General features: G+C 36.5%; 55 protein-coding genes and 1 tRNA gene (1 of these 56 running past the window's edge). 39 read left to right on the top strand and 17 right to left on the bottom strand.

The window, feature by feature from the left end; all coding sequences use genetic code 11:
• On the top strand, positions 1-1667 hold the 3' portion of the coding sequence (locus BW946_RS10915; RefSeq protein WP_076596217.1) for a M16 family metallopeptidase. Its footprint begins 379 nt before the window's first position; the window shows 1667 of its 2046 coding nt (coding positions 380-2046); its start codon lies off the left edge, out of view; its stop codon occupies positions 1665-1667.
• A 133-nt stretch (positions 1668-1800) separates the two neighbouring features.
• Positions 1801-2151: a preprotein translocase subunit SecG gene (gene secG / locus BW946_RS10910; protein ID WP_076596216.1), complete on the top strand. Its 351-nt coding sequence runs from the start codon at positions 1801-1803 to the stop codon at positions 2149-2151.
• A 51-nt stretch (positions 2152-2202) separates the two neighbouring features.
• Here the strand turns inward: secG and BW946_RS10905 are convergent, their stop codons facing one another.
• Together BW946_RS10905 and recR are read right to left on the bottom strand one after the other, a co-directional pair.
• On the bottom strand, positions 2203-3042 hold the full coding sequence (locus BW946_RS10905) for a glycosyltransferase family 2 protein (RefSeq protein WP_139325996.1): 840 nt from the start codon (positions 3040-3042) through the stop codon (positions 2203-2205).
• The gene (gene recR / locus BW946_RS10900) at positions 3038-3649 is read right to left on the bottom strand and encodes a recombination mediator RecR (RefSeq protein ID WP_076596214.1); all 612 of its coding nucleotides are present in this window, start codon (positions 3647-3649) and stop codon (positions 3038-3040) included. Before recR ends, BW946_RS10905 begins: the two co-directional genes overlap by 5 nt.
• 237 nt (positions 3650-3886) lie before the next feature.
• On the opposite strand from recR, the gene BW946_RS10895 reads away from it, so the two are divergent.
• The 5 genes from BW946_RS10895 to BW946_RS10875 all read left to right on the top strand — a co-directional run bounded on the left by BW946_RS10895 (position 3887) and on the right by BW946_RS10875 (position 7741).
• A complete protein-coding gene (locus BW946_RS10895) occupies positions 3887-4492 on the top strand; it encodes an LURP-one-related family protein (protein WP_076596213.1) in 606 nt (201 codons plus the stop codon).
• A 23-nt stretch (positions 4493-4515) separates the two neighbouring features.
• Complete coding sequence (locus BW946_RS10890) at positions 4516-5007, top strand: hypothetical protein (RefSeq protein WP_076596212.1); 492 nt, start codon at positions 4516-4518, stop codon at positions 5005-5007.
• 81 nt (positions 5008-5088) lie between these two features.
• Positions 5089-6531: an aminoacyl-histidine dipeptidase gene (locus tag BW946_RS10885; protein ID WP_076596211.1), complete on the top strand. Its 1443-nt coding sequence runs from the start codon at positions 5089-5091 to the stop codon at positions 6529-6531.
• Between the two features lie 14 nt (positions 6532-6545).
• Complete coding sequence (locus BW946_RS10880) at positions 6546-6965, top strand: hypothetical protein (protein WP_076596210.1); 420 nt, start codon at positions 6546-6548, stop codon at positions 6963-6965.
• Between the two features lie 194 nt (positions 6966-7159).
• Positions 7160-7741, top strand: coding sequence for an LOG family protein (locus BW946_RS10875; protein ID WP_076596209.1), 582 nt, complete (start codon positions 7160-7162; stop codon positions 7739-7741).
• A 76-nt stretch (positions 7742-7817) separates the two neighbouring features.
• On the opposite strand, the gene BW946_RS10870 is transcribed toward BW946_RS10875, so the two are convergent.
• Positions 7818-8147 carry a 2Fe-2S iron-sulfur cluster-binding family protein gene (locus BW946_RS10870; RefSeq protein ID WP_076596208.1) on the bottom strand — a complete coding sequence of 110 codons (330 nt, stop codon included), beginning with the start codon at positions 8145-8147 and terminating at the stop codon, positions 7818-7820.
• 12 nt (positions 8148-8159) lie between these two features.
• Positions 8160-9215: an NAD(P)/FAD-dependent oxidoreductase gene (locus BW946_RS10865; RefSeq protein ID WP_076596207.1), complete on the bottom strand. Its 1056-nt coding sequence runs from the start codon at positions 9213-9215 to the stop codon at positions 8160-8162.
• A 153-nt stretch (positions 9216-9368) separates the two neighbouring features.
• On the opposite strand from BW946_RS10865, the gene BW946_RS10860 reads away from it, so the two are divergent.
• The gene (locus tag BW946_RS10860; protein ID WP_076596206.1) at positions 9369-10139 is read left to right on the top strand and encodes a DUF3108 domain-containing protein; all 771 of its coding nucleotides are present in this window, start codon (positions 9369-9371) and stop codon (positions 10137-10139) included.
• A 63-nt stretch (positions 10140-10202) separates the two neighbouring features.
• Here the strand turns inward: BW946_RS10860 and BW946_RS10855 are convergent, their stop codons facing one another.
• Positions 10203-10544: a winged helix-turn-helix transcriptional regulator gene (locus tag BW946_RS10855; protein ID WP_076596205.1), complete on the bottom strand. Its 342-nt coding sequence runs from the start codon at positions 10542-10544 to the stop codon at positions 10203-10205.
• Between the two features lie 131 nt (positions 10545-10675).
• On the opposite strand from BW946_RS10855, the gene BW946_RS10850 reads away from it, so the two are divergent.
• Positions 10676-11434, top strand: coding sequence for a type 1 glutamine amidotransferase domain-containing protein (locus BW946_RS10850; RefSeq protein ID WP_076596204.1), 759 nt, complete (start codon positions 10676-10678; stop codon positions 11432-11434).
• Between the two features lie 17 nt (positions 11435-11451).
• Positions 11452-12066 carry an NADPH-dependent F420 reductase gene (locus tag BW946_RS10845; protein ID WP_076596203.1) on the top strand — a complete coding sequence of 205 codons (615 nt, stop codon included), beginning with the start codon at positions 11452-11454 and terminating at the stop codon, positions 12064-12066.
• 249 nt (positions 12067-12315) lie between these two features.
• Here the strand turns inward: BW946_RS10845 and pheS are convergent, their stop codons facing one another.
• The gene (gene pheS, locus BW946_RS10840) at positions 12316-13326 is read right to left on the bottom strand and encodes a phenylalanine--tRNA ligase subunit alpha (RefSeq protein WP_076596202.1); all 1011 of its coding nucleotides are present in this window, start codon (positions 13324-13326) and stop codon (positions 12316-12318) included.
• Between the two features lie 125 nt (positions 13327-13451).
• On the bottom strand, positions 13452-14111 hold the full coding sequence (locus BW946_RS10835) for a YceI family protein (RefSeq protein ID WP_076596201.1): 660 nt from the start codon (positions 14109-14111) through the stop codon (positions 13452-13454).
• A 75-nt stretch (positions 14112-14186) separates the two neighbouring features.
• On the opposite strand from BW946_RS10835, the gene BW946_RS10830 reads away from it, so the two are divergent.
• The gene (locus BW946_RS10830; RefSeq protein ID WP_076596200.1) at positions 14187-15134 is read left to right on the top strand and encodes a sulfate/molybdate ABC transporter ATP-binding protein; all 948 of its coding nucleotides are present in this window, start codon (positions 14187-14189) and stop codon (positions 15132-15134) included.
• A gap of 234 nt (positions 15135-15368) precedes the next feature.
• Here the strand turns inward: BW946_RS10830 and BW946_RS10825 are convergent, their stop codons facing one another.
• Positions 15369-15713 (bottom strand): zinc ribbon domain-containing protein YjdM, encoded by a 345-nt coding sequence (locus BW946_RS10825; protein ID WP_076596199.1) that lies wholly within the window; start codon positions 15711-15713, stop codon positions 15369-15371.
• 459 nt (positions 15714-16172) lie between these two features.
• On the opposite strand from BW946_RS10825, the gene BW946_RS10820 reads away from it, so the two are divergent.
• The 14 genes from BW946_RS10820 (at position 16173) to BW946_RS10755 (ending at position 30102) form a co-directional block, all read left to right on the top strand.
• Positions 16173-17378, top strand: coding sequence for an RsmB/NOP family class I SAM-dependent RNA methyltransferase (locus BW946_RS10820; protein ID WP_076596198.1), 1206 nt, complete (start codon positions 16173-16175; stop codon positions 17376-17378).
• Between the two features lie 189 nt (positions 17379-17567).
• A complete protein-coding gene (locus tag BW946_RS10815) occupies positions 17568-19235 on the top strand; it encodes a GLPGLI family protein (RefSeq protein ID WP_076596197.1) in 1668 nt (555 codons plus the stop codon).
• A gap of 320 nt (positions 19236-19555) precedes the next feature.
• The gene (gene asnB, locus BW946_RS10810) at positions 19556-21223 is read left to right on the top strand and encodes an asparagine synthase B (RefSeq protein WP_076596196.1); all 1668 of its coding nucleotides are present in this window, start codon (positions 19556-19558) and stop codon (positions 21221-21223) included.
• Between the two features lie 299 nt (positions 21224-21522).
• Positions 21523-22365, top strand: coding sequence for a hypothetical protein (locus BW946_RS10805; RefSeq protein WP_076596195.1), 843 nt, complete (start codon positions 21523-21525; stop codon positions 22363-22365).
• A gap of 139 nt (positions 22366-22504) precedes the next feature.
• Positions 22505-23908: an MFS transporter gene (locus BW946_RS10800; RefSeq protein ID WP_076596194.1), complete on the top strand. Its 1404-nt coding sequence runs from the start codon at positions 22505-22507 to the stop codon at positions 23906-23908.
• A 110-nt stretch (positions 23909-24018) separates the two neighbouring features.
• Positions 24019-24897: a pirin family protein gene (locus BW946_RS10795; RefSeq protein WP_076596193.1), complete on the top strand. Its 879-nt coding sequence runs from the start codon at positions 24019-24021 to the stop codon at positions 24895-24897.
• A 155-nt stretch (positions 24898-25052) separates the two neighbouring features.
• A complete protein-coding gene (locus BW946_RS10790) occupies positions 25053-25364 on the top strand; it encodes a GNAT family N-acetyltransferase (RefSeq protein ID WP_076596192.1) in 312 nt (103 codons plus the stop codon).
• Positions 25365-25425: 61 nt separating this feature from the next.
• The gene (locus BW946_RS10785) at positions 25426-26325 is read left to right on the top strand and encodes a pirin family protein (protein ID WP_076596191.1); all 900 of its coding nucleotides are present in this window, start codon (positions 25426-25428) and stop codon (positions 26323-26325) included.
• 17 nt (positions 26326-26342) lie between these two features.
• Positions 26343-26882 (top strand): NADPH-dependent FMN reductase, encoded by a 540-nt coding sequence (locus tag BW946_RS10780; RefSeq protein ID WP_076596190.1) that lies wholly within the window; start codon positions 26343-26345, stop codon positions 26880-26882.
• On the top strand, positions 26875-27453 hold the full coding sequence (locus BW946_RS10775) for a TMEM175 family protein (RefSeq protein WP_076596189.1): 579 nt from the start codon (positions 26875-26877) through the stop codon (positions 27451-27453). Before BW946_RS10780 ends, BW946_RS10775 begins: the two co-directional genes overlap by 8 nt.
• 1 nt (position 27454) lies before the next feature.
• Positions 27455-27673 carry a (4Fe-4S)-binding protein gene (locus BW946_RS10770; protein ID WP_076596188.1) on the top strand — a complete coding sequence of 73 codons (219 nt, stop codon included), beginning with the start codon at positions 27455-27457 and terminating at the stop codon, positions 27671-27673.
• The gene (locus tag BW946_RS10765) at positions 27673-28068 is read left to right on the top strand and encodes an OsmC family protein (protein WP_076596187.1); all 396 of its coding nucleotides are present in this window, start codon (positions 27673-27675) and stop codon (positions 28066-28068) included. Before BW946_RS10770 ends, BW946_RS10765 begins: the two co-directional genes overlap by 1 nt.
• Before the next feature lies 1 nt (position 28069).
• On the top strand, positions 28070-28357 hold the full coding sequence (locus BW946_RS10760; protein WP_170872074.1) for a GNAT family N-acetyltransferase: 288 nt from the start codon (positions 28070-28072) through the stop codon (positions 28355-28357).
• Between the two features lie 185 nt (positions 28358-28542).
• Positions 28543-30102, top strand: a complete 1560-nt coding sequence (locus BW946_RS10755; protein WP_076596186.1) for a sodium:solute symporter — start codon at positions 28543-28545, stop codon at positions 30100-30102.
• A 75-nt stretch (positions 30103-30177) separates the two neighbouring features.
• On the opposite strand, the gene BW946_RS10750 is transcribed toward BW946_RS10755, so the two are convergent.
• Both BW946_RS10750 and BW946_RS10745 read right to left on the bottom strand, forming a co-directional pair.
• Positions 30178-32409 carry a reprolysin-like metallopeptidase gene (locus tag BW946_RS10750; RefSeq protein ID WP_076596185.1) on the bottom strand — a complete coding sequence of 744 codons (2232 nt, stop codon included), beginning with the start codon at positions 32407-32409 and terminating at the stop codon, positions 30178-30180.
• A 280-nt stretch (positions 32410-32689) separates the two neighbouring features.
• Positions 32690-34924, bottom strand: coding sequence for a reprolysin-like metallopeptidase (locus BW946_RS10745; protein WP_076596184.1), 2235 nt, complete (start codon positions 34922-34924; stop codon positions 32690-32692).
• Between the two features lie 576 nt (positions 34925-35500).
• Between BW946_RS10745 and BW946_RS10735 the strand changes: the two genes are divergently transcribed.
• Together BW946_RS10735 and BW946_RS10730 are read left to right on the top strand one after the other, a co-directional pair.
• The gene (locus BW946_RS10735) at positions 35501-36385 is read left to right on the top strand and encodes a transketolase (protein WP_228402540.1); all 885 of its coding nucleotides are present in this window, start codon (positions 35501-35503) and stop codon (positions 36383-36385) included.
• Between the two features lie 30 nt (positions 36386-36415).
• Positions 36416-37360, top strand: coding sequence for a transketolase family protein (locus BW946_RS10730; protein WP_076596181.1), 945 nt, complete (start codon positions 36416-36418; stop codon positions 37358-37360).
• Positions 37361-37833: 473 nt separating this feature from the next.
• Here the strand turns inward: BW946_RS10730 and BW946_RS10725 are convergent, their stop codons facing one another.
• Positions 37834-38367, bottom strand: a complete 534-nt coding sequence (locus BW946_RS10725) for a DUF4303 domain-containing protein (protein WP_076596180.1) — start codon at positions 38365-38367, stop codon at positions 37834-37836.
• A gap of 660 nt (positions 38368-39027) precedes the next feature.
• Between BW946_RS10725 and BW946_RS10720 the strand changes: the two genes are divergently transcribed.
• The 5 genes from BW946_RS10720 to gwsS all read left to right on the top strand — a co-directional run bounded on the left by BW946_RS10720 (position 39028) and on the right by gwsS (position 42317).
• Positions 39028-39210, top strand: a complete 183-nt coding sequence (locus BW946_RS10720; RefSeq protein ID WP_170872073.1) for a TIGR04139 family peptide modification target — start codon at positions 39028-39030, stop codon at positions 39208-39210.
• Between the two features lie 99 nt (positions 39211-39309).
• The gene (locus BW946_RS10715; RefSeq protein ID WP_076596178.1) at positions 39310-40164 is read left to right on the top strand and encodes a hypothetical protein; all 855 of its coding nucleotides are present in this window, start codon (positions 39310-39312) and stop codon (positions 40162-40164) included.
• Between the two features lie 4 nt (positions 40165-40168).
• Positions 40169-41074, top strand: coding sequence for a grasp-with-spasm system ATP-grasp peptide maturase (gwsG, locus tag BW946_RS10710; RefSeq protein ID WP_076596177.1), 906 nt, complete (start codon positions 40169-40171; stop codon positions 41072-41074).
• On the top strand, positions 41071-41250 hold the full coding sequence (locus BW946_RS10705; RefSeq protein ID WP_076596176.1) for a hypothetical protein: 180 nt from the start codon (positions 41071-41073) through the stop codon (positions 41248-41250). Before gwsG ends, BW946_RS10705 begins: the two co-directional genes overlap by 4 nt.
• The gene (gwsS, locus tag BW946_RS10700; RefSeq protein ID WP_076596175.1) at positions 41247-42317 is read left to right on the top strand and encodes a grasp-with-spasm system SPASM domain peptide maturase; all 1071 of its coding nucleotides are present in this window, start codon (positions 41247-41249) and stop codon (positions 42315-42317) included. The genes BW946_RS10705 and gwsS overlap by 4 nt, the downstream gene beginning before the upstream one ends.
• An 83-nt stretch (positions 42318-42400) precedes the next feature.
• On the opposite strand, the gene BW946_RS10695 is transcribed toward gwsS, so the two are convergent.
• From BW946_RS10695 to BW946_RS10685, 3 genes are all read right to left on the bottom strand, one after another.
• On the bottom strand, positions 42401-42778 hold the full coding sequence (locus tag BW946_RS10695; protein WP_076596174.1) for a hypothetical protein: 378 nt from the start codon (positions 42776-42778) through the stop codon (positions 42401-42403).
• A gap of 69 nt (positions 42779-42847) precedes the next feature.
• Positions 42848-43318 carry an Lrp/AsnC family transcriptional regulator gene (locus BW946_RS10690; RefSeq protein ID WP_002984446.1) on the bottom strand — a complete coding sequence of 157 codons (471 nt, stop codon included), beginning with the start codon at positions 43316-43318 and terminating at the stop codon, positions 42848-42850.
• Between the two features lie 134 nt (positions 43319-43452).
• Entirely contained in the window at positions 43453-48243 is a 4791-nt protein-coding gene (locus BW946_RS10685; protein WP_076596173.1) for a translocation/assembly module TamB domain-containing protein, read from the bottom strand.
• Positions 48244-48247: 4 nt separating this feature from the next.
• Here BW946_RS10685 and tsaD point away from each other — a divergent pair, with 4 nt between their 5' ends.
• The 3 genes from tsaD to BW946_RS10670 are packed head-to-tail and all read left to right on the top strand — an operon-like array spanning position 48248 to position 50348.
• Positions 48248-49264, top strand: a complete 1017-nt coding sequence (tsaD, locus tag BW946_RS10680; RefSeq protein ID WP_076596172.1) for a tRNA (adenosine(37)-N6)-threonylcarbamoyltransferase complex transferase subunit TsaD — start codon at positions 48248-48250, stop codon at positions 49262-49264.
• A complete protein-coding gene (locus BW946_RS10675; RefSeq protein ID WP_076596171.1) occupies positions 49261-49656 on the top strand; it encodes a hypothetical protein in 396 nt (131 codons plus the stop codon). The genes tsaD and BW946_RS10675 overlap by 4 nt, the downstream gene beginning before the upstream one ends.
• On the top strand, positions 49653-50348 hold the full coding sequence (locus BW946_RS10670) for an RsmE family RNA methyltransferase (RefSeq protein ID WP_076596170.1): 696 nt from the start codon (positions 49653-49655) through the stop codon (positions 50346-50348). The genes BW946_RS10675 and BW946_RS10670 overlap by 4 nt, the downstream gene beginning before the upstream one ends.
• 47 nt (positions 50349-50395) lie before the next feature.
• Here the strand turns inward: BW946_RS10670 and BW946_RS10665 are convergent, their stop codons facing one another.
• On the bottom strand, positions 50396-51076 hold the full coding sequence (locus BW946_RS10665; RefSeq protein ID WP_076596169.1) for a TrmH family RNA methyltransferase: 681 nt from the start codon (positions 51074-51076) through the stop codon (positions 50396-50398).
• Between the two features lie 161 nt (positions 51077-51237).
• Here BW946_RS10665 and BW946_RS10660 point away from each other — a divergent pair, with 161 nt between their 5' ends.
• The 4 genes from BW946_RS10660 (at position 51238) to BW946_RS10645 (ending at position 54214) form a co-directional block, all read left to right on the top strand.
• A complete protein-coding gene (locus BW946_RS10660; RefSeq protein ID WP_076596168.1) occupies positions 51238-52254 on the top strand; it encodes an asparaginase in 1017 nt (338 codons plus the stop codon).
• A 55-nt stretch (positions 52255-52309) separates the two neighbouring features.
• Positions 52310-52396: transfer RNA gene (locus BW946_RS10655), tRNA-Ser, on the top strand.
• A 188-nt stretch (positions 52397-52584) separates the two neighbouring features.
• Positions 52585-53001, top strand: a complete 417-nt coding sequence (locus tag BW946_RS10650) for a hypothetical protein (protein ID WP_034696971.1) — start codon at positions 52585-52587, stop codon at positions 52999-53001.
• Between the two features lie 418 nt (positions 53002-53419).
• Positions 53420-54214 carry a DUF2490 domain-containing protein gene (locus BW946_RS10645; RefSeq protein ID WP_076596167.1) on the top strand — a complete coding sequence of 265 codons (795 nt, stop codon included), beginning with the start codon at positions 53420-53422 and terminating at the stop codon, positions 54212-54214.
• A gap of 123 nt (positions 54215-54337) precedes the next feature.
• Here BW946_RS10645 and BW946_RS10640 read toward each other — a convergent pair whose 3' ends face one another.
• Both BW946_RS10640 and BW946_RS10630 read right to left on the bottom strand, forming a co-directional pair.
• Positions 54338-55033, bottom strand: coding sequence for a hypothetical protein (locus BW946_RS10640; protein WP_076596166.1), 696 nt, complete (start codon positions 55031-55033; stop codon positions 54338-54340).
• A gap of 635 nt (positions 55034-55668) precedes the next feature.
• Entirely contained in the window at positions 55669-57201 is a 1533-nt protein-coding gene (locus tag BW946_RS10630; protein WP_076596164.1) for a M20/M25/M40 family metallo-hydrolase, read from the bottom strand.
• Between the last annotated feature and the right edge of the window lie 470 nt (positions 57202-57671).

Below are 57671 nucleotides of genomic sequence, written 5' to 3'. Positions count from 1 at the left end.
CGAAATATTTCCCTGAAGTATTAGGACTGATGGCTGATGCCATTATTAATCCTAAATTCTCTGCTGAAGAAATTCAAAACTCTAAAGAAAGAGCTATCGAGGGATTAAAGTCTGAAGAAAAAAATGCATCTTCTATTGCTTCAAAAGTTTCCAACGCTTTGATGTATGGAAAAAACACGTCAAGAGGTGAATTTGAAACGGTTGAGTCTATCAATAAAATCCAGCTTGCTGACGTTCAGAACACTTATAAAAAATACTACGCTCCGGACAATGCTTACTTAGTAATTGTAGGAGACGTGAAGTTTGACCAGGTAAAACCTTTGATTGAAAAAGCTTTCAGTAGCTGGAAAAAAGCGAACACACCTATTGCACAGTTAGAACCTGCTTCTAATGTTGCGAAAACGGAGATCAACGTAGTAGATGTTCCTTCTGCAGTACAGTCTGTTGTTTCTTTAAACAACCTGAACACTTTGAAAATGAAAGATGCGAACTACTTCCCTGCAACAATCGCCAACTATATTCTCGGCGGCGGTGGTGAAGCCAGACTTTTCATGAATCTTCGTGAGAAAAACGGATTTACCTATGGGGCTTATTCAAGTATGGTTGCCAGCAAGTACTCTCCACAATTCTCTGCAAGTGCAAGCGTAAGAAACGAGGTTACAGACAAAGCTGTTAAAGAATTCATGAATGAACTTAATGCTATTTCTACTGTAAAACCTGAGGAATTAGCCAATGCTAAAGCTAAACTGAAAGGATCTTTCATCATGTCTTTGGAGCAGCCGGCTACCATTGCAAGATTTGCTTTAAACCAAAAAGTTCAGGATTTACCTGCTGATTTCTATACCAATTACTTAAAATCTATTGATAAAGTAACGGCTGCAGATGTTTCCAATGCTGTAAAAGCTACCATATTACCTAACCAAAGCAGAATTTTCATCGCTGGTAAAGCATCTGATATTTCTGAAGGATTGGAAAAACTGGGCTATCCTGTAAAATATTTCGATAAGGAAGCTAACCCTGTTGCGAAACCAACTGTACAAAAAGTGGATGCCAATGTAACGGTTGCCTCTGTTGTTGACAAGTATATTAATGCTATCGGAGGAAAGGCTAATCTGGCGAAGATCACTTCCTATACAACCAATGCTTCCATGTCTATGCAGGGACAAAACATCGATTTTAAAATCGTTAAAGCACAAGGCGGAAAGGAGCTTACCACTGTAACAGCAATGGGACAGGTTGTTCAGAAGCAGGTTTTCGATGGAAAAACCGGTTATTCTATGCAAATGGGACAAAGAGTGGATATCACACCGGAAGAAATTGCTGAAAAACAAAAAAATTCTGAAATTTTTGAAGAATTAGGATTTACAAAATCTGCTGATTATAAATTAGGCGGAATTGAAAAAATCGGAGGTGAAGATTCTTACGCCATTAAAGGTGGAAATACTACGTATTACTACAGCGTTGCAACAGGATTAAAAACCGGAGAAACTAAAAAGGTAAAAGCTAAAGGTCAGGAAATGACAATTCCGACAACATTCTCTAATTATAAAGATGTTGAAGGTGTAAAAATGCCTTTTACCATCTCTGTAAGCCAGATGGGAATGGACATGACCATGACTGTAAAGTCTTATGAGATCAATAAGGCTACAGATGCTGATTTTAAATAACAACATCCTATTTTTATAGAAAAAACGGCAACATTTGTTGCCGTTTTTATTTTTATCAACATTTGGCGACATCTTTTTTTGTCATTCAGTAAAAAAAGATTAAATTTGCCCATTCAAAAAGATATCAGAATTAATGGATACTATATTTACACTATTGATGGTTCTTGTTATGGTTGCCAGTGTTTTATTGGTAATTATCGTTATGGCACAAAATCCAAAAGGAGGAGGCCTTTCCAGTACATTCGGAGGTGCATCATCTGCACAGTTCGGGGTACAAAGAACCAATGATTTCATGGAAAAAGCAACATGGACTCTAGGCGGAACTATCATTGTTCTTATCCTTTTAAGCGTTGTTATTACAGGTAAGCCGTCTCAGGCACTTCCTGCACAACAGCAGCCAGCTAAGAAAGAAGCTCCTGCAAAACAGTCAGCTCCTGCTTCTTCTACAACAACTCCGGCACAGACTCCTGCTCCGGTAAAATAAGAAGAATATCATCTTACATATAACAAAAGCAACTCCAATTGAGTTGCTTTTTTATTTTAGCTTGATCTTTTCAATCTGATGCCGGAGCTTTAATCCTGCTTTCAAAAAAGAATACTGTAAAGGCTTCGATTCCTTATAATACTTATCAATAAAGATCTGCATCGCTCCGTAAAATCTGTTGAGATATAATTCATCTTTGATTGTACTTTCTCCTTTATGATGAAGAATAGAAACTTTTCCATAATAGAAGTTCTTATATCCGTTTCTTAGAAAGGTATAGCAGAGATCGATATCTTCTCCGTACATAAAATAAGCCTCATCCAATCCTCCTATTTTCTCATAAACGTCTTTTTTAGCCAATAGAAATGCTCCGGTGAGAACTTCCACTTCTGCAACCGCATTTTCTTCTATATCATTTCTGTAATAAGATTTCGAGTTGTTTTTTTTAAAATTGGTAAAGAGCTTTTCAAAAGAATTAAACATATCCGGAACTGAGCGCTTGCTTTCAGGAAGAAAATTCCCTTCTGCATCATGCATTCTTACGCCCAGACATCCGAATGAAGCCTGCGCATCTGCAAAATCCAGCAATTCTTTCATATAAAAGCCCTCCAATTCCGTATCAGGATTCAAAAGCAATATATATTCTCCTTTCGCAGTTTGTACAGCCTGATTATTGGCTTTTGAAAACCCGCCATTGGTTTCAGATGATATAAAATGTACTTCGGGAAACTCAGGAATAAGATCTCTCCAGGAACTATCTGTTGAAGCATTATCAATCATCATTACTTCATACTCTATATCCTGTATATACTTCCTTAGGGACAGGAGGCAGCTTCTTAGCAATTGGGTGACGTTGTAATTAACTATAATAACGGACAGCTTCATATTAATCCTTTTCGTTGTATGGCAGCCTGTTGATAATAGATCTTCCTAAAGAAATCTCATCAGCATATTCCAGTTCATCTCCTACAGAAATTCCTCTTGCAATACTGGAGAAATTCACATTGAAGTTTTTAAATTTCTTGTAAATATAATAAGCTGTAGTGTCTCCTTCCATCGTAGCACTCAAAGCAAAAATAAATTCCTTTACCTTTCCGTCATTCAGTTTCTTTTCAATACTTGGAATATTCAGCTGGCCAGGCCCTACTCCTTCCATCGGAGAAATTTTACCGCCAAGAATCAGATATTTCCCTGTATACTTTCCTGTATTTTCTATGGCAATTACATCCCGTACATCTTCAACGATACAGATCAGTTCTCCATTTCTCTTTTCATTGCTGCATATTTCACAAATGTCAAAATCCGAGAAATTGTGACATTCTTTACAATATTTTATTTCATTAACAAGATTGATCAGGGAGTTTCCAAGGCTTACGGCTCTGGAATTGGGCTGCTTTAACAAATGTAATGCTAATCTCAAAGCCGTTTTCCTGCCAATTCCTGGCAGCCCGGAAATCTCGTCCACTGCCTTTGCCAATACTTTACTAGGGTAATCCATAGGTACAAAAATAAGGATTAAAGTTGATAATTGATAGTGAATAGTGAATCCTCAATTCCCTTCGTTTGTGAATTTGTATAAAGTGATTATTGACTATTGACTTTGCGCAGCAAAAATTGACAATTGACCATGAGATTAATGTCCCATGATGATATTTTATATTTCTCCCATACCTGAGAACACTAAAAAAACCTTTATATTTGCGGCTTAAATTAAATATGAAAAAAATTAACTAACATGGTACTTAACAATCTAAATTATCCTCTGGATTTCAAATTCAAAATCACTACTTTAGCAAGTGACTTTAACATTACTGACAAAAATGGAAATTATGTGGCATATGTTCGTCAGAAAATGTTCAAGTTGAAAGAAGACGTTATTGTTTTTAATGATGAAAGTAAGTCTAAGGAACTTTTCAGAATCAGAGCCAATCAATGGATTGATTTCAACGCTTCATATTCTTTAAATGATCTTATTGACAATAAAAACTTTGGCAGATTAGCCAGAAAAGGAATGCGTTCTATCTGGAAAGCAAGTTATGATATTCTGGATGCACATGATCAGCCTAAGTTTAAAATTCAGGAAGACAGTGCGTGGGTAAGATTCTGGGACAGCTTTGTAGGAGAACTTCCTATCATCGGGATGTTTACAGGATATTTCCTTAATCCATCATATACGGTAACAGGGATAGACGGAAAGGCTTATTTTAAGCTTAAAAAAATGCCTTCATTCTTCGGAAGAAGATTCCAGCTGGACAGACTGATTGACATTGATGACGAGGAAGAAAGCCTTGTTATCCTTTCTTTATTAATGATGACACTTCTTGAAAGAGCAAGAGGATAAACAAATAACAAAACCACAAACACATGAAATATGTAATCATTGTATTTTCCGCATTTCTGTTGGCAGCCTGTAAAAAGGAAAAAGAGACTGTTTCAGACTCCACTACTGCTGATTCTTTGCATGTTGCCAAAGATTCAACTGCAAGAGCTTCTTCTTCAGGAAATATTCTGGTGGGGACGATTCCGTTTCCACAAGAAATCAAAGAATGTTCCTGCTATTTTGCAGCCAGTAAATCTGATTTTGAAAATGAAAGATATATCTACGCAGATGATGCCGGAAAAACTGCATATATGATGCTGGATGGCAAAAGGCTTGCTATGAATCTTATCTCATCAAGTGACATGGAAGTAGATGAACTGCTGACCAAGGAAATAGAAAATGATGATTATAAAATTTCTGTAAAAGGTAAAAAAATAAAGGGCGAAGAGGCTTTACTGTTTGAAGGAACTCTGACTATAGAGAAACCGGACGGAACTACATTTACCACTCCGATCTATGGAGAGTGTGGGTGTTAATACAAGCGAAATCCTACAAAAATGCTTCTGTATCTCACGGAAGCATTTTTTTATTCGTAAATTTGAGAAAAATAAATTTCAATGGAATTATCTAATATAGAACCGCAGATTATATGGAAAAATTTCTCCAGATTAAATGCTGTTCCAAGACCTTCAAAAAAGGAGGAAAAAGTGATCGCATTTATCAAAGGATTTGGTGAAAATTTAGGACTGGAAACTACGGTAGATGAAGTAGGAAACGTTATTATTAAGAAGCCGGCCACGGCAGGAATGGAAAACCGTAAATCTATTGTGCTTCAATCGCACCTTGATATGGTTTGCCAGAAAAACAATGATGTGAATTTCGATTTTGAAACCGAAGGAATCAAAATGGAAATTGACGGTGACTGGGTAAAGGCAAAAGGAACTACTTTAGGAGCTGATAATGGTTTAGGAGTAGCAACCATCATGTCTATCCTTGAAAGTTCAGATATTCCACACCCTGCATTGGAAGCTCTTTTCACTATTGATGAGGAGACTGGAATGACAGGTGCTTTAGGATTAAAACCAGGACAATTGACAGGACAAATTCTATTGAATCTTGATACTGAAGAAGATGATGAAATTGATATCGGCTGTGCAGGAGGTGTAGACGTGACAATCACTCAAACCTATACTGCAGAAGCTTCAAAAGGACAAATTGTAAGACTTGAAGTAAAAGGGCTACAGGGTGGACACTCCGGAATGGATATCCATAAAGGCTTCGGAAATGCCAATATCATTTTGGGAAGACTTCTTTACACCGGACTTGAAAACCAGAATATTGAATTGATCTCTATCGACAGCGGAGGGTTGAGAAATGCTATCCCAAGAGAAGGAGTTGCTGTAATTTCAGTGAGAAATGCTCAGGAATTTATAGACAATGTAATGGTTCTTAAAAAAGAGATCTTAGAAGAATTTGCTACTGTAGAACCGGGAATTCAGATCAATATTGAGAACTCTACGTCTTCCGACAAAGCTATTTCAGAGACAGATTCTAAAAAAGTGATCCTCACTTTAAAGGCTCTTCACAACGGAGTTTACAGAATGAGTCCTGATGTGGCTGATCTTGTAGAAGCGTCCAACAACGTAGCAAGAGTAGAACTGAAAGGCGGAGAACTCAAGATTTTAAACCTTACAAGGTCTTCTGTAGATTCTTCCAAATATTCAGTAGCAGAACAATTGAAATCGGTAGCAGAGCTGGCTGGAATGAATGTTGAATTCAGCGGATCATATCCGGGATGGAAACCAAAACCTGGTTCAGAGATTGTACAGCTGATGGAGAAACTTTATATTGAAAAGTTCACTGAAAAACCCCATGTAGTAGCTTGCCACGCAGGTCTTGAGTGCGGGATCATCGGTGCCAACTATCCAGAAATGGAAATGGTAAGTTTCGGACCAACCATCAGAGGAGCGCATTCACCTGATGAGAGAGCCAACATCCCTTCAGCACAAAAATTCTGGAGCTTCCTGAAAGATATTTTAGCGAATATTCCTCAGAAATAAACAGATTAAAAGTTATGATTGGAACCTGGAAAGGAAAATATAAATATAGCGTTAGACAAAGTTCTGAGTTATATGATAAGGAAATTGAATTCTTATTAAAAATAACAGAGTTTGATGGTGAAAATTTTATAGGAACAGTACAGGATGATGATCACGATTATGGAACCAGAGGTATAGGAACCATCAAAGGAAAGATTAATGATAAAAATATAGAGTTCATTAAACAAATGCCTATAAAAACAACAGTGTCTATGAATGGGAAAAGGATAGAAAATGAATATGAGAAACATAAACCCATTTATTATACTGGCATGTCAAACCTTAAAAATTCTTATTCCGGACATTGGAAATTTAAAGGAGCTGATTTCATTAACAGATTATTTCATCTTCTTTTTGCAGTGAAAGGCACCTGGGAAATAACCAAAATAGAATAAACTAATATTAAATATCCAAAGTCTTATGATTTTGGATATTTTTAGTTTTAATCTGAATATTTTTATTTAATAAAGATGCTTCGACAGGCTCAGCATGACACTGCTAAAAATTATCTCTAAAAAAACAGTTAGTATTAGAGATGTCATGCTGAGCTTGTCGAAGCATCTAAACCATAAAAAACAAATCATATACAATGAAAAGTATAACCGTATTCTGTGGCTCAAGTTTCGGCACAGATAAAATTTATGAAGAACAGACATTTCTGCTGGGACAAACTTTAGCAAAAGAAAATATACAACTGGTTTATGGTGGTTCGGAAACTGGTTTAATGGGAACAATTGCTAACGGTGCTTTAAGTGAAAAAGGTAAAGTAACAGGAGTCTTACCCCGGTTTTTACAATCCAAAGAAATTGCCCATAAAAACCTGACAGAACTTATCATTGTGGAAACCATGCACGAAAGAAAAACCAAAATGAACGAACTTTGTGATGGAGTCATCGTTCTTCCCGGTGGTTACGGAACATTGGAAGAATTCTTTGAGATGATCACATGGGCACAGCTTGGACTTCATAAAAAACCCATCGGAGTGTTGAATATTGACGGCTTTTATGATGATCTGATCAAACTGGTTCAAACCATGGTGGATAAAGGATTCTTAAAGCAGGTGAACAGAGACATGCTGTTGATCAGTGATACCATTGATAATCTTCTGGAAAAGATGAGAAATTATCAGGCTCCTACGGTTGGAAAGTGGATTTCTAAGGAGGAAATTTAAACTCTAAAAATTCATAAAAAACAAAACCCGTCCGGAAAATCCGGGCGGGTTTCTTATTAAGATTAAAAAATATTTTCTAAGGATAAGGAGCAATTTCCACTTCGAGTCCTTCCATGGCATCGGCAATATGCAGCTGGCAGCCCAGTCTGCTGTTGTCTTTCACATGGAAAGCTTCAGCCAGCATGGCATCTTCTTCATCTCCCATTGGTTCCAGACCGGGATCGTTAATTACATATACCTGGCATGAAGCACACATCGCCATTCCTCCGCATACCCCAATAGTACCTTCTTCTGCCAATTCATACGAACGGATAATCTCCATTAAGTTCATGGACATATCCGTAGGCGCTACAACTTCGTGGGTTACCCCTTCTCTGTCGGTGATTTTAATATTAATGTCTGACATAATTCTGCAAAATTAGTCAATTTTTTTCACAACTGCCTTCTCTGCTTCTTTACGGCTTCCGTCAAATCCGTCTACACCACTTACGGTTGTATATTTTAATACGAATTTTTTACCTGGATTTAATCTGTTATAAACACTCTGACACATTAAAGTAGCTTCGTGGAAACCACAAAGGATCAACTTCAGTTTTCCTGGATAAGTATTGATATCCCCGATAGCATAAATACCATCGATGTTGGTCTGATAATCCAAAGCATTATTTACAACGATTGCATTTTTCTCGATATTTAATCCCCAGTTTCCGATCTCTCCCAATTTTGGTGTCAATCCGAATAAAGGAATGAAATAATCTGTTTCAATATCGTAAGCTTCCTGCCCTTCTACTTCTACAGTGATCGCTTCTACTTTTCCGTCCCCTTTAATACCGGTAACTTCCGCAGGCGTAATTAATTTGATTTTCCCCTGATTTTTCAGATCCTGAACTTTCTCTACAGAATCCAAAGCTCCTCTGAACTCGTTTCTTCTGTGGATCAAAGTTACTTCACTGGCAACATTAGAAAGGAAAATACTCCAGTCCAGTGCCGAGTCTCCACCACCAGCAATAACAACCTTTTTATTTCTGAAGTGTTCAGGTTCTTTAACGAAATATTCAAGACCTTTTTCTTCGTAATCTGCAATATTTTCAAAAGTAGGTTTTCTCGGTTCAAAAGTACCTAAACCACCTGCAATCGCAATCGCTTTACATCTGTGAACAGTTCCTTTATTCGTGATCACTTCAAACCACTCATCATCTACTTTAGTGTAAGAAACAGCTGTTTCACCCAAGGTAAATCCAGGCTGAAACTGCTTGATCTGCTCCATCAGATTATCTACCAATTCTCCGGCATTTACTGAAGGATAACCAGGGATATCGAAAATAGGTTTTTTAGGATAAAGTTCAGCCAACTGCCCTCCCGGCTGAGGAAGCGCATCAATAATATGGCACTTCATTTTTAATAAACCAGCTTCAAAAACTGCAAAAAGTCCTGTAGGTCCCGCACCTATGATCAATATATCAGTGGTTATCATAATCTTTAAGATAATTTAATTAGACATGTAACTGCAAATTTACTAATTTTAATGCGAAGCATATTTAATTGATTCTAAATAAAAACCTGAGATTTGTCAAATATCTATCATTTAAGATTTTAAATTTGGCAGTGTTTTTGTAAATGTCTTGTTATGAATAAAATTTTGAACCTTTTTGCTGTATTTATATTCTTTTTAGGCTCGGCTCAGATTGATAATATCGCAGACGGCGAATCTATTACTCTTAGAATTCACTACGGTTTCCTTAACGCAGGAACTGCCAACCTTACTACAAAGCAAACTACCTACAAAGGGGTTCCTCATCTCTATGTAAAAGGAACAGGACAGACAACAGGTGCTGTAAAAGCATTCTTCAAAGTAGAAGATTTATATGAAAGTTTTATCAATACAGAAACGGGATTACCAAGTTTCTATGTAAGAAATGTACGTGAGGGAAGCTATCGCCAGCATTTTGAAACCGTTTTTAATCACGATAATAATACGTTGATTTTAACAGATAAAAAGACACCGGCCAATGGTTCTAAGGTTTTAAAATCCGTAAAAGGTGTTCAGGATATGCTTTCCTGCTTTTATTATTTAAGAAGTAAAAACCCGGATGAACTGAAAATAGGAACGATCATTAATATGAATGTATGGATTGATGACGAAATGTTTCCTTTCCAGTTAAAAGTAACCGGAACAGAAAATTTAAAGACAAAATTCGGTACTATTAACTGTTTGAAGATTATCCCTTCTGTAAAAAGCGGAAGAGTATTTAAAGAAAAAGAAGGCGTTACCATGTGGGTTTCCAATGATGCTAACCATGTTCCAATGCTATTGAAAGCAGAGCTTGCAGTAGGCTCACTGAAAGCCAGCATTGATGATTACAAGAATGTAAAATATCCTTTAAAGTTTATAAAATAATACCACGTAAAAATAAAAATGCCTGCGATCATGCAGGTATTTTTGTGTGCCAATGATGGTATTTTACTCTTTTTGCTGTTCTTGGATGAGCTTAAGTCCGAAATTTCTTACCACTTCAATAATCGCAACAATCTCCACCCCTTTCTCTGTAAGTGAATATTCCGTTCTTGGCGGTACTTGAGCGAAAACTTTCCTGAGGATATATCCATCTTCTTCCAATTCTCTGAGTTGTGTTGTAAGCATCTTGTCTGAAATATGAGGAATGTCCTTTTTCAGCTCGCTGTATCTTAAAACTTTTGTTTTAAGTCTCCAAAGAATGGGTGCTTTCCAGGTTCCCCCTACCTGCTCAATAACTAACTGAACAGGATTATAATAAATTTTTCCTTTATAGATAAAATCCGGCATTATCGAAAACTGATGAATTGATCATTACTTTCCTAAAAGTAAGTATCATACTTATTCGTTAAGTACTTTACAAATATAAATATTATATACAATTTTGCAAGGTAAAACTTAGAATACAAAATGATCAAAAAATGACAAAAGAAGTAAACAAATATGTGCATTTTCATAATGCTCAGTACAAAGGGAAAATTTTAATGGTAGCAAGCTCACCGGCTGTAAGCGAACAAACCGGCTGGCCTATTGGTTTTTGGGCCTCCGAGCTTACTCATCCTCTTTATGTATTTCAGGAAGCAGGATATGAAACCGAAATTGTATCTACAGAAGGAGGAGATCTGAAAATGGACAATTATTCAGATCCTACAGATACGAGCGGATATTCCGCCGGGGATATTATCAGTCTGGGATATATGCAGAAAGAAGATTTTAACAGTCTTCTCAAAAATACAAAAAGTATTAAAGAAGTAAACCATGAAGAATATGATGCTATTTTTCTGGTAGGCGGACAGGGACCAATGTATACGTTTAGAGGCAACAAAGATCTGCAGCATCTTTTTGTAAGCTTTTATGAAAAAGGAAAACCCAGTGCAGCAGTATGCCATTCCACAACATTATTGCTCGAAGCGAGAACCAGCAATAATGATCTGATTGTAAAAAATAAAATATGGACCGGATTTGCTGATGCAGAGGAAGATTTTGCAGATCAGGCAGCAGGGGTAAAAATTCAGCCTTACAGAATAGAAGCTGAAGCGAGAAAAATTCCTGATACCACTTTTAAAGTAGCAGCACCATTCAGTTCATATGCTATACAGGATGGTAATCTTATTACAGGACAGCAGCAGAATTCGGGTGCCGCAGCTGCTGAATTGGTTATATCACTTTTACATCAATAATACATTAAATATACCTTATGACAATTACAATTATCGGAAGTGGAAATGTCGGCGGAGCATTGGCTCAACAATGGATCAAAAAAGGATATAACGTTTTAATCGGATCACAATTTCCGCTGAGTGAAAAAAATATTAAACTGGCTACCCAGATAGGAGAAGACCGTTTCACAACAGTTGCAAATGCAGTAAAGCAGAGCGAGATAATTCTGATAGCAACCCCACCTGAGGTGATAGGAGAAATTGCAGGAAGCTGGGGAGATGTTTCCGGGAAAATCATCATAGATGCTACCAATTCTATTGGAAAAAAACCTGATCCTTATCCTACAGTCTACCATTATTTGTCTGACACCTGTAATGCTGAAGTGGTGAAAGCTTTCAATACTACAGGATATGAAAATATACTCGATCCTTTTTATAATGGCGAGCCTATAGATATGCTGATGGCCGGAGACAGTGAAAAAGCAAAAAAAACAGCAGAAGAACTTGCTTTAGCCTGTGGATTTGGAAAGTGTTACGATTTTGGAAAAGGTGATAAAGTGGAGTTACTTGAAAAGTTCGCGCTGTCCTGGATTAATCTTGCCATTATTCAGGGAATGGGAAGAGATATTGCTTTCCGTATTGTAAAAAGGTAATTTTTAGCTTTTTACAGTATTTTTATAATTTATAATGTAACAGATACCTATTGCTTATTGTCTTTATAATAGAGGCAGGTAAAGAACTGCGACATGTCCATACTTCGATTCAACAGCAGTTGATCCTAAGTATGGGTATAAGAAACAGACACGTGTAAATTTTTCAATAAGATCAGTTTTTAATTACGTTTTGTTTCTTAGGTCAGTAATTAAAAACAAAAACCTCCGGAGTTCCGGAGGTTTGATTTTTTATAGTGTTTTGAACTGTTCAAGTGTTCTGATGTCGTTTTCGAAGAACATTCTGATGTCACTCATCTGGTAAAGAAGCATCGTAATTCTTTCAATACCCATTCCGAATGCATATCCTGAATATTTCTCAGCATCGATATTCACATTTTTCAGTACGGCAGGGTCTACCATTCCGCATCCCATAATCTCCAGCCATCCTGTCCCTTTTGTAATTCTGTAATCTGTTTCAGAGTTTAATCCCCAATACACATCAATTTCAGCACTAGGTTCTGTGAACGGGAAGAAAGAAGGTCTCATTCTGATTTTAGATTTTCCGAAAAGCTCAGTGGTAAAGAACTGAATCGTTTGCTTTAGATCAGCAAAGCTTACATTTTCGTCAATATATAATCCTTCAATCTGATGGAAAATACAGTGAGAACGTGAAGAAATTGCTTCATTTCTGAACACTCTTCCCGGAGATAAAATTCTGATCGGCGGCTGATTTTCTTCCATATAACGCGTCTGTACGGAAGACGTATGCGTTCTCAAAAGAATATCCGGATTCTGCTCAATAAAGAAAGTATCCTGCATATCTCTTGCCGGGTGATATTCCGGAAGGTTAAGCGCTGTAAAGTTATGCCAGTCATCTTCAATCTCAGGTCCGTCTGCTACAGCAAAGCCAATCGATTTGAAGATTTCAATAATTCTGTTTTTAACGAGATTGATCGGATGTCTGGAACCCAATTCCAATGGAAAAGCGGGTCTTGTAAGATCTTCCTTTTCAACCACAACAGAAGATGCTGAAGCATTTTTCAAATCCTCCAGTTTTACGGCAACTGCCTGCTTCAAAGTATTGATCTTCTGTCCGAATTCTTTCTTTTGGTCGTTAGGAACTTCTTTAAATTTTTCAAAAAAATCATTAAGAACTCCTTTTTTACCATTGTACTTGATTCGGAAGTTTTCGATATCTTCCTTAGAGGTAGCATTGAAGCCATTTACTTCGACCAGTAATTCTTCTATCTTTTCTATCATTATTTTACCCTTTCAAAATGTTTTGCAAAAATACGATTTTAAGTTGAATAATAAGTCCGTCAAAAAAAAATCTGCCTCTTTTTCGGAGGCAGACTTCAATCACTTATTTCACTTAAATAAAAAAATTATTTCTTTTCTAAAGCTTTAACGCTGATCTGAAGAGTTACCTCATCTTTGATCACACCGTTTGCAGCAGGAGCCTGGAACTTCACCCCAAACTCTTCTCTCTTGATATCTTTCGGTTCAGTAGCTACACTCACCTCTCCATTTTTCACAGAAACATTAGCCTTAAACTGAACAGGTTTTGTAATTCCTTTAATGGTTAAATTACCATCCAAAATAGTATTATAATCACCTTCTGTAGCCGGAGTAACTTTTGTAATCTCATAAGAAGCTGTCGGGAATTTTTCAACTTCGAAGAAATCGCCGCTCTTCAGGTGGCCATTTAATTTTCCTAAATCCTCCGGGCTGTCTTTCAAGTCCACAGAAGTTAAAGAGTTCATATCAGCAACGAATTTTCCGCTTTCCAGTTTTCCGTCTTTCACCGTTACATCTCCACTTTCAAACTTTATGGTTCCAAAATGGCTCGTATTTTCAGATTTAAATACTTTATATCCCTTCCATTCAACCTTACTGTTTAGCGTATCCAAAGTGAACTGGCTACCTTCTTTGGTAGTTGTCACTTCATTACTCTCACTGGTAAGTGGTTTGTCTTTTTTACAAGAAACCATTACAGCAGCAAAAAATAATGCAGGAATAGCTAACGAAAACAGTTTTTTTCTCATTTTTGATTTATTTTTATTAGTTCCGCTAATATAATAAAAAAAATTATGTTTTCATAAAAACCTTACATTTGTAATATGCTATTAGAAATAAACAATTTATTTTTCTCTCACAACAAAGAAAATCCCCTGTTTCAGAACCTTAATCTAAGGTTTGAAGAAAACAGAATTATAGCTCTTGCCGGTGAAAGCGGGTGTGGAAAATCCACTCTTCTCAACCTTATTTATGGTCTTTTGGATTGGGAAAGCGGAGAGATTATTTTTAACGGAACAAAGCTTTTGGGACCGAAAGGAAATCTTGTTCCCGGAGAGCCTGAAATGAAGTTCGTAGCACAGAATTTTGACCTGATGCCTTATGCTACAGTGGCTGAAAACGTAGGAAAATTTATTTCAAATATCAATTTAAAACAAAAAAAAGAAACCGTAGCAGAACTTCTTGAGGTAGTGGGTCTTCAGGACTTTGCCAACGTACTTCCAAAATATCTAAGCGGCGGACAGCAGCAGAGAGTGGCTATTGCCAGAGCATTATCCGTACTTCCCAAGCTTCTTATTTTAGATGAACCATTCAGTAATCTGGATTTCCCAAGAAAAATTGAACTCAGAGAAAGACTTTTCAGATATGTAAAACAAAATGGCGTTTCTCTCATTATTTCCACTCATGAGCTTCAGGATATTATGCCATGGCTGGACCAGATTGTTATTCTGCAGGCAGGAAGACTGATTCAAAATGACAGTCCGGAAGAAACCTACAGAAATCCTTACAATTCTTATGTTGCTAAATTATTCGGGGAAGTGAATATTTTCAGTAAAACAGAAGCTGAAGATTTCCAGCTTTCCAAACTTTCTTATTATCCCAAGGAAATCAAAATCACAGAAACCGGTCTTGAAGCCGAAGTCCTTGAAAGCCGTTTTGCAGGAAATCATTATTGGAATAAATTAAGGTCAAAAGGAAAGGAACTTGTTATTTATACGGATGAAAAAATATCGGGAACGATCTCTGTTTCATTTATTCAGTCAAAAGGCTAATCACCCATAACTCATACATTCACTTACACTTAACAATAAAAAAATACAAACATAAGAAGCTGTTGTCAAACTTTTTCTTACATTTGTACTTCTAAAGTATAAGGAAATTTTTGGTTAATTCTCTTTCTGCCTTCCAGACGGACATTAGCAATCTTGCAATTAAGTCTGTTGAAAGATTACACTGTCCAATTTTTTCCTTTTCTTTTTTTTAGGACATAGAAAAACAACGTTTTCTTATGCTTTCTTTACAAATTCTGACTTAAGAGCCATAGCCCCGAAACCATCAATTTTGCAGTCAATATTGTGATCACTTCCCGGTCTCAGACGGATATTTTTCACTTTCGTCCCCGCTTTCACCGGTTTTGGTGCTCCTTTTACAGGAAGGTCCTTTACTACCACTACAGAATCGCCATCCTGAAGTTCATTTCCGTTGGAGTCCAATATTTTCCCTTCATTGGCTGCTTCAGCAGCTGCTTCTGCCGGATCCCATTCGTAGAAACACTGGGAACACACCATCATATTATCGCTCGGATAGGTAAACTCAGAGCTGCATTTTGGACAAAGTACTGTATCACTCATATTTTTATTTTTTGCAAAGGTAGAGCTTTTTAGACGTTGAAGTCAAGAGATAAAGTTCAGTATAATAGATATTAAGCGTATGTTAATTTTACACAAACTGGTGAATTAATACAAATTAAATAAACTTGCTGCAAAGAAAATAAAGGATACTAATGAACAGTGCAGATTTTGTTAGCAAATATTTTTCATTAAGCAAAAAACATAGCTTTATTCGTTTTAGAGTGAAAGGCTATTGTCAGCAAATAAAAAATATAAATATTCGGAAAATCTTTACAAATTCAGCACTACAATTTATTTCTACCATTTAAAAAATTAATAAACAGGCTGATCCTTCATTAATACTATCAGATCACCCTACTCCTGTACACTAAAATCCTTCAATTTCCAAACTCAGCAACTCAATCCTCAACTCTCAATTAAAAGTCGTATTTTTGCAGATTCAAACAGCGAAGCAAATTTATGGAACTTATTCACAGAAACTTGGCAATCGGAATTCACGATGCCTTACAGGAGACATTTTTTGAAAAAAACAAATATGCCGATAAAGTTATCGAAAGACTTTTGAAAGCAAACAGAAAATGGGGAAGCCAGGACAGAGCTGTTGTTTCTGAAATTTTTTACAATATTATCCGTTGGAAAAAACGCCTTGAATACTACATGGGTGAAGGCGTGAAACCCAATAATATCTACAAACTGATTATTGCGTATTTACTCTGGAGTAAAACTAATTATAAAAAATTTGAAGAATTTGACGGAATCAAAATCGCCGATATTCTTACTAAACTTAAAAAGAACACTGTTCCTACAAAAGCAATAGAACACTCTATTCCTGAATGGCTGGCTGAAACACTTGAAAAAGAACTGGGTGCCAGCTGGGAAAAAGAAATGGCTGCTTTAAATGAGCAGGCTCCTACCGTATTAAGAGCAAACTCTTTAAGAACTACAACCAAAGAACTTATTTCCGATCTTTCAGACGAGGGTGTTGTTTCTTTTCCTATTAAAAATTATCCTGATGCTGTTCAGCTGGAAGAAAAGAAAAACGTTTTCCTTACTACAGCTTTCAAAGAAGGATTATTTGAAGTTCAGGATGCTTCTTCTCAGAAAATCGGGTATTTCCTTGATGTAAAAGAAGGACAAAGAGTAGTAGATGCATGTGCTGGTGCTGGTGGAAAAACACTTCACCTGGCAGCATTAATGAAAAACAAAGGGCAGATCGTAGCGTTGGACATCTTCGAATGGAAGCTTGCCGAACTGAAGCGTCGTGCCAAAAGAGCCGGAGCCCACAATATTGAAACCCGTATGATTTCTGACAACAAGGTGATCAAGCGTCTTCATGAAAAAGCTGACAGACTTCTGATTGATGCACCGTGTTCAGGTCTTGGAGTTTTGAAAAGAAATCCGGACAGTAAGTGGAAAATTGATCAGGATTTTATTGACAGAATTAAAAAGGAGCAGCAGCAGATCCTTCAGGACTATTCTAAAATGCTTAAAAAAGGAGGAAAAATGGTATACGCTACCTGTTCCATCCTTCCATCTGAAAACAATCTTCAGGTAGAAGAATTTGTCAAAAACAATCCTGGATTCAAAATGATTAAAGATGAAAAAGTAATGCCTAGCGAAGGCTATGACGGATTCTATATGGCTTTGATTGAGAGAGTTTCTTAATCCAAATCCAACAAACAATACATTAAACTACTCTATTTCCAGGAGTAGTTTTTTTGTTTCAGAAACTTTCTGAAAAAATTGTAACAATTTTTGTAACATTTCACACCTATTGTCTACTAACTGTATAGATTAAAACCGGTTTGACGCTGTAAGAAGTTTAGAATACCTTTGCAGCAAACTCATTTATTTATGCATACAAGAATCGTTTTCAATTTTGTGGCTGTTTTTTTATACTGTCTGTTTTCTGCACAGACCTATGAAATTCATTATACCAGCTCTTATAACGGAAAAGCAATAACAGATCAGCCTTCTACCATCGTTTGGGTTAATGAGAAAGAAAACTTCATTCTCAACAGCACAATCAAAGAACAAAAAAGCAGCTATCCTTATGAGATAACAAAAGTAGAAAAGTCTTCCAACACTATTGTATCTTACGCATTTTTAAAACCGGGATCAATTATTTCATCATCAGACACTGAATCTGTAGGAAAACAGAATTTTGAACTGACCAATGAAACCAAAAAAATATTGGGCTACCAATGTAAAAAAGCAGTGACAAAAGTCAATTCAAATACCATTGAAGTCTGGTACACCAATGATTTAAAACTGAAAGGCGGACCTTCTGTTTTGGGACAAAATTTAGGATTGGTTCTGGAAGTGGAGAGAAATAAAAATTCTTTAATTACAGCCAGTTCAATCAAGAAGGTCAAGACTACCGGAATTGAAAATATTCTCAAAGGAAATATACAAACAACAGATCAACTGGGATATAAAGACCTTCTCTGGAAAAGCAGATTTACTACATTAAGTGTTTTCGAAAATGAAACCATTAATTTCTCTGATGCCTCAAAGTCTGACGACAAGATTAAAAGATATGCCAACGGAACCATCATTCTGAAAAAAATAAAATTTCCTGAGATTACAGAAGGTGAAAATATTTTCGTAGAGCTGAAACAGCAATCCAACGGAGATGCCTATGACAGAACCGGAACCGTATTTTTCATTCCGCAGGATAAAGAAAAGTCTTTTTTTGATGGATTGGAAAAAGGAGTAAAAGCGCTTCCTGTCTACGAAAATGGAAACGGAAAGCAATATTACGGAGTTACCGCTACTGACAACTACAGCCCTGCTATGGAAATGATGCGTTTCTTCACCGCTTTTGGTATTCAGAAGTTCAATCATATTCAGCTTAAGGGCAAAGATTGGCAGACCATCAGCCCTTACCGGCAGGATATTACTGAATTAAAGCCTGCTATATCCGGAAAAGAACTGTGGATAGGAACTTTTATCGGAAATTATGATAAAGGAGGACACAGAGTAAGTCTTGATATTACGATACATAAAAGCGATCAAACTGTTAATAAAAATAATACAGCCATCCCTTTATTCAACACCTTAAACATTATGGAAATGGCCGGACAGGACTATTCTACCATGTTCAATAAGGACAAAGGTCTTCTTGTGGATTTCACTTTGGATAAAGATCTGAAAAATGCTCAGCTAAGATATACCACAACAGGACACGGCGGTTGGGAAAATGGTGATGAATTTCTTCCTAAAGCGAATTCTATATTAGTGGATGGAAACGCTGTATTTTCTTTTGTACCTTGGAGAACAGATTGTGGTTCGTACCGATTATACAATCCGGCCTCCGGAAATTTTCAGGACGGCCTTTCGTCATCAGACCTCAGCAGATCAAACTGGTGTCCGGGAACGGTTACCAATCCTGATTTCATTCCTCTGGGAGATCTGAAAGCGGGAAAACATACGATTCAGGTAAAAATTCCACAAGGCCCTACCGAAGGAACAAGCTTCAGCTCATGGAATGTTTCGGGAATATTACTGGGGGTTCAATAAAAACAAAACCTTCTTGCATGAGAATTGCAAGAAGGTAAAAACACAAATGATGAAAAAAAATTATTTCGAGCCACAAAGTAAGGGGTAAATTTCATATAATTAATTACCATATATTAATAAATATGTCATTTTTATTTCGTATAGAAGTTTTTCTATTTTCTACTCAGCGAAAAAAATTAATTAAACACTTGTCAATTTCAATAAATAATTAAAATTTTTAACTTAAAAACACAAATTGATTAAAAATATTCATAATCAAACATTTTTAATTGTTATTTATAAACATCACTTCTACATTTGTCCCATAAATAATAAAAATTATGTGTGGAATTGTATGTTTATTTGACGCCAAACAAAAAACCGAAGTATTAAGACCTCAGGTATTGGAGATGTCAAAAAAAATCCGTCACAGAGGACCGGATTGGAGTGGCGTTTTTCAGGACGAAAAAGTAATTTTTTCCCATGAACGACTTGCTATTGTAGATCCTACCTCCGGAAAACAGCCTTTATTTACAAAAGACGGAAAAGTAGTATTAGCTGTAAACGGCGAAATCTACAACCATAGAGAACTCAAAGAAGAATTTCCGGATTATGAATTTCAGACCCAGTCGGACTGTGAAGTGATTCTAGCCCTTTACAGAAAATACGGAAAAGATTTCGTAGAAAAACTCAACGGAATTTTTGCCTTCGCTTTATATGATACTGAAAACGATATTTATCTTATTGCGCGCGATCATATGGGAATCTGTCCGCTTTATCAGGGCTGGGACAAAAACGGAAATTATTACGTTGCTTCAGAATTAAAAGCACTTGAAGGCATCTGTAAAAAAATAGAAACATTCCTGCCTGGCCATTTTGTTTACAGCAAAGACGGCGCTGAGCTTCAGCAATGGTATGCAAGAGACTGGGACAGCTTTGATCATGTAAAAGACAATGAGACCGATATCTCAAAACTGAGAAAAGGTCTTGAAGATGCCGTTCACAGACAGCTGATGAGTGATGTTCCTTATGGAGTGCTTCTTTCAGGAGGTTTAGATTCATCTGTGATTTCTGCCATCACAGCAAAATTTGCCCGTCAGAGAATAGAAAGCGGCGATACACAGGAAGCCTGGTATCCGAGACTTCACAGTTTTGCAGTAGGATTGGTGGGTTCTCCGGATCTTGCAGCGGCTCAAAAAGCTGCAGAACACATTGGATCTGTTCACCATGAGGTTAACTTTACTGTTCAGGAAGGTCTGGATGCCATACGTGATGTAATTTATCATCTCGAAACTTATGATGTAACCACCATAAGAGCATCCACCCCGATGTATCTTTTAGCAAGAGTCATCAAATCTATGGGAATTAAAATGGTTCTTTCAGGAGAAGGTTCTGATGAATTGTTCGGAGGTTATCTATATTTCCATAAAGCTCCTGATGCAAAAGAATTCCACGATGAAACAGTGAGAAAACTGGGCAAACTTCACCTTTATGATTGCTTAAGAGCTAACAAAGCCTTGATGAGCTGGGGAATTGAAGGAAGAGTACCTTTCCTTGACAAAGAGTTTATGGATATTGCGATGACCGTTAACCCTCAGGATAAAATGATCAATACCGCTGAAGGAAAAATTGAAAAATGGCTCTTAAGAAAGGCTTTTGAAGATGTTCTTCCGGATTCTATTGTATGGAGACAGAAAGAACAGTTCTCTGATGGTGTAGGATATTCATGGATCGACACTTTAAAAGAAGTAGCCGAAAAAGAAGTAACGGATGAAATGATGGCGAATGCAAGATTCAGATTCCCGCTGAACACTCCTCAGAATAAAGAAGAATACCGATACAGAACTATTTTTGAAGAACATTTTCCAAGTGAAACTGCTGCCGCCACGGTTCCGTCTGTTCCATCTGTGGCATGCTCCACACCTATTGCTTTGGAATGGGACGAAGCCTTCAAAAAAATGAACGATCCAAGCGGAAGAGCGGTGAAGGTACATGAAACTTCGTATTAGAGAGGAAAACTGATGAATAGTCAATCGTCAATCCGCTGCGTTTGTGAATTTGTTGCGGGATTCGGGTTTTCGAGATTATGAGTTTAATATTCACATACGAAGCAAAAATTCACTATTGACCATTCACTTGTAAAGCAAAATTCGTTATTGATATGTATATTTTTCACATTTAAACATCTAACTCCCTCAGTTATAATTTATCAATCCTGTAGCAATACAGGATTTTTTCTTGAATTAACAATAACAATATGGCATAATTTAACTCACAATCCAAAATAATATCTAATAAATAATTATATTTGGAAAACGAAAATATCAATTATAAAAAAATGAGAAGAAACCTTACTGTTTTATTTGCCTTATTAGCCATAAGTTTTGCTTTTGGACAGGGAAAATATGGCAAATATCTGAATTCAAAGAAGCTTGCTTTGGCTTATAAGAGTGTGAAAGACCAAGATAAGGATGACTACTATCAACAATTCTACTGGCTGGTTAAAGCAGAGCAACTGAAAACTTATCCTCACCTTAAAGATATAAAGCCTGTCGTTTTATATGAATTTGTAAAATATGTAAACCCTCAGAACCCGACAAAAAAACTGGATGCAAGAGGTAAAGAGCTGAGAGCAACTGCCGAATTATCATTAAATCAATATTTTAAAAATAAAAAATTTGAAAATAATTCTGTTTTAATGTATAACCTTGAAACATATGTAGATCCTTCAAAAGGTCAGTATTATACTAAAGTAGATCCGGAAAAAATCAAGGAACTTGTACCGAAGGAATTATTTGCTTTCAACTCATTCAACAGAAATATAGGAGAAGAAAAAACATATTACCTTTGGATTGATAAGAAAAAGGATGATCTGAATATTGTAGATATCATCCCTAGCGAAAAAGAAGACAATGCTTTCTACACAAGATTGAAACAATATCTTCCAAGCTATAAATTTTCAAAATACGTTCCTTCTGTAAAAAAAGGAAACAAATCTGATAAAACAGATATCGAATATTACTATATCATGCCATTTGAGCAGAATACCGATAACATCGAATATAAAACAAAGGATTTCAAAACTTTTACCTTAAGCCAGTATAGAAAAGCCGGTGATGAATGGAAAGGAGTAGAAAAACCTAGAAAATAAATCAATAAGTCCTGTGAAATCTCGCAGGACTTTTTTAATTTTATATGGATTTCATGATCTAAGGATCAGACCGCTTAAAGCAAGCAAGTTCTTCAAATAAAAATAAGCCTGGATATTTTCAATGTTCAGCCTATACAAAATGACAGAAACAAGCATACAACAGACATCCATAAAAAAAATACTTCCCCTGATTCTGGCCACTGCTATTTTTATGCAAATGCTGGATTCAACTATTCTGAACACTTCCCTGCCTGCTATTGCTAAAGACCTGAAAGAGTCTCCGCTTAACATGCAGAACGCCATCATCAGCTATGTTCTGACATTAGCCGTTTTTATGCCCGCCAGTGGATTTCTGGCAGACCGGTTTGGAACAAAAAAAGTATTTATCTTTTCATTAATCCTCTTCAGTTTAGGCTCACTATTTTGTTCCCTTTCTCAAAATCTAACCCATTTGGTTATTTCAAGAGTTGTTCAGGGAGTTGGAGGAAGCCTGATGACTCCTGTAGGAAAACTGGCATTGATCAAAACATTTGACAAAAATGAACTACTCAAAGCCATGAATTTCGCTATCATCCCGGCACTTATCGGTCCTGTACTCGGTCCATTAGTAGGAGGTTATATGGTAGATTATCTTTCCTGGCACTGGATCTTTCTGATCAATATTCCAATTGGTTTTTTAGGAATTATTTTAGGATTGAAATTCATGCCCGATTACAAATCCGATGATGTTGATTTTGATTTAAAAGGTTTTCTGATTTTTGCAGCTGCTTCCCTCCTGCTTTCTGTCTCATTGGAACTCTTTGGAGACATGCAGAATATTACACCGGTCTTACTGGTGTTTATCATGGGATTTCTGTTTCTGTACTATTATTACAAACATGCAAAAAGAGGAGGAAATACTATTTTCCCATTAAATCTTTTTCAGGTAAGAACTTTCCGTGTGGGTATTGTAGGAAACCTGGCCACCCGATTGGGAATCAGCTCTGTTCCGCTATTGCTTCCGCTGATGATTCAGGTTGCCTATAAACAGTCTGCAGTAACTTCGGGCTGGATCATTGCTCCCATGGCTTTAACGGCCATCTTCGGAAAATCCTCTGTTATAAAAATTTTAGATAAATACGGCTACCGTCAGACTTTAATGGTGAATACATTTATCATCGGAACATTAATATGTCTTCTCGCCATTCCGAACATTCATACTTCCCTATACTGGTTTGTTCCCATTATTGCGGTGTTAGGCTTTTTCAACTCGATACAGTTCACCTCCATGAACACCATTTCTATTGCTGATCTTCGAAATTTTCAGACCAGCAGCGGAAACTCATTAATTTCCGTTAATCAGCAATTAGCCATCGGTTTCGGAATTGCCTTTGGACTGATTGTTTTAAAACTATTTGAAAATACAGATCTGATTAAAGGAGAAATTCACAACGCATTCCGGTTAACCTTTCTCACGGTAGGAATACTGACAATTTTGTCCGGATTTGTTTTCAGAAGACTGCATATTTCGGATGGAAAGAATATGAAATCTAAGGAAGAATAGCCCCAATCCGACCTTTTACTTTTCATATTTTACTCCCCTACGAACTTAACACAGATCAATGCTTTTCGCATATAACAATGGTAATTTTGTTTACATAAATCAACAATGTGATGGCAACTAAAAAAATAGAAATCGTAGTATCTCCAAGACCTGCACACTTTGTAGGCGACGGATTCAGGGTTCATAATTTCATTCCTGGAATACCTGGATTGGATATGAAAAGAATGGATCCGTTTATTATGCTAGATTACAATTCAAAATTTCATTTCAACGGATCAGACAGGCCGAGAGGTGTCGGAGTGCATCCTCACAGAGGTTTTGAAACGGTAACCATAGCCTATAGCGGAAAGGTAGAACACCATGACAGCGCTGGCGGCGGCGGTATTATCGGTGAAGGTGATGTTCAATGGATGACAGCAGCCAAAGGAGTTCTTCACAAAGAATACCATGAAACAGAATGGGCAAAAGAAGGAGGAATCTTTCAGATGGTTCAGCTTTGGGTGAATCTTCCGGCAAAGGATAAAATGAGCTGCCCAAAATACCAGGCTATAGAAAACGCTGCAATGGAAAAAGTTGATCTGGGTGAAAATAGCTACGTAGAGGTAATTGCCGGAGAATATAATGGTCATAAAGGTCCTGCAAGCACTTTTACTCCGCTCCACATGATGAATGCAAAGCTTAAGACAGGAGGAAAAGCGGAATTTAATTTCCCTGCCCATTTCAATACTGCAGCTTTGGTAATTGAAGGAAGTATTATCATTAATGGAGAAGAAACCGCTAAATCGGATCATTTTGTATTATTTAAAAATGAAGGCGAAACATTCACTATCGAAGCAAAAGAAGAAGATGCTGTTGTTTTAATCATCAGCGGAGAGCCTATCAATGAACCTATTTATCCTCATGGTCCTTTTGTGATGAATTCCAGAGAAGAAATCATGCAGGCTTTCGAGGATTTTAATACCGGAAAATTCGGATACCTGGAAGATTAAAAAGAATTAAATTTATCTTAATCTTTGATTATTCCTTTTTTTATTAACTTTATATAATGACAAACCTTATAGGTTTTATGAACCTGTAAGGTTTAATTGTTTTAATACGCAATTTCCTTCTATATAGGAAACATAGCATTTTTAGTACAAATATTATGAAACCAGAATTTGAAAATATACCTCTTGTAAAAGCCGAAAAAAGATTTGAAATAGAATTCAACGGGCATTATGCATTTATTGATTACCGTGAAACCATGCACCAGATTTCTTTAGTACATACAGAAGCAGAACCGGAACTGGCCGGAACAGGTGCAGCTGCTGCGGTAGTAGAGAAAACGTTGAATTATATTGAAGAAAACGGAAAAAAGCTTCTTCCATTCTGTCCTTATGTTTTCGCTTTTATCAAAAAACATCCTGAATGGAAACGCATCGTGGATGAGAAATTTGAAGGCTATGATAAACTTTAAATCTTCATCAGAACTCATCAATTGATTAAAAAAACAATATCTTAAAAAGTATCACATTACCATGTCAAATATTGGACTTATTATTGAAGAAAAAGCAGCAGATATCGGAAATTTTCTGGTAGGAAGACTTCTTCCTTTCCGTGAGAAAAGAGCGGTCGGCCCTTTCGTGTTTATAGACCATATGGGCCCTTCAGAATTGAAAGATTATCAGAATCTTGATGTTCCGCCACATCCGCATATCGGATTATCTACATTAACTTACCTGCTGGAAGGTTCCATCTTTCACAGAGACAGTATCGGAAGTGCTATAGAAATAAAACCGGGTGCTGTTAACTGGATGACTGCCGGAAAAGGAGTTGTACATTCAGAAAGAACGCCTGAATATTTAAGACACAGTGATAAAAGACTTCACGGTTTTCAGATCTGGGTAGGTCTTCCGAAGCATCTTGAGCAGTCTGAACCTACTTTTCATCATATTGAAGCGGATGAAATTCCGGTTTGGGAAGAAGATGGTATTCAGTATAAATTAATTGCCGGCGAAGCGTTTGGAAGAACGTCTGCGGTTCCGGTGCACAGCAAATTATTTTTCCTTGAAATCAAGACAAAAGAGGCGAAGAAAATAAGCATCGGGAAAGATCTTTACGGAGAAGCAGCTATGTATGTTCTGGATGGAACCGTAACTACTGATGGAAATTCTTATGGTTCAAAACAGCTGATGATCGCCAAAGATACCAAACTTTGCGAATTTGAGATGAGTGAAAACGGAACGGTATATCTTTTCGGTGGTGAACCATTTGATGAAGAGCGTTTTATATTCTGGAATTTTGTTAACTCTGATAAAGAATTAATTGAAAAGGCAAAAGTAAACTGGAATGACCAGAATCACGAAGCATTTCCTTTGGTTCCGGGTGATGAAAACGAATATGTTCCGCTTCCAAAGGCTATTTTAAACAGAAAATAATTTCAGCTCAGATTAACATGAAAATATTAGCATTTGCCGGAAGTACGTCTTCCACTTCTATCAACAGGGAACTGGTAAAATTTGTTCTGAAAGATTTTCAGGATGAGGAAATCAATCTGATCGACCTCAACGATTTCACCATGCCAGTATTCTCTGTAGACCTTGAAAAGAAGGGTTTTCCGGAGGAAGCCCACCAGTTTTTAAAAGCTATTGAGGAATGTGATGTGATCATCTGCTCGCTGGCGGAACACAACCGTTCTTACAGCGCCGCTTTTAAAAATATCTTTGACTGGTCTTCGAGGATTAATGTAAAAGTATTCCAGAACAAGCCCATGCTGCTGATGAGCACCTCTCCCGGAGGTTATGGCGGCGGAAATGTAATGAATACGGCCAAAACGTTTTTCCCCCAGTTTGCAGCAGACATCAAGGATACTTTTTCACTGCCTAAATTTTACGAAAATTTCGATTTGGAAAGCGGTGTGATCAACCCCGATATGCTGAATGATCTGAAAAGTAAAATACAAAATTTTAAAAATCAAGTTAAAACGAATGACTAAAGGAAGACTTGAGGCTTTCAGTGACGGTGTTCTTGCTATTATCATCACTATTATGGTACTTGAACTTAAAGTACCGGAAGGAAACAGCTGGGCAGACCTCAAACCTCTCCTTCCTAAGTTTCTGGCCTATATTTTCAGTTTTATTTATGTAGGAATCTACTGGAACAATCATCATCACCTGTTTCAGACGGTAAAGAAAGTAAATGGAGCCGTCCTTTGGGCTAATCTTCACCTTCTGTTCTGGCTTTCTCTGATGCCTGTTGCTACGGAATGGATCGGGGCTACCGGTTTTGCAAAAAATCCTGTTGCGGTCTATGGTATCGGTCTCATTATGTCGGCTATTGCTTATACGATTCTGGAACATAGCATCATCAGGTTTGAAGGTGAAGAATCAAAGCTGAAAGAAGCTATTCATTCGAAATATAAAGAGTATATCTCCATTATATTTTATGTCCTTGGAATCGCAACTTCATTTTTTTATCCTTATATTGCCATAGGTTTTTATTATATCGTGGCTCTTATATGGCTGATTCCGGACCGAAGAATTGAAAAAATATTAAAAGAAAATTGATATGGAAACACACGAATATCCTAACGGTAACATTACCGTCATCTGGCAGCCTAAGAAATGTACTCACTCTGCCATATGTGTAAAAACACTTCCGAAAGTCTACAATCCTAAAGAAAGACCCTGGATAAAAGCAGAAAACGCCAATCCCGAAGAACTAAAAAATCAGATCGACTTATGCCCTTCCGGTGCATTAAGTTATAAATTCAATACAGAAAAATAATGGCGATAACCGTAAAAGCAAGTCTGGGAAAAACAAAATATTATACAGAAGTAACAGCCGGCGAAAATACAATCATTACGGATGAACCGATTGATAAAGGCGGACAGAACAAAGGTCTTAATCCTATGGAAATCCTGGCTACATCACTGGCAAGCTGTACAGCAGCTACCTTGAGAATGTATATTGAAAGAAAAGAATGGGACGTGGAAAACATTCATGTTGAAGTAGAGCTTGAAAATTTTCCATTAACAAAAAGAGCCGTATTCAAAAGAGACATAAGTTTTGAAGGTGTTCTGGATGATGAGCAGCTGAAAAGACTGCACACTATTGCGGACGCATGCCCTGTTCATAAAATATTAACCAACGACATAGAAATACTAACTAAATTCTCATAACATGATCGAAGTAAAACAAAACAACGACGAAAAACACGGAAGTTTTGAAGCTTTCACAGATGGAAGACGCGCAGGAATGATGACGTATACCTGGGCCGGAGAAGAAAGATTTATTATAGACCACACCGAGGTGGAAGAAGCCTACAACGGAAAAGGTGTGGGCAAGGAAATGCTTCTGGCTGCGGTAGATTTTGCCAGAAAAAATAATAAGAAAATTATTCCCCTCTGCCCTTTTGCTAAAGCAAGTTTTCAGAAAAGTGAGGAACTTCAGGATGTTTTAGTGAATTAGTCACTGTATTACACCCTTACAATACAACCCTTTCAGAACAGTCTCTGGAAGGGTTGTATTTTTAATAAAAAACATTGACTGAAAGCAAATTAACAATTGCAATCTGTTATGAAATGAACAGGATTTTAAATTCATGAGCTACGACTGATCTTTTTTATATATTTGCTAAAATTTAAAAATCAAGAATGAATCCAGGAACTATCCTTTTGTTATTTGTTTTCGTCTATTTTATCGGTCTTTTGGTGATTTCATATTTCACCAGCCGGAATTCGGACAACCAGTCTTTTTTTATCGGTAACAAAAAGAGTAAATGGTGGCTCGTAGCATTCGGTATGATAGGAACCAGCTTAAGCGGGGTTACTTTTATTTCCGTTCCGGGAACAGTCGGAAAAATGACCGGCTCCGAATATATTTACGGAGGTTTTGAGTACTATATGATGGTGATCGGTTTCTTCATCGGATATTTTATTGTTGCAGCAATATTGCTCCCACTCTATTATAAGATGAATCTGACGTCTATTTACACGTATCTGGGAAAAAGATTCAATGTGGAGGCGCATAAAATAGGTTCTATCTTTTTTATTATTTCAAGAGCCATTGGAGCTACCGCAAGATTATATCTGGTAGTGAATGTTTTACAGATATTTTTACTTGAAGGATTGGGAGTTCCGTTCTGGGTAACTTCTCTTGTACTTCTGTTAATGGTACTTCTGTACACTTTTGAAGGCGGTGTAAAGACCATCGTTATTACAGATACGCTGCAGACTTCTTTTATGATCATCAGTCTTGTAGCATGTATTGTTTATATTTTATCCAATCTGAATCTATCTTTTGGGGAAGCGTATACCATTCTGGAACAGAAAAATTACACTCATTTCATCAATTTTGATCCTAATTCCAAAACCTTTTTCCTGAAAACAATTCTGGGCGGAATTTTCATTACCATTGCTATGACAGGATTAGATCAGGAAATGATGCAGAAAAATATATCTGTGGATAATCTTAAGAATTCAAAGAAAAACATGCTGACCTTTGCGGGGACGCTTCTTATTGTGAATCTTGCATTCTTATTTCTGGGAGGATTGTTATACCTTTTTGCACTGCAGCATGGTGCAGAATATGGAACTATAAACGGTGAAACAGTCACAAATATTTTCGGATTTAAAGATACTGCCGGAAACATTAAAAACGTAATGGGAGACGATCTTTTCCCGGCTTTATCACTTCAGGGATACTTCCCTATGGCTATTTCTGTTATTTTCATTATTGGATTAATTTCTGCTTTATTTCCGTCTGCAGACGGAGCTTTAACTGCTGTAACTAGTTCATATTGTGTAGATCTATTAAACCTTAATGAGGATAAAACCAAAACTGAAAAAGAGAAGAAACGTCTCCGTATGAAAGTACATTTAACATTCACTGTCGTTTTCTTCATCCTGATCATGGTTTTCAAAGCATTGAATGATAAATCTATTGTGTATCTGATCATGGAAATTGCAGGATATACCTATGGACCGCTTTTAGGGCTTTTCGCCTTTGGAATTTTCACAAAGTTCCAGATTTCAAGAAAATATTCAATTCTTGCGGTGACTATTTTAGCCCCAATTCTGACGTATTTAATCAATCTTGCTGTTACCACTTATACAGATTATAAAATTGGTGTAGAACTGATTGTTCTTAACGGATTGCTGACCTTCATCGGTCTGTGGCTGGTAAAAAACAAACAACATTTAAAAGTCGTTTAATACTTTATAAAGCATAAAAAAGGCTGTTTTCAATGAAGACAGCCTTTTCTTTTGATGGGAATCAATTGAAACAGATTATTCTTTAATCCACTTAATTGTTTTCTCCAAATTCTTAGATTTAACCTTGATCAGATAGTCGCCTTTAACCAAATGAGATAAGTCAAAAGTACCTTTCTTATCATGATTCAATTTATTATTTGCCTGAGTGAATACTAATTTGCCGCTTACGTCGTATACTGTAATATCATATACTTCATTTGAACTGGTGAATTTCACATTCAGTAATCCTTTACTTGGATTAGGATATACTACAAACACATCTTTATTGGCAGCAGTCTCGTTCACACCCAATGTCTGAGTGATAGTGAAGTTAACAGGATTAATATTATAGAAGACGTTCGTTTCTGCCGCCACCATAATTCTGGCCTGTGTAGTATTTACGTTTGGAATAGTGATTGTCTCAGAACCATCATTTGGAGTGGAAGCCAGGATCAGGATAGGATACGTAAGACCTCCGTCTGTGGAAAGGTAAATATTAACAGTAGCTGCATTCACCGGAGATGCAGTTGTATTGGCTACATTCCATGTTACTGTCTGAGTAGAATTACCTATCCAGTTTACGGCTGTAGCAGGTGCAGTTACGTTAAAAGGCCCCGAATTTCCATCAACGGTAATAATAGCATCATCATTGGCTACTCCTGCACAACCCGCATTATTATCTCTTACAGTCAGCCTGAACTCCATCGTTCTTGCATAAGATGGTCTAACCTCTCCTTTGGAAACAGTACCATTAATTACATCGGTAAGTTTCGGGAAATATCTGTAGGGAACGGTTACAGGTACATATGATCTGAAAAGAGGAGCATTTCCTGATGGCGTATTCCAGTCCCCTGCCGGCCCTGCATCATTCTGCTCCCAGCAATAGGTAAGTGGATTATTTTCAGTATCTGTTGCAGAGCCTGTTAACTTAAATGGGGTTCCTTTTGGGATTGTATAATCATTTCCTGCATTAACAGCAGGCACAGTATTAGCCACTGCTGTTGTCACTTGACATGTGAGAGACTGAACTTCTGAAGTAATGGATTCAAACGAGTTCGTATGAAAAATAGGAATACTATTAGAGCCTAAATCATTGGTACTTCCACAAATCCCGGCATACGCCATAATCGTAATTCCACTTCCGGGTTCTACAGCATGGGAAGCCTCACGATTTCCTCCTCCACAGCTTTCTGTTGTTGCATTAAAAGTATGCGGAGCCCCAAACTGGTGTCCCATTTCATGGGCTACATAATCAATATCGTAAGGATCACCCACTGGGTTTTGTGAACCGGTAATTCCGTTGGCCTTGTATGAAGAATCACATATACCCGAACCAGCTAATCCACCACCTCCGGTACTAAAGGTATGTCCTATGTCATAATTAGCTGTTCCTATTATTGAGTCGATTACCGTTTGACTTTCATCAATTAGTATATCTGCATCATCATTTCCTGTGAAAGGATCATTTGTATTACTTACAAATATAATATTGTTTTCAGTAGGAATGAGGATCAATCTTACAGCAACCTCTTGTTCGTATACTCCATTTACCCTGTTTACAGTTGTTACAATAGCAGACAAAGTTTGTGCAATAGTAGGAGCAGCTGATCCTGTTGCTGCTTCTGCATATTCGTGCGTACAGGCTACCGCTAACCGAAAAATCCTAATTTGATTTCCTACGCCTGGAGCTATTGTTTTTTGGACATTTTTTTTTCCTGATTTAAAACTCTCATCTTTTGATCCACAGCCTCTTTGCTTTTTATCAATTAAATCACCTGTTTTGTAAATGATATAATTATTGATATCCTGTTTTGCGTAAGGATCAATGTAAGTATCTTCTGATACTATTGATTTTATCTGAGCGTGGAATCCTAACTCTGTAAAATCGAGTTTTATAGTAGCATATTGATCATCTACACCCTGCCCTGTCAGCGTGATAATTTGGGGAAACTTACCGGCTAACTCCGGAGCCATTACTGAGGATTTCCATATTCTGAATTTAGCTTTAGTTCCATCAGACATTGGCAAAACAATAATTGGGGCATTATCTTTACGTTCATTATCTCTCAGCTCCGGAATTGAAGCCAGATAGCTTTTCAAGCCAGCTACATCCAACTTATAGGTAATAAATTTTTCGGGCTGTACCGTTCTGCTTTTAGATTCTGTTTTAAGTGTACGTTCACTGATTTCAGTAAAGAAATCCTGAGCTTTTCCTAGAGAAATTGATAAAATGAATATCCCTAAATAAAATAATTTTTCAATTTTCATATGATAATGTTTTAAAAAATTTAAATATAAGAATAAAAATCATAACGCAATGAATAACAGTATTTTACAAGCAAAAACCTCTATAATCAACATAAAATATAGCAAATACTACGATTCGAAAAATAATTATCCATTAATTCACATTAATCATTAAAATCTTTTAAGCTTGTATATTCTGAAAAGCCCCCAAAAACCAGATTTCCCCATGGGTTTCAATTCAAATAAAAAAGACTGCTTTCAATTGAAGGCAGTCTTTTTTACTTTGATCAAATGAAATAGATTATTCTTTAATCCATTTGATTGTTTTCTCCAGATTCTTAGATTTAACCTTAATCAGATAATCTCCCTGAACAAGGTGCGACAAGTCAAAAGTACCTGTCTTATCATGATTCAATTTATTATTTGCCTGAGTGAACACTAATTTACCGCTTACGTCGTAAACTGTAATATCATACACTTCATTTGAATTGGTAAATTTCACATTCAGAAGTCCTTTGCTTGGATTAGGATATACTACAAACACCTCTTTATTGGCCGCGGCCTCATTAACGCCCAATGTCTGAGTGATGGTAAAGTTGATTGGGTTAATGTTGTAGAAAACATTCGTTTCTGCCGCCACCATAATTCTGGCCTGTGTAGTATTTACGTTTGGAATAGTAACAGCTTCAGAACCGTCATTGGGAGTAGAAGCCAGAATCAGGGTAGGATATGTAAGACCGCCATCTGTTGAAAGATAAATATTGACAGTAGCAGCATTCACAGGAAATGCAGTTGTATTGGCTACATCCCATGTTACTGTTTGCGTTGAATTACCCGCCCAGTTTACTGCCGTTGCAGGCGCAGTGACATTAAAAGGTCCGGAATTTCCATCAACGGTAATAATAGCATCATCATTGGCTACCCCAGCACAACCCGCATTATTATCTCTTACAGTCAGCCTGAACTCCATCGTTCTTGCATAAGATGGTCTAACCTCTCCTTTGGAAACAGTACCATTGATTACATCGGTAAGTTTTGGAAAATATCTGTAAGGAACGGTTACAGGTACATATGATCTGAAAAGAGGAGCATTTAATGTTGGAGCATTCCAGTCACCTGCCGGTCCTGTATCATTCTGTTCCCAGCTGTAAGTAAGTGGATTGTTATCAATATCCGCAGCAGATCCTTCTAATCTGAACGGTGTGCTTTTAGGAATGGTATAATCACCTCCCGCATTTACTGTAGGAGCGAAATTGTTGCTGGGAAGTGTTACCTGGCATGTTGTTGACTGAACTTTTGTCGTAATAGATTGGTATGATTTGGTATGGAACGTAGGAATACTGTTAGCAGCTAAATTATTAGTACTTCCACAGATTCCTGCATACGCCATAATGGTAATTCCACTTCCTGGCTCTACTGCATTGGCTGCACTACGGTTTCCATTACAACTGCCTGTAACAGCATTAAAAGTATGAGGACCTCCAAACTGATGTCCCACCTCATGGGCAACATAATCAATATCATATGGATCTCCCACTGGATTAGGAGAACCGGTAATTCCTCTTCCTTTATTGGAGTTGTTACAGATTACTCCCAATCCAGCCAATCCGCCACCTCCCGTACTGAAGGTATGACCAATATCATAATTGGCATTTCCTATCAGTAAATCAATCTGAGTCTGGCTTTCGTTAATTAATGTTCCGGCGTTATTATTTCCGTTAAATGGATCTGTAGCTGCATTGGTAAAGACTACATTGGCTTCGTTATCAACTAATATCAATCTTGAAGCTACTTCCTGTTCATATACTCCATTTACTCTGTTTACTGATGTTACAATGGCGGAAAGGGTCTGCGCAACAGTAGGTGTAGCTGAACCTGTTGCTGCTACCGCATATTCTCCTGTACAAGCCACCGCTAGTCTGAAAACTCTAATTTGCGTTCCTACGCTTGGAGCTGTGGTTTTCTGAGCGTTTTTTTTTCCGGCTGGGGTATCATCTTCATCTTTTACTCCACATGATCTCGGATTTTTATCAATCAAATCACTTTTTTTGTAAATGATATAATTATTGATATCCTGTTTTGCATAAGGATCTATATAAGAATCACCAGCTACTATAGATTTTATCTGCGCATGGAAGCCCAATTCTGTAAAATCAAGTTTTAGAGTAGCATATCTGTCATCAATTCCCTGTCCTGTAAAAGTAACAATCTGAGGAAACTGGCTGGCTAATCCCGGAGCCATCACGGAAGATTTCCAGATTCTGAACTTTGCTTTCGTACCGTCAGGCATTGGTAACACAATAATCGGGGCATTATCTTTACGATCACTGTCTTTCAATTCCGGAACTGAATTAAAATAACTTTTCATTCCCGCCACATCCAATGTATAGGTGAGTGACTTTTCCGGTTGTACGGTTCTGTTTTTAGGTTCAGCTTTAATAGATCTTTCATTAATTACCGTAAAAAAATCCTGAGCTTTTCCGAAGGAAACGGATATAATAAATATCCCTAAATAAAATAGTTGTTTAATTTTCATATATAATGGTATGTAATTTTTATTAATTTAATCCTTAGAGCCAAAAGCTAAAGAATAATTAGTTAAAGATTTATAATTCAAACGCTATTGAATTATAAAATTAGTTAATTTTATCAAATATTACATACTAAAATTCAAAAAAAAATGATATTCCGTAGCAAAAAACCAACAATTAAGCTACCACAAAGCATTCAGCTCAATACGCAACTTTTCTTTATTAAAATAACCGGTTTTATAGACTTTTGTATTGTAGTTATCTTTGATCCGAATGATATAAACACAATCAAAAATTAAAGAAAAAGAAATTAAATAACCATGAAAAAAATATCTTACTCTTCATTCACATTTACAGACATCAATACTCAGGAAAATTTGAAGTATCAACATTATGAATAGAACCGTTTAAAGTCTTTAAGCCAAAGGTTGAGGCTGAAAAAGCTGCAGAAACAAAACTTATGAGCTCTGGTAGAGAGAAGAAAAACATTATAAAGGCTGTTAAAGGCAGAAAAATTATCAAATCATATTCAATCCGGGTTTTTACATCCGGATTTTTGTATTTCCGTAAGCCGGCAAAAAATTGTAAATTCGCATGCAAATAAATCAGATATAATGAGTAAAAGTATTGAAGAGTTAAAAACTCTTACTACGCAGATCAGAAGAGACATTTTAAGAATGGTTCATGCTGTAAATTCAGGACACCCTGGTGGAAGCTTAGGTTGTACAGAATTCTTCACAGCCCTTTATGGCAGAGTGATGAACTATAAACTTCCTTTCACAATGGAAGGCAAAAATGAAGATCATTTTTATCTATCAAACGGACACATTTCTCCGGTATTCTACTCTACTTTAGCAAGATTTGGTTTCTTCCCTGTGGAAGAACTGAGTACTTTCAGAAAATTAGATTCAAGATTACAAGGGCATCCAACTACTCATGAAGGACTTCCGGGAATCAGAATCGCATCAGGTTCTCTTGGACAAGGACTTTCTGTAGCTCTGGGAGTGGCTGATGGAAAGAAACTGGATGGTGATCAGTCTCTTGTTTACTCTCTTCACGGAGACGGTGAGCTTCAGGAAGGTCAGATCTGGGAAGCATTGATGTATGCAGCTGCCAAAAAAGTGGATAATATCATTTCTACAATTGACTATAACGGTCGCCAGATTGATGGTGATACAGATGATGTATTAAGCTTGGGAAATCTTCATGCTAAACTGGAAGCATTCGGATGGATTGTTCTGGAAGAAAAAAATGGTAATGATCTTGAAGCTGTGATTGCAATCCTTGAGAAGGCAAAAACAGAAACCGGAAAAGGAAAACCGGTAGCCATTCTTCTTCATACAGAAATGGGTTACGGAGTTGATTATATGATGGGATCTCATGCATGGCATGGTAAAGCTCCTAATGACGAACAGTTGGAAACAGCATTCAAGCAATTATACCTAGAAGCTCCGGCTGATTACTAATATCTTAACCTCTCTATTAATAAAATAAAAATGAAATATACATATACAGAAAAAAAGGATACTCGTTCAGGATTCGGGGCAGGATTAGCTGAACTGGCTGACAAAAATCCTAATGTAGTAGCACTTTGCGCAGACCTTATCGGTTCTTTGAAGATGGAGAAATTCATTGAGAAGGCTCCGGAAAGATTCTTTCAGATTGGTATTGCAGAAGCAAACATGATGGGAATTGCGGCTGGTCTTAGTATCACAGGAAAAATTCCTTTTACAGGAACTTTCGCTAACTTCTCTACTTCAAGAGTATATGACCAGATCCGTCAGTCTATCGCTTATTCTAATAAAAATGTAAAAATCTGTGCATCTCACGCAGGTCTTACTTTGGGAGAGGATGGAGCTACTCACCAGGTTCTTGAAGATATCGGTATGATGAAAATGCTTCCAGGAATGACAGTAATCAATACTTGTGACTACAACCAGACTAAAGCTGCGACTCTTGCGATTGCAGATTTTGAAGGTCCTGTATATTTAAGATTCGGAAGACCGGTAGTTCCTGTATTCATCCCTGAAGATATGCCTTTCGAAATTGGAAAAGGAATTATGCTTCAGGAAGGTACTGATGTAACGATTGTTGCGACAGGACACCTTGTATGGGAATCTCTTGTAGCTGCTGATGAGCTTGAAAAAGAAGGTATTTCCTGTGAGGTTATCAACATTCACACGATCAAACCTCTTGATGAAGAGATCATTTTAAAATCTGTTGAAAAAACGGGTAAAATTGTAACAGCTGAAGAACATAACTACCTTGGTGGTTTAGGAGAATCTGTTGCGGGTATGCTTGCAAGAAAAAGACCTACAAGACAGGAGTTTGTAGCGGTAAATGATACTTTCGGAGAGTCTGCCACACCGGCAGAATTGATGAAGAAGTATAAAATTGATGCTGCTGCAGTAAAAGAAGCTGTAAAGAAAATTTTAGCTTAATATAAGTCTTTTATATAAAAAAAATCCGGCGTTTTCCTCCGAAACCGCCGGACTTTTTTTTACGCATAGCCTCTTCTGGTCCGAATATTCTTTTTCCAAAAGGTTTCAGCACATCATCTTTCAGATTTTCCACTTTTAAAGATTATGACAAAAACAATTCAAAATGTTTGGGTGCATTAATTTCTTTAATCCTTCTTTGATGATTTTATAGAACTCTGCTGGCCAGCCGGAATTCCAGACAAACTGTGAAAAATTCCGTTTTTATGAGTGGTATGATATCCCAATAGCTGGTGATTGAATCATCAGACATATCATGCTGTTCAATTCCTTTATTCAAGTAAAAGATTTACAACAGAAATATTGGAGTTAATAATTTCATTAGGGTCATTACTTTTATAAGAGGCTTCTGAGGCAATTATTTTACCGGGCTTCATATCTATATATTTGAAGTGTTTTTTTAATTCTTCATATTTTTAATTGCCCCAGGTAGCCATCCAGTTCAGATATTCACTTTTGTATTCATTATCATTAAGTCTGATGATAAGATCTTTAAGATCCTTCTTCTCAAATTCATAATCTGAAACCGTGAAAATCAGGAAAATATCTTTTCCTGTGATCCCGGTAAAAAAGTTCTCATTTTTAAGCTTTTCCAACACTTCAATGCAGGTAGAATATAACTTAGCCTGAAAGCCATCAAACCACAGATCATCGTCATCGTGTTTCTTAAGTTCTTCTCTCAGTTGAGTGCAGATCAGATCAAATTCTCTATTGGCTCCTACCATTTCGTAAGTCCATTCTGCCGGTTCATATTTAAAATAAAGAGCATCGTCCTCATCTGCATTCTCCATTACTTTCAATGTATTGGCAGCAGGACAAACCGTCATTGCTCCCTCATCGCTGTACAGAGCAAAACTGTAAACTCCCTCTGCCCCATGTTTTTCATACACTTCTAAAAAAGCTTTTCTGGCTGCATATTCAATCTGTTGTTTCACAATTTCAAAATTCATACTTCTTTTCTTTTTTAAAATGGGTGGTAAAATTACCTTTATCCTTTTGATTCAGCACATTATCTTCTTATAAAGGCTGTTCAATTTCATGATTATGGCTATCTTATTTTAGGACTTTTGATGGATTTGGAATGAAAAAGTATCAAAACTTAAATTTTCTTTGTAGGGATTCATAAGTTTTCACAAAGAATTAGGCAATCATTTTTTTGTATTTTTTATATGCAAATTCATATATAAATTGTGATCCTATTTGCCCTGTATGCAATTCTTACACATACTCAAGTTGATGAAGTATTTTGCACAATAGAAAATAATTCAGTTTCTATTTCACTTGTTACAAATTCATTTTTTTAGTATATCTATAAGGCTCTTATAATTTTAAAAGAATTCATTTTTTATTAAAATTCTTTTATATAAGCATAAGTGCAATCTGTACAATTGTACACATAAAAAAGCAAACTGAAAAAAACAAAAAAATTACACATTTTATCCCATATAAGTGATGTAAATATTTATAGTTTTATCCCATCAACGTTGATGAAATACATTCTTAAAATTTAAAGTGCAAGTGTACAGTGCATAATAAATAGGTAGAATTATCCGCCCTAAGCCAGGGTTTATTTAACACAAATGAATAACATAAACAACAAAATTACCAACATGAAAAAATTAAAAGGAATGAAGAGCAACTTCTCTTCTTTAGAAAACAAAAAAATGAAAAATCTACAGACTATTAAAGGTGGGGAAACTGCTATCAACTATGTTGCTACAAACAATGGAGACTGCTATGATAAAGAAACATGGAGAGATCACAAACTTGAATCTACTTTGGAAATCTGTTAAAAGTTATCATTAAACTTATTATCAATTTATAAAGGGAGGAACATAATTCCTCCCTTTACAAATAAGAGCATCATCAATCCAATAAATAATGGTTACCTAATGAAACAAAATTCAATTTTGATATACCTACTCATTATTATTTTCATTGCTCTTTCCTGTAAAAGCAATGATTATATTGTTTATTATAACAAAGTGAATGAAATTGATAGTCTATACCGGATAGCTAACCAACCCGAAAAAGCTATAAAGCAATACCGAAAGTTGTTCAAAAAATACACTCCTAAAAATCAGGAACGCATTAAAGAATATGAAACTTATATTAAGTTGGCAGATCAACATCAAAAAGATTTTGGAGGAAAGAAAAGTCTATACAAGCTTATTCCTCTTATTGCACCTTACGAAGGATCATATGGAAGTTATTTCGGATTGTTTAAAAAGTATGGCATAGATAGCACCGAAGTAAAACAAAGAATTGCAGACTGGAAAAAAGGTTTAAATAAGCGACTGGTAGATTCTTTTAGCATTGCTTTTGTACGTGATCAGGCGGAAGGCAGGAGAAATCCACAGCTCATGGAAAAAAATGACAGAATAAATGCACAACTTTTGAAATGGACGTTTGAAAACTATGGCTATCCTTCAGTACAAAGAATCGGGCTCATCGGAAATGACGGTGTATTTATGCCTATGCACCCATTGTTCAGTCATATGATAGGTGAAAAAGAATATTCTTATTTCAAAACTAAAATGCTGGAATATATAAAATCCGGAGACTGCATTCCAAAAGACTATGCTAATATGGTAGACCGCCACAATCTGCAAATAGATAAAGTCGAAATGCCTTATGGCTCTTATCCAAGTTATAGTGCTATTATTGATACTATAAAAGTAAACCGTAATAGGAAAAAAATAGGCTTGCCTGCTTTAAAACGTATATCTAAGGTTCAAAAAAAATGACAGCATGATTCTTATTATTTCCAACAACAATGAAAGAACCACTAATAAAATTATAGAATGGCTCCTTGAAATGAAAAAGGAATTCATCCGTATCCATGAAGATGAAATTTTTGAAATTGCAGTGGAGAACAAAAAAATTCTTTTAAGGAGTAACAGAAATTCTTTTTTTCTGGATAAGATCACAAGCGTATGGTACAGAAGAGGCGGATTAAAAATCAAACGTCTAAATTATGAAAATCCTTCTGTAAATGCCCATATGAATGAAGTACAGCATTGGTTGGAAGATTATGTAAGAACAATACTGGAGTCTAAAAAACATATCAACAAAGAAAGTAATAGTGATGTTAATAAGCTTTTGGTATTGGAAGAGGCTAAAAAAATAGGGTTAGAAATTCCTGAATATTTTCTGGCAGACAACACAGATCAGGTATCTTTGGATAAAACAATCGTAAAAACAATTGGAGGGAATCCTATATTAGATGATATTGATACGGATTTAAATGGGATTATGTATACCTCTGTTGTACATAAGAGAGAAAAAACGAAGTTCTTTATTACATTCTTTCAGGATAGGATTGATAAGGAATTTGAAATCAGAACATTTTATCTCAACGGGAAATGTCACTCGATGGCAATATTTTCTCAAAATGATGAACAAACAAAAACTGATTTCAGAAAGTATAATTTAGAAAAGCCTAATAGGAATGTTCCTTACAAACTATCCTCTGACATTGAAGAAAAAATTAAGCTTCTGATGAATTCCTTAGATCTTAATTGCGGATCATTAGATTTTATCAAAGGAAAAGATGGAAAATTTTATTTTTTAGAAGTCAATACTATTGGGCAGTTTTTAGGATTGTCTCGTACTTGTAATTACTCCGTAGACAAAAAAATAGCAGATTACTTATGAAAATTAAAGTTAAAGAAAAAAACAAGCTTCCGCTTACCTTCAAACATATAGAGCCCTTCAATGATCAGAAGCTTAAAAAGCCTAATGATGTCGTCTATGTTTTAGAGTGCAAAAAATATCAGACCAATTATTATATCAGAGAAAGACCTACAAAATCATTGAACCGGCTATTATGAAATACTTTAATTTATTCTCAAACATTCTCATCACCAAAGGCTCCACAAGAATTCTCATTTCGGATTTACAGAGAAATGTATCAGAACTGTATCCGCTGGAGTTGTATGGAATTATAGAAGAATTAAAAATAAACTCTATAGACGAAGTATTGTCTGAATATGATGATGAATCCAAAGAAATTTTTCAGCAGTATATGAATTTACTTTTAGAAAAAGAATACGGATTTATTACAGAAAATGATTGGGATAAAAACTTCCCTCCTCTTTCATACGAATATCATGAACCCAATCCAATAACAAACCTTTTTATTGAATTAGATAATATTAAGATCCTGAAAAAAATATATCCATCAGTGGAAAACCTCGGAATCAGGCATTTGGTCATTTACAGTCTGAAACCATTAACAGTAAAGGAATTCATAGAAATTGACAAAACTTTTAAAACCTCAGTTTTATCAGGAATAGAAATTTTCTCACCATTTCACCAGGAAGTCAACCTATCTTTTATACAGGCTCTTCAACAAAATACAGTCAGAATATACCGTCTCATTTTTTTCAATTGTTCGAAACCTCCTTTCAAAGCTAAAGATGAATATAGATTCTCATTACATTTTGTGAAAGATGATCTGAAGATATCTGCATGTGGAAAAGTGGAACTGAAGTACTTCAATACCAATATTAATAAAGTGATAGAAGCCGTTAACCATAATTCCTGCCTGTATAAAAAGATAGGTATTGATAAAAAGGGCAACATCAAAAACTGTCCGCTGATGAATGAGAGCTTTGGAAATATCTATCAACAAAACCTTGAAGAAGCTATCAATCACCCTGATTTCAGAAAATACTGGAACCTCACCAAAGACCAAATTGAAATATGTAAAGACTGTGAGTTCCGTTACATCTGCACAGACTGCCGGGCATATACTGAAAACTCTCTAAAAAACAAAGAAGGACTGAATATATCAAAACCTCTGAAATGCGGCTATAATCCCTATACAGGCTTGTGGGATGACTGGTCTGAAAATCCTTTAAAACAAGAAATTTTCCATGCTCTTGAACTCAGATAATTTTTTTTTCATTGCCCTTGTTAATTGAGAACCGCTTTTAAATTTAATTTAAAAGCGGTTTGTTATATTATTCTAATTAAGCTTTACTTAAAAAACTTCCATTTCGGGATAATGGCAAGCATTCCGAAACCTGTAAACAGGAAAAGATTGGTAACATCCGTATACAGAAATGTAGACAGGTAGTAATTGTGCATAAAAAAATGCAGTACCAGTAAAGCCGGAAACATAAAAATTCCTGCCTTTCTGTAGAAGAACATCAGCACCAGCCCTATCATCATCAGTACATCAATGGAAAAAATCACATAGAAGTACCACCTCGGAATCTGAAGGTATTCATGCTGCAGATATTCATCCACATCTATTCCAAGTCCCATTATAGTAAACAACATTAAGGCCGCAAACGCCAGTATAAATCCCCATCCTTTTTTCGGATCTTCGTCAAAATAGCTGTATTCTTCCATATCTACAAAAATAAAGAACTTATGAGAGATTTCATAAGTTCTTTTATAATTATTCGTTTAAAATTTGACTTACACAGAGATTGCGTTGATCAGTCTGTTTTTGTCACTTAAGAATTCCTCCATAGAGATCATACTTTCAGTTCTCATTACATCCTGAATATCGTCGATCTGGTAAATAATTCTTTTAGCATCATCAGTATTCTTAGCTCTTACTTTACAGAAAATATTATATTTTCCTGAAATAACGCTAGCCTCTATTACGTTAGGGATAGTTGACAATTCTTTCAATACTTCCTGAGTACGGTTGGATTTTGTCAAAAGGATACCTATGAAAGCTGTAAAGTGATAATCCAGCTTACCATAATCAATGTTAAGAGATGATCCCAAAATAATACCTGCATCTTCCATCTTTTTCACTCTTACGTGAATTGTTCCAGCAGAAACATCCATCTGCTTTGCAATTTCAGTAAAAGGCATTCTTGTGTTTTCTACTAAGAAATCAAGAATCTTCTTGTCTATTTCGTCCAGTTGATAGTTCATATTAGTTAAATTACAATTTCTTTAAAAAATCTATGTATTTTTTGCAAATTTACGAAAAATAATTTAACTAAAAAATATATATCAAATATTAACAATAATTAACACAGATGATAAAAATCATTAAAATATTCTAATTATCTACCATTCGATTTTATTGAATCTGTTTTTATTTCACCTTTTGCATCTGAAGTTTTTTTGTCTTTTTTCTTCTTTTTAAACAAAGAATTGAAGCTTTTACTCCACACTACCCCTCCGCCATAAGCTTGATTAGCAGAACCGTTTGTACTCACCATTCCGATGTTTGTAGGTTTGGAATACGCACGTATTACCAAAGAACCGTCATTCTTTTTAGACAGATCATATTCTACAGATCCTTCCGTGGAAAGATAATTATTCTGTGCCCCATCTGTTTTTGATAATGGAATACCCAAACCAGTCTTGATATTGACTCTTGGCGAAAGCGCTACACTCACACCGGCATTGGCTCTGTCTCCAAAATTAGAGTTCTGATCTCCTTTTACATAATTAAGGTCTATCTGGAATTCGTTACTCATTGTATTAAGAACAGATCCCAGCTGTTTCAAAAGCATATTATATCCGGAAGATTCTGCTACATTTCCCACATTTACATCAAATCCACCTGTATTGGATACGTTAAAGGTACTCAACAGCAATACAGATCCGAACTGGAGAACCTTCTCTCCTTCCTGGCTCATTTTCGCGGCCAGTGTTTCTCTCACCTGGCTGGATACATCCATTGCCGTTACATTAAGATCAATCTGAGGGTCTACCAGCGATTGGGTAATATGAGCCTGCAGCAATATACTGATGGGCTGTAGTTTTCCCATACTTAGATATTCTCCTGCATTGGATACCATTCTGACATAGTTGGCATTAATATCCAGCATAGGCTTCATTGCATCACCATCCCATCTGATACTGCTGTTTCTTTCAATCTGGAATGTCTTATTAAGAATAGCCTTAGAAACAAATGTTCCGTTATCTACTTTATAGGTACCGTTCATGGCTATATTGCCCTGTCTGTTCATATGAAACCTCAACGGATCAGCAGATCCTTTTACCGTAATATTCCCTACATCATCTCCTACCAGTACATTTACAGTAGTTCCTTTATCAACAGCCAGATTGAAGTCAATGTTCATATTGGCTCCTGTTTTTTTCTTTTCCTCCAGGGTAATCAACCCATCTTTTCCTTCTTTCAGGAATCTCAGCATTTTAAATTCTTCTACATTGGAAGTAGAACTGGAATTAAAGGTAAAGGTACTTCCGTTAAGTGCCTTCATATTAGGAGTTGTTATACTTAATCCCGAAACAGGTCCGTCTACGTAAAGATCTCCCTGCCCGTACACTCTTCCCCAGAAGAGATCAAAATCTTTTTGTGTGGTATTCAGCATCAGCAGGTTGTCTGCTCTCATTACGAGAGACACCCCCATTGAAGAAAGGGTTTCAAACTGAATCGCCCCGGAGATATTCCCTTTGGAATTGGTTCTTCCGTCGTGTACTTCAACATTATTGAGGATCGCAAGTCCTTTGGTAAGCTGAATCACAGTATCATCAAATGAATAATCTACTCCGGTAAACAAAAGTTTTAATCCAAAATCTTTTAGAGCAATATCTCCGCTATAATCAAGATTGTTAAGCTTTCCATTGATTTTAAGATCTCCTGTTGCTTTTCCACGAAGGTTGCCAAAAATAGTCTGCACAAACTGCTGTGTAAATGCCAGGTCAAAATCACGCATTTCTGCAGTTAGATCAATAATCGGCGAAGAGGTATTATTATTAACCGTTCCTGTCAGATTAAGGCTGTTGTTTCCAAGTACTCCGGCAGAATGAACTTTCACATCAATATCATACACGTTCAATGAGAATCCATTGGTGGCAGAAATAGAGATATCCCCCATATCATTCCCATTCATCTTAATTTCATCAATATTAAGATCTACCAGTGGCTGCAACGTGCTTTTATCCATTTTAATCTTAACACTTCCGTTGGCAAGACCTTTAATGTCCATTGTATTTCCTCCGGATTGCATGTCCAGAAGTTTTTCCACTGCAAAATCATTAATATCTGCATCTATGTAAAAGTCTTTTGCTGATTTAAACTGTGCTTCTTTAATAAATAGAGCACTTTTATCAGAATAAACCCTCAGATTCCTGATATCAAAATCACCGGTTTTCTTTCTGTAGGTAATGGAGTGATTCAGTTCAGGACTTGTATCTATCGCCCAGGTAACTTCATTGAATTTTACCTCCGTAGGTTCAAACCTGAATACATAATCTCCAGCGGCATCCGTAGACTGATCTACATTGATGGCATATTCCTTAAGCTTTTCATTAATCTCATCATCAGGACTTCCATGCTTAAATACAGTAGCTAAATGAAGGGTATTTCCGTTTTCATTATTTCCTTTAAGCTCAAAATCTTTGATCACATTTTTATTATAAATGACTCTATTGATCTTAGCGTACAATTGCTGATTAAGGTCTGCTGTGTTAATTCTAATTTTAACACTATCTACCATCGCACTATCTCTGCTTACATTCTTACGGTCATTAATTTTATAATCAGGATTGGAAGATGCCAGTGCCTGATCAGCATCTGTAATTTCTTCCTCCTTAGTCATAATATATTTTAAAGACGCTGCATCGAGATTCAGAACCAGATTGTTTGAGTTCCCGTCATATTCTCCTTCTACAAGAGCTCCTTGATTCAGTCTCAATTCAGGTAAGAAATAATTTACCAATCCCTGCTGGACATCAAACTTCAACGCAAAGTTCTGCCCACGATACAATTTCCTTGGCGGCGGTCCTACTAATATTTTCCCTACTCCATTTTCTACCATTCCTGCAAGATCTGCAAGATTGTATTTTCCCGAGATCTTGCCTGTGGCTGCTCCCGGAGCATCTACATCAATCACGCGGCCGCCCGCTTCTATAAATGTTTTTAACTTGGCATTCGGAATATTGTATTTTTGGGTGGCTGTAGCAAAGTGAAGGTTATTGGCATTCACATCCACCGTAAGATCGTTGATAGAAGACATCGCCATTTTACCTTCTATCTGGCCACTTACCACCTGAGTACCAGGTTTGTTGGTGAAGTAATTCATGTTCAGATAAGTGACATCTGCATTCACATCCATAGCGATTCTCGAAGTACTGAAATCTATCAATCCTTTCACTGTAGCTTTTGCCTGTTCATCATTAACAGTGATGAGTCCGTTATATTTTTTATGATCCAATAAACCATCCAGATACAGATTATTGATTGTTTTATCCATGATTTCAACACTTGTAATCTGTGATTTTGTCGTCAGACGCATGGTATTAACATCAAAGCTTTGTCCGTTAAGGTCAAATTTACCGGAAATTAAACCTACTGCTTTATTCTTTGTAATGACAGAGGTATTAAGGTCTTTAACATCAAGATAACCGGAATATTTTGGCATTGCAGTACTGTAGCCTGTTAGAGTAAGCTTGGAAATTTTCGCCTGTCCGATTCCCGTCATCAGATTTCCATTGTCTACGTAAATCTGATCCGGATTTACTTTTGCTGTTCCATTATATTTCAGTTTTCCGAAATCATCTGCAAAGTTCTTCATCTTTGTGGAGATGAATGAAGGCATCATAGCTTTTAAATCCTTATACGTAAAATCTGTAGAAAGATCTTTTGTTTCAATAGCAAAATTTCCTTTCAGCAGATTGTCTACCTTCATCGTTTTGGTGGCAATATTAACGTCAGGATTTCTGATCAGAAAGTTTTCCAGATGAAATTTATTCAAAGGACCAGTCATAACCCCGGAAAGATTGAAGGGTTTGATATTATCCCAGTTGGTTACAAAATAACTGATATCATAGCCGCTTAACTGACTTCCCTGTTTGATATTCATATCCCAGCGTACTTTGTCTGCAAAATCGGCCCAGGATCCGTCATGAAGATTAAATTTGATATCTCCCTGAAGCAAGGTATGATCCGTATTCAGCGTAAGGTCTTTTAACGACAAAAACTGCTTCGTTAGAGACAGTTCTGTTGAAAAAGTATCTACAAAATGAGATTTCCCCCACCTTGAAGTTACAAATGACATATTATTAATTAATGCCGAAACATTCGGTCCGTTAACTTTTACGTTGGGTGCTTTTAGGTTGAATTTCGTTGCAGTAAGCCATTTTCCCTGCTCTCCGGGAGAGTTTTCATTAATGATGGAAACTTTGGAATCAATGATCTGAATTCTGGAATTCAGTTGAAAAGGAGGTTTCTTAGGGTCTCTTTTCTTCCCGTCGTCGAAGAGGTCAACAAATCTGACAAAATTGGATATACTGTCCCCTTTATAAGTAATCACCTTTACATCGGCATTCACAAGAGCCAGAGAATTAAAACTTAAAGAATTGCTGTTTCCTGAAATGGCATTCACCGCCAGAGACATCCAGTCTGAATCAGCACGAAATTCACTGGCTGTAATAAAATTAAATCCTTTATAATCTTTTACTTTTAACCCTTTTATCGTGACATTACCGAAGTAATTTACCTCTACACTTTCTGTAGAAAAATCAGATTTAAAATCATTGTTAACAAGCTTAAGAGCCTGATCAGCGGCCCATTTTTTCGTTACCGGCAGATTGATGGCAATAAGTATTCCACCTACAAGGAAAATACCCAGCCAGAAGAGAATCAAGAGAAGTTTCGCCCACCATGTGTAGCTGGTAACATCTTTTACAGCCTGTTTCCCAAACTCTTCAGCTGTTTCTACAGGATGATGTATGGCATCTGAAGCCAGCTCAGATGCTTCTTTTATTGTTTCCCGTACTTTTCCCTCTACATTTTCAACAGTTTTCTGTACCTGATCCCCTAGGTTTTCAGCTACTGATTTTTTATTCTCATTCTCGTTATTATTCTCTAACTTTGCCATTATTATGAGCGACTCTATAATTTTAGGTATTGAATCGTCCTGTGACGACACCTCAGCAGCTATCATCAAGGGAAATTCTATTCTTTCAAACATTGCCGCGAACCAGGCCATTCACAAAGAATATGGCGGCGTTGTCCCTGAATTGGCTTCACGAGCCCATCAGCAAAATATTATTCCCGTTGTTGAAAAATCTTTTTCCAAAGCAAATATACAACAAAATGCGATCTCTGCTATAGGATTTACTCGCGGACCGGGACTTTTAGGATCTCTTCTTGTAGGAACATCATTTGCTAAGTCTTTGGCTATGAGCCTGAATGTACCTTTAATTGAGGTAAATCACCTTCAAGCCCACATTCTGGCCCATTTCATCGAAGATGCAAATCCTGTGCCGCCTACCTTTCCTTTTTTATGCCTTACTGTAAGCGGCGGACATACCATGATTGTATTGGTAAAAGATTATTTTGATATGGAAATTATCGGAAAAACCATAGATGATGCCGCAGGAGAAGCTTTTGATAAAATCGGAAAGATTTTTGACCTTGATTATCCTGCAGGACCTATTATCGACAGGCTTGCCAAAGAAGGGAATCCCGATACTTTTAAGTTCAACAAACCAAAGCTGGAAAATTACGATTATTCTTTCAGCGGTATTAAAACTTCCGTTTTATATTTCATTCAGAAAGAAGTCAGAAAAAATCCGGATTTCATCAAGGAAAATCTTAATGACCTTTGTGCTTCGGTACAGAAATCTATTATTGAAATCCTGATGAATAAGCTTGAAAAAGCAGCCAAAGATCTCAATGTAAATCAGGTAGCGATTGCAGGAGGTGTATCTGCCAACTCTGCACTCAGAAAAGCAATGGAAGATAACAGAGAAAGACTGGGCTGGGATATTTATATTCCAAAGTTTGAATATACAACAGATAATGCAGCCATGATTGCCATGGTGGCAAAACTGAAGTTTGAGCGGGGAGAATTTACAGATTTAAGAACTTCCGCAACGGCAAAATACGATTTATGAAAATACTCTTAGAAGAAAAAGTGCTTGGAACGCATTCTAAAAAGAATTCAAAATATTACTGGATATTAGAAACCATTACAGGAAAAAATGAAAACCCGGAAATTTCTTTAGATTATTTTCCATCCAGTTCAGAAACAGGATATATTCAGGATATCAAAGATGAAGTGTTACAATTAATCAATTCTGAACATCTTTTTAGTTTTCCCTATACTCCAAAGGAAGGAGATTATTTATCGATCAAAAATAATCTGAGAAAACAGGAATATTTAAATCTGATATTTATTAATAATACCTGGATAGAAGAAATATACATGTGTTCTTACCGGGAATGTGATACAGACATTTACACAACCATCAAAACAGGAGTTGCATTTATAAGTCAGGATATATGAAATTATTTTACGGAGAAATAACAGATCAAAAAGTCATCATCAACGATGAAGAACAACAACATATCGTAAAAGTTCTTCGCATGAGAGATGGAGAAGATATTCATGTAACAGACGGCAATGGAAAACTGGCTTCCGGAAAACTTATGATAGAAGGCAAGAAAGCCGGAATTGAAATTTCTGAGATCAAAGAAAATCTGCCGGAATTCAATCCTAAACTTCATATTGCGATTGCTCCTACCAAGAATATTGACAGAATCGAATTCTTTGTGGAAAAAGCAGTGGAAATGGGTATCTCAGAAATAAGCATTATTATCACTGAGAAAACGGAGCGTAAAAACATCAACATCGATAAAATCAGAAAACAAGTGATCGCAGCATCCAAGCAAAGCCTGAGATTTCATTTTCCGGTGATCAATGACGCTGTAAAGCTAGGTGATTTTCTGAAAAATATTGATCCGGAACACACATTTGTAGCACACTGCCATGAGAATCTGGAAAGAATTGATCTTAAAAATATCCCTCAACTGCAACAGGTTATATTTCTAATAGGTCCTGAGGGTGATTTTTCAGAAAAGGAAATTGCATTTCTGGCAGAACATAAAGTAAGAGCAGTATCTCTGGGAAATCAAAGGCTCAGAACAGAGACAGCCGGTGTCTTTGTAGCGGCATGGAATTATTATAATATGATATAAACAAGAAAGAGAAGGCTTATCAACCTTCTCTTTTCTATTTTCTGACATTATTTCCAGTCAATATTATTTTCCCGCAGGTATTTTTCAAAAATCTGCTGTCCGCTTCTCATGGAATTCACAGCCCAAAGGATTTTCATCCTCAAAAGTTTTTCCTCATTTAATTTATACTCAATATCAGACCTGATCAGTTTTTGCTTCAATTCATACATGCAAATTGATGCGGCTACAGAAACGTTGAAGCTTCTTGTAAAGCCATACATCGGAATAGCAAGTGTTTCATCTGCAAAATCTAAAATTTCCTGGGAAACTCCTTCCATTTCAGTTCCGAAAACCAGAGCAATAGGTTCTGTAATTTCATATTCAGGTAACATTTTAGCATTATTTTCCAGTGAAACAACGACTATTTTATACCCTCTGTCTTTAATATTTTGGAAGGATTCCATATTTCGGGGAAGTTTTTCCACCTCAACCCAGGTATCGGCGCCTTTTGTTACCCGAAGATTGGGTTCAAAACTGTATTCTTCCTGCAAAGCCACTACTTTATGAAAACCGCAGGCCTCCACAGAACGTACGATGGCTGCTGCATTTCTGAACTGATAGACATCTTCTACTACCGGAAGTACAAAGTCTGAACTCTCCTGAGAAAAATGTTCAATTTTAGCGAGTCTTTCTTCGGTTAAAAACTGTTTTAAATATTCATAAGTTTGCGTTAAGTCTTTCATCCGCATTTAGTTATTTTTTCAATAGCCCTGTGAAACGCCAGCAAATCTCATCATATTTTCACAAAATTTCACGATAAGCGTTTCATTCATTTTCAAATCTTTGCAAATTAACGTAATTTTGACCTATGAACCCTAATCGGGCTCCAATTCTTAATTAAAAACAGTACATGAAGCGAAAAGTCCTGCTCATCTATACCGGTGGAACCATCGGAATGGAAAAAGATTACGAAACCGGAAGTCTCCGTGCCTTTGACTTTGGTAATATATTTGAAAAAATGCCTGAAATGAGGCTTATGGAATGTGAGGTTTTTGTTCATCCTTTTGCCAAGCCACTGGACTCTTCGGATATGGGGCCTGAAGAATGGAAAGTAATCGCCAATTATATTCAAAAAAATTATGATGATTATGACGGCTTCCTGATCCTTCACGGAACAGATACCATGTCTTATACTGCATCAGCATTAAGTTTCATGCTAAAAGGATTAAGAAAACCTGTCATCATGACCGGTTCTCAGCTTCCGATTGGTGACCTGAGAACAGACGCCAAGGAAAATCTTCTTACCAGCCTTTATTATGCCAGCCTTTATGAAAATGACGAAGCAGTGATTCAGGAGGTTGCCGTTTACTTTGAGTACAAATTATTAAGAGGAAACAGAACGTTGAAATATTCTGCGGAGTATTTTGATGCCTATTCAAGCCCGAATTACCCTATTCTTGGACAATCCGGAGTTCATCTGAATATTATCAAAGATAACCTGTTCCGTTGTGATCCGGAGGTGGAATTTCATGTGGATGAACATATTTCTGAGGATATTTTATTCTGGAGAATTTTCCCAGGTATGCATCTAAGCCACTTCAAAGAAATCCCTAAAATGAAGGTTCTAATCCTTCAGGTTTTTGGTTCGGGAACCATTTTCAGCAGTGCCAAAACGCAGGAAACCCTTCAGGAAATCCGGGATAACGGAACCGAAATTGTGGTGGTAAGTCAGTGTATTTCAGGAGGCATCTCATTCGGAAAGTATGAAAACAGTAATATTTTCTCCAGAATCGGAGCCATCAGCGGAAGAGACATGACAGCGGAAACAGCGATCACCAAAGCCATGCACTTAATTGATAATCCGAGTTACTCCGGAAGCTTTGCTGATAATTTCACCAGAAGCCTTTGTGGAGAAATTACAGATTAATTTGTAAGAATAATTTGGATATTCCAGAAAATACACTATTTTTGCAATCTCAAAAAGAGAGGTGTCCGAGTGGTTGAAGGAGCTACCCTGGAAAGGTAGTATACGGGTAACTGTATCGAGGGTTCGAATCCCTTCCTCTCTGCAAGAAAGTAAAGCCTGTGCTAATGATTAGCACAGGCTTTTTTTGTGATTAAGATTCGCGGTTTATTCTACATTCAATTCCATAAGTATTTATACCCAGTTTAATAATTGGTAATTTATACGCTACAGTATATTATTTGTTCTTCGTTACTTTGAAATATAATCTAATCACCTAAAAAACAAATCAATATGACATCAACAAGTGTAAATGCAAATTCTTCAGGCCAGTTGGTTCTAGGAAACGGAGCGCAATTCTGGGTGTATCTTTCACCACAAAACGATACTTCTAAAATGATTTCTACATGGCGTGTAACTTTTTCACAGGGAGATTGGAGTGATTTCATCTCAAGTGAAAATCCTACCAAACAGATTCAGACTCCCAATCTTTCGGGTATCTTTGAAATTAAAGTAGAATTATTAAGCGGTTCTACCGGTACATGGCGCCAGATTCCACCACAAGCTGGAAGTCATAATGAAATAGGCTGTAACTCCAACTGTGCTTCTATGGTAGGAATTGTTGCAGACAGTACAAATCCTCCTATCGGAGCTATCAATGCTCACTTCTGGACAACATGGGATGCCATGTGCGGAGTAAGACAGAATTAACAGGTAAATAAACCAAGTCCATAAACCATTTTGCCACAGTATTTATATTGTGGCAATTTATTTTTTTTGCACATATAACACACAAAATCAAACAATTATACAATAAATCCACAACTACAAATATACTTTTCCACAAATTACTAAGAAGTTATTCACACTTTATCCACAATTAATATATTATTGCAACCCTTCATTTTTCCTATAGAAGATTTTATTCCTAATTCTATCCAAAATCAGAGCTTTCCTTTGTCTTGTTTTTAAACAGTATTACAAGATTTTGAATAAACATTCTATGAACAAAGCTTCTAATTTTGCTATCACAAAATATTCTCTCTGCGTATCAACAGTATCCTTATCCGTTTCATGGTTTCGCATTCATTTAAAATTAACAGTAAAACAGCTATCCATACTATTGAGCATGAAGAAATTTTTTGCAGGATTATTTTTATTGGGATGTATAGGAACATCGATAAAAGCACAGATCAGTCCACCTGGATTGGGAGATGCCAAAAACGCTTTCTGGGGAGCCTTCGGAGTGAAGCGACAACTTGACTCTTTGGGTAAAAAACAGGCTTTGAGCTATGTAGCCATCGGGAGAAAAAGCAGTCCGGATGATCATAATCTGTTTTCGAAGCAAGCGATCATTGTTTTAAATCATGAAGTTTATCATTCCTTTGCTCCACACCAGCAGTACAGCTATGCTTTAAGTTACCGCCGTCAGCCACAGTATGAAAATACAGCTCCTTATGCTAAGGAAAATACGGAACAGGAATTCAGAATGTATGGAAGATATGCCTATACTTTTGATCCTGGCCGGAAATGGAAACTTAAAAGTACTATACGGCAGGAATTCAGAAAGTTTTTTGATGCAGAATTTCATCAAGCAGAGGAAGATTTTCAATTCAGAACACGTATCAAAAGTCAGCTTACCTATAACTTATCTCCTAAAAATAATCAGAAACTGGCCTTAAGTGCAGAAGCCCTGTTTTCTATAAGTCATCTCAATAAGCCGGATGCTGAGTGGAGTTCGTTTGGATATCGTGAAATACGTGTTGCTGCTTATTATATGTTTACGATTCCCAACTCTCCTTTTACCGTAGATATAGGATATATGGATGAACTCATCAGAGGCAGCAGAAGTATTCATCATGGTGGTGTTCATTATCTGACCGCTGATCTGATATGGAATATTGCTTATAGAAAAAGCAGGTAGTATAATAATGTAATTATTTATAAGCTTTTAATACAAGATCCCGTTCATTACTGACCGGGATCTTGGGTTGAAAAACATAAGTTTTCGGCAATATAATTAAGTATGAATGTTTGGTGTAAAATTTTAGTTGCACAATGTGAGAAACTGACGGCTCAACTGTACGTTGAATTTCGCTTCCGCTCTAGAGCGTGCATAAATAGTCTGTTTAAAAGCATGTACTGTTTTCAGTTTCTGGTCTATAAATTCTGCAATCTGAACAACAGAAAAAAGAAAGTCTCTGTATACCGCCATATTCACGGTCTGACCATAGTAGGGAAGATATGCCTTCAAAAAAGGAATGGCTTTCTGATGGCGGTTGTAGCTGATACAATACCCTACACCTTCCATTGAAGTAATAATGGTGTAATTATTAATATAATCCTGAATATTTTTGTGGCCATCCAGAGCGTGGGTATTTTTTGAACAAAATTTATTGATCTTATCCAGAATATGCTGGGCATACTCCATCATGGAAATATTTTTAAATTCAAAAACCTGGTTCATTCCTTTGGATGGGGAAATTCCGTTTTCACTATCAATACAGAAAGAGATCCCGATTTTTTCATGATAGGGGAAAAAGCAGTCTTTCACTTCAATGGAGGCATCCGGCTTTAGCATATCATCTGCAAAGTTATAATACACATAGGGCCTGTAAAGCTCAGCAAGCGCTTTCAGATAATCTGTTTCGCTTGTATTATGATATTCTTCAAACCATTTTTCAAGGTTATCGTAATAATTACTTTCAAAGTCGTTAAAGTTTAAGTAAAATGGCAATTCCATAGCTCTGTAATTTTGATATGACAAAGCTATATGCGTAATGCGACAAAACTTGACGCAATATATTTTTTTGTGAAAGTTTTTTGATGTTTAGTTCGTGAATGGTCAATTTTTGCTTCGCAAAGTCAATCGTCAATCATTGTTAACGCTAAGGTTCGCAAGGTTTTTTTGGATAACGTTTATATTTTGTACGCAAAGGCACTTCGTTCAGCCAAGAACTTACTGTATACATTGCTGGGTGAAACGCCTCTGCGATCGAAAGAAATTAAACATCATAAAAAACTTTGCGAACGCTGCGTTTAATAATAGGCATGTGTATTAAAAACCTGACATATTATATTTTTTGTGAAAAGATTTGAAAGATTGTTAAGTCAATAGTCAATTTTTGCTATGCAAAATCAATAGTCAATCATTATTAACGCTAAGGTTCGCAAGATTTGTTGGATAACGTTTTATATTTTGTCCGCAAAGGCACTTCGTTCAGCCAAGAACTTACTGTATACATTGCTGAGTGAAACGCCTCTGCGATCGAAAGAAATTTAACATCATAGAAAGCTTTGCGAACACTGCGTTTAATAATATACGAACTTACATTAAAATTCACAAGCGCAGCGGATTGACCATTCACTATTGACATTTTACCTGTCGTAATTCTTCATGATGTACTCAAAGTAGTGAATCATCTTCAGATAGTTTTCAATGCTAAGGTATTCATTGGTGCTGTGAATGCTCTGTTGTTCGGCAGTGTTGATCTTGATCGGCATGAATCTGTAGACATTTTTGCTTACAATTTCATATTTACCGGCATCTGTTCCAGCCATAGTAAGATAAGGGGTAACAATGGCTCCTGGATGAATTTCTTTCACGCCGGCTTCTATTATTTTAAAAGCTTTGGTATTGGTTGGAGAAATAGCAGAGGCTTCCCTGGTATTGTCAATTTCTTCTACCTCAACATCAAAACCTTCAGTGGCTTTAGCAATATGGTCTCTTACATCTTTCACCGAATTTCCGGGAAGCAATCTGAAATTGACAACAAATTCCACTTCGGGAGAAAGCACATTGGTACCGTCACTTCCCTTCATCATCGTTAAAGCTGTTGTGGTTCTTACCAAAGCATTGGTTGTATTGCTTTTGGTAAGCTGGGAGATCAATACCGGTTTTAAAAGCCATTGATTGGCCAGTGCCATTCTGGTGGTAAAAGGCATTTCACCTCCAATATTATTAAAAAATTCTTTGATTAAAGGGGTGATGACAGGCTTCATCTGATGATCTTCCAGACGCTGCATGATAACAGCTGCTTTTCCGATAGCGCTTTCCATAGGAGGCATTGATGAGTGCCCGCCCAAACCTTTTACTTTTATTTTCGCAGAAAGAAACCCTTTTTCAGCACATCCTACTACCGCTACATCTCTGTCTATGCCTGCTACATTTCCTTTTCGCATAATTAATCCACCTTCATCATAAACAGCATCGAACTTCAATCCTTTTTTCTTAAAATAATCTGCAATCTGCATTGCTCCTTTTTTTCCGCCCACTTCTTCATCAAAACCGAATGCCAGATAAATATCACGTTGTGGAATCTGCTTGTTTTTAATCATGGAATTCATGGATTCCATTAGAGAGAATAGCATTCCTTTCATGTCTATCGCGCCTCTGCCATAGATTCTTCCATTGGCAACTGCTCCTGAAAAAGGGGCAAAATCCCAGTCTTCAGCAACTTTTGAAACAGGCTCCAGCGGTTTATCATCCGGGCGGAATACATTTTCTTCATTGTTCTTTATATCAGCATCTCCGGGAGGCACAACATCCATATGGGAAAGGAATAAAATGGGTTCCAGCGCAGGATTACTTCCTTTAAGCCTGAACACCAAGCCATATTGATTGACTTCAACATTTTCGGTATTCTGATAGACTAATGGATAAGAGGTTTTTAAATAGGATTTGAACTGTTCAAACGGCGCATAGTCGAATTCCCCCAAACTCCCTGTAGAAACGGTTGGCACTTTTATTCCTCCTGAAAATCTCATGACTGCAGAATCATTTTTTACCGGTTTCCAGCCCTCGCCTGCCCCGATATTATTTTTCTTAAACGGATAGGTGTAAGTTTTGATCAATACTACAGCAGCCAGAATAACAATGATTCCTAACAGGATTAAAAGAATTTTTTTCATAACAAATAGTTTGTGAGGTGATTTTATTCTATAAATATAACAAAGTATTTGCTGTTTAGCAAGTTAAAACCCTACTTTTCAACCGTTTAATCAATGAGACAGTGATTGAAAATTTTCAAAAAATGGGGAAAATCGATCTGTGATTATGATTTTTTTTGACAGATCATAAACGTAAAGTTTTTAACAGTAAGAATTTAGGCAAGAAATAACAAGTAGGGAATCGATCATCTGATCAGATGAAGCTTCATCAATAAAAAAATTACTAATTATTTTGTGTTTAAAACAGGGAGATAAGGATTTTCATTGTAAAATGTAAGAAAATCAAAGAATTTTCAGCAATAGAATGACCAATAAGATCAGGTATCCTGATTATTCGACACTATCCCACAAAGTGTGTAAGTTAAAAAGTCAGGGCTTGGATTTTATAATCTGAGCCTTTCTTCAAAAATAAGCATAAATTGGTTGAGAAC

It is taken from the genome of Chryseobacterium sp. RU33C, from assembly GCF_900156015.1.
GTDB lineage: Bacteria > Bacteroidota > Bacteroidia > Flavobacteriales > Weeksellaceae > Chryseobacterium > Chryseobacterium candidae.
This window is presented reverse-complemented; position numbering and strand designations above follow the sequence as displayed.

Excerpts from the sequence above, each read along its gene's own strand:
- secG (WP_076596216.1), top strand. The coding sequence starts at position 1,801 with ATGGATACTATATTTACACTATTGATGGTTCTTGTTATGGTTGCCAGT.
- recR (WP_076596214.1), bottom strand. The coding sequence starts at position 3,649 with ATGGATTACCCTAGTAAAGTATTGGCAAAGGCAGTGGACGAGATTTCC.
- BW946_RS10895 (WP_076596213.1), top strand. The coding sequence starts at position 3,887 with ATGGTACTTAACAATCTAAATTATCCTCTGGATTTCAAATTCAAAATC.
- BW946_RS10890 (WP_076596212.1), top strand. The coding sequence starts at position 4,516 with ATGAAATATGTAATCATTGTATTTTCCGCATTTCTGTTGGCAGCCTGT.
- BW946_RS10885 (WP_076596211.1), top strand. The coding sequence starts at position 5,089 with ATGGAATTATCTAATATAGAACCGCAGATTATATGGAAAAATTTCTCC.
- BW946_RS10880 (WP_076596210.1), top strand. The coding sequence starts at position 6,546 with ATGATTGGAACCTGGAAAGGAAAATATAAATATAGCGTTAGACAAAGT.
- BW946_RS10875 (WP_076596209.1), top strand. The coding sequence starts at position 7,160 with ATGAAAAGTATAACCGTATTCTGTGGCTCAAGTTTCGGCACAGATAAA.
- BW946_RS10870 (WP_076596208.1), bottom strand. The coding sequence starts at position 8,147 with ATGTCAGACATTAATATTAAAATCACCGACAGAGAAGGGGTAACCCAC.
- BW946_RS10865 (WP_076596207.1), bottom strand. The coding sequence starts at position 9,215 with ATGATAACCACTGATATATTGATCATAGGTGCGGGACCTACAGGACTT.
- BW946_RS10860 (WP_076596206.1), top strand. The coding sequence starts at position 9,369 with ATGAATAAAATTTTGAACCTTTTTGCTGTATTTATATTCTTTTTAGGC.
- BW946_RS10855 (WP_076596205.1), bottom strand. The coding sequence starts at position 10,544 with ATGCCGGATTTTATCTATAAAGGAAAAATTTATTATAATCCTGTTCAG.
- BW946_RS10850 (WP_076596204.1), top strand. The coding sequence starts at position 10,676 with ATGACAAAAGAAGTAAACAAATATGTGCATTTTCATAATGCTCAGTAC.
- BW946_RS10845 (WP_076596203.1), top strand. The coding sequence starts at position 11,452 with ATGACAATTACAATTATCGGAAGTGGAAATGTCGGCGGAGCATTGGCT.
- pheS (WP_076596202.1), bottom strand. The coding sequence starts at position 13,326 with ATGATAGAAAAGATAGAAGAATTACTGGTCGAAGTAAATGGCTTCAAT.
- BW946_RS10835 (WP_076596201.1), bottom strand. The coding sequence starts at position 14,111 with ATGAGAAAAAAACTGTTTTCGTTAGCTATTCCTGCATTATTTTTTGCT.
- BW946_RS10830 (WP_076596200.1), top strand. The coding sequence starts at position 14,187 with ATGCTATTAGAAATAAACAATTTATTTTTCTCTCACAACAAAGAAAAT.
- BW946_RS10825 (WP_076596199.1), bottom strand. The coding sequence starts at position 15,713 with ATGAGTGATACAGTACTTTGTCCAAAATGCAGCTCTGAGTTTACCTAT.
- BW946_RS10820 (WP_076596198.1), top strand. The coding sequence starts at position 16,173 with ATGGAACTTATTCACAGAAACTTGGCAATCGGAATTCACGATGCCTTA.
- BW946_RS10815 (WP_076596197.1), top strand. The coding sequence starts at position 17,568 with ATGCATACAAGAATCGTTTTCAATTTTGTGGCTGTTTTTTTATACTGT.
- asnB (WP_076596196.1), top strand. The coding sequence starts at position 19,556 with ATGTGTGGAATTGTATGTTTATTTGACGCCAAACAAAAAACCGAAGTA.
- BW946_RS10800 (WP_076596194.1), top strand. The coding sequence starts at position 22,505 with ATGACAGAAACAAGCATACAACAGACATCCATAAAAAAAATACTTCCC.
- BW946_RS10795 (WP_076596193.1), top strand. The coding sequence starts at position 24,019 with ATGGCAACTAAAAAAATAGAAATCGTAGTATCTCCAAGACCTGCACAC.
- BW946_RS10790 (WP_076596192.1), top strand. The coding sequence starts at position 25,053 with ATGAAACCAGAATTTGAAAATATACCTCTTGTAAAAGCCGAAAAAAGA.
- BW946_RS10785 (WP_076596191.1), top strand. The coding sequence starts at position 25,426 with ATGTCAAATATTGGACTTATTATTGAAGAAAAAGCAGCAGATATCGGA.
- BW946_RS10780 (WP_076596190.1), top strand. The coding sequence starts at position 26,343 with ATGAAAATATTAGCATTTGCCGGAAGTACGTCTTCCACTTCTATCAAC.
- BW946_RS10775 (WP_076596189.1), top strand. The coding sequence starts at position 26,875 with ATGACTAAAGGAAGACTTGAGGCTTTCAGTGACGGTGTTCTTGCTATT.
- BW946_RS10770 (WP_076596188.1), top strand. The coding sequence starts at position 27,455 with ATGGAAACACACGAATATCCTAACGGTAACATTACCGTCATCTGGCAG.
- BW946_RS10765 (WP_076596187.1), top strand. The coding sequence starts at position 27,673 with ATGGCGATAACCGTAAAAGCAAGTCTGGGAAAAACAAAATATTATACA.
- BW946_RS10760 (WP_170872074.1), top strand. The coding sequence starts at position 28,070 with ATGATCGAAGTAAAACAAAACAACGACGAAAAACACGGAAGTTTTGAA.
- BW946_RS10755 (WP_076596186.1), top strand. The coding sequence starts at position 28,543 with ATGAATCCAGGAACTATCCTTTTGTTATTTGTTTTCGTCTATTTTATC.
- BW946_RS10750 (WP_076596185.1), bottom strand. The coding sequence starts at position 32,409 with ATGAAAATTGAAAAATTATTTTATTTAGGGATATTCATTTTATCAATT.
- BW946_RS10745 (WP_076596184.1), bottom strand. The coding sequence starts at position 34,924 with ATGAAAATTAAACAACTATTTTATTTAGGGATATTTATTATATCCGTT.
- BW946_RS10730 (WP_076596181.1), top strand. The coding sequence starts at position 36,416 with ATGAAATATACATATACAGAAAAAAAGGATACTCGTTCAGGATTCGGG.
- BW946_RS10725 (WP_076596180.1), bottom strand. The coding sequence starts at position 38,367 with ATGAATTTTGAAATTGTGAAACAACAGATTGAATATGCAGCCAGAAAA.
- BW946_RS10720 (WP_170872073.1), top strand. The coding sequence starts at position 39,028 with ATGAAAAAATTAAAAGGAATGAAGAGCAACTTCTCTTCTTTAGAAAAC.
- BW946_RS10715 (WP_076596178.1), top strand. The coding sequence starts at position 39,310 with ATGAAACAAAATTCAATTTTGATATACCTACTCATTATTATTTTCATT.
- gwsG (WP_076596177.1), top strand. The coding sequence starts at position 40,169 with ATGATTCTTATTATTTCCAACAACAATGAAAGAACCACTAATAAAATT.
- BW946_RS10705 (WP_076596176.1), top strand. The coding sequence starts at position 41,071 with ATGAAAATTAAAGTTAAAGAAAAAAACAAGCTTCCGCTTACCTTCAAA.
- gwsS (WP_076596175.1), top strand. The coding sequence starts at position 41,247 with ATGAAATACTTTAATTTATTCTCAAACATTCTCATCACCAAAGGCTCC.
- BW946_RS10695 (WP_076596174.1), bottom strand. The coding sequence starts at position 42,778 with ATGGAAGAATACAGCTATTTTGACGAAGATCCGAAAAAAGGATGGGGA.
- BW946_RS10690 (WP_002984446.1), bottom strand. The coding sequence starts at position 43,318 with ATGAACTATCAACTGGACGAAATAGACAAGAAGATTCTTGATTTCTTA.
- BW946_RS10685 (WP_076596173.1), bottom strand. The coding sequence starts at position 48,243 with ATGGCAAAGTTAGAGAATAATAACGAGAATGAGAATAAAAAATCAGTA.
- tsaD (WP_076596172.1), top strand. The coding sequence starts at position 48,248 with ATGAGCGACTCTATAATTTTAGGTATTGAATCGTCCTGTGACGACACC.
- BW946_RS10675 (WP_076596171.1), top strand. The coding sequence starts at position 49,261 with ATGAAAATACTCTTAGAAGAAAAAGTGCTTGGAACGCATTCTAAAAAG.
- BW946_RS10670 (WP_076596170.1), top strand. The coding sequence starts at position 49,653 with ATGAAATTATTTTACGGAGAAATAACAGATCAAAAAGTCATCATCAAC.
- BW946_RS10665 (WP_076596169.1), bottom strand. The coding sequence starts at position 51,076 with ATGCGGATGAAAGACTTAACGCAAACTTATGAATATTTAAAACAGTTT.
- BW946_RS10660 (WP_076596168.1), top strand. The coding sequence starts at position 51,238 with ATGAAGCGAAAAGTCCTGCTCATCTATACCGGTGGAACCATCGGAATG.
- BW946_RS10650 (WP_034696971.1), top strand. The coding sequence starts at position 52,585 with ATGACATCAACAAGTGTAAATGCAAATTCTTCAGGCCAGTTGGTTCTA.
- BW946_RS10645 (WP_076596167.1), top strand. The coding sequence starts at position 53,420 with ATGAAGAAATTTTTTGCAGGATTATTTTTATTGGGATGTATAGGAACA.
- BW946_RS10640 (WP_076596166.1), bottom strand. The coding sequence starts at position 55,033 with ATGGAATTGCCATTTTACTTAAACTTTAACGACTTTGAAAGTAATTAT.
- BW946_RS10630 (WP_076596164.1), bottom strand. The coding sequence starts at position 57,201 with ATGAAAAAAATTCTTTTAATCCTGTTAGGAATCATTGTTATTCTGGCT.